The sequence below is a fragment of the Clostridium sp. C8-1-8 genome (genome assembly GCF_009928445.1).
Lineage (GTDB): Bacteria > Bacillota > Clostridia > Clostridiales > Clostridiaceae > Clostridium_AR.
Genome location: NZ_JAABNO010000001.1, coordinates 115,343 through 173,013, shown reverse-complemented (window position 1 = coordinate 173,013; position 57,671 = coordinate 115,343). Strand labels below are relative to the sequence as shown.

48 protein-coding genes and 1 other annotated feature (1 of these 49 cut by a window edge) are annotated in these 57,671 nt (G+C 32.7%); of the genes, 12 read left to right on the top strand and 36 right to left on the bottom strand.

Annotated elements, in window-relative coordinates; translation table 11 throughout:
• Positions 1–279 precede the first annotated feature (279 nt).
• Positions 280–3,804 (top strand): pyruvate:ferredoxin (flavodoxin) oxidoreductase, encoded by a 3,525-nt coding sequence (gene nifJ / locus GXK57_RS00710; RefSeq protein ID WP_160669948.1) that lies wholly within the window; start codon positions 280–282, stop codon positions 3,802–3,804.
• Between the two features lie 131 nt (positions 3,805–3,935).
• On the opposite strand, the gene GXK57_RS00705 is transcribed toward nifJ, so the two are convergent.
• The 6 genes from GXK57_RS00705 to ltaE all read right to left on the bottom strand — a co-directional run bounded on the left by GXK57_RS00705 (position 3,936) and on the right by ltaE (position 12,351).
• Positions 3,936–4,103: a DUF3787 domain-containing protein gene (locus tag GXK57_RS00705; RefSeq protein ID WP_160669945.1), complete on the bottom strand. Its 168-nt coding sequence runs from the start codon at positions 4,101–4,103 to the stop codon at positions 3,936–3,938.
• 471 nt (positions 4,104–4,574) lie between these two features.
• On the bottom strand, positions 4,575–7,340 hold the full coding sequence (locus GXK57_RS00700; RefSeq protein ID WP_160669942.1) for an SH3 domain-containing protein: 2,766 nt from the start codon (positions 7,338–7,340) through the stop codon (positions 4,575–4,577).
• Positions 7,341–7,547: 207 nt separating this feature from the next.
• Entirely contained in the window at positions 7,548–8,564 is a 1,017-nt protein-coding gene (locus GXK57_RS00695; RefSeq protein ID WP_160669939.1) for a dienelactone hydrolase family protein, read from the bottom strand.
• Between the two features lie 347 nt (positions 8,565–8,911).
• Positions 8,912–10,081 (bottom strand): amidase domain-containing protein, encoded by a 1,170-nt coding sequence (locus GXK57_RS00690; protein WP_160669936.1) that lies wholly within the window; start codon positions 10,079–10,081, stop codon positions 8,912–8,914.
• Between the two features lie 34 nt (positions 10,082–10,115).
• A complete protein-coding gene (locus GXK57_RS00685; RefSeq protein ID WP_243156348.1) occupies positions 10,116–10,964 on the bottom strand; it encodes a M15 family metallopeptidase in 849 nt (282 codons plus the stop codon).
• Positions 10,965–11,319: 355 nt separating this feature from the next.
• Positions 11,320–12,351, bottom strand: coding sequence for a low-specificity L-threonine aldolase (gene ltaE / locus GXK57_RS00680; RefSeq protein ID WP_160669930.1), 1,032 nt, complete (start codon positions 12,349–12,351; stop codon positions 11,320–11,322).
• Between the two features lie 428 nt (positions 12,352–12,779).
• Between ltaE and GXK57_RS00675 the strand changes: the two genes are divergently transcribed.
• On the top strand, positions 12,780–13,040 hold the full coding sequence (locus GXK57_RS00675) for a thioredoxin family protein (protein WP_160669927.1): 261 nt from the start codon (positions 12,780–12,782) through the stop codon (positions 13,038–13,040).
• A gap of 176 nt (positions 13,041–13,216) precedes the next feature.
• On the opposite strand, the gene GXK57_RS00670 is transcribed toward GXK57_RS00675, so the two are convergent.
• The 5 genes from GXK57_RS00670 to GXK57_RS00650 all read right to left on the bottom strand — a co-directional run bounded on the left by GXK57_RS00670 (position 13,217) and on the right by GXK57_RS00650 (position 18,521).
• Positions 13,217–14,308, bottom strand: a complete 1,092-nt coding sequence (locus GXK57_RS00670; protein ID WP_160669924.1) for an ABC transporter permease — start codon at positions 14,306–14,308, stop codon at positions 13,217–13,219.
• A gap of 2 nt (positions 14,309–14,310) precedes the next feature.
• Positions 14,311–15,447 carry an ABC transporter permease gene (locus tag GXK57_RS00665; RefSeq protein WP_160669921.1) on the bottom strand — a complete coding sequence of 379 codons (1,137 nt, stop codon included), beginning with the start codon at positions 15,445–15,447 and terminating at the stop codon, positions 14,311–14,313.
• A gap of 1 nt (position 15,448) precedes the next feature.
• Positions 15,449–16,393, bottom strand: coding sequence for an ABC transporter ATP-binding protein (locus GXK57_RS00660; protein ID WP_160669918.1), 945 nt, complete (start codon positions 16,391–16,393; stop codon positions 15,449–15,451).
• 287 nt (positions 16,394–16,680) lie between these two features.
• A complete protein-coding gene (locus tag GXK57_RS00655; RefSeq protein ID WP_160669915.1) occupies positions 16,681–17,337 on the bottom strand; it encodes a response regulator transcription factor in 657 nt (218 codons plus the stop codon).
• A 20-nt stretch (positions 17,338–17,357) separates the two neighbouring features.
• Positions 17,358–18,521, bottom strand: coding sequence for a sensor histidine kinase (locus GXK57_RS00650; protein WP_160669912.1), 1,164 nt, complete (start codon positions 18,519–18,521; stop codon positions 17,358–17,360).
• Between the two features lie 262 nt (positions 18,522–18,783).
• Here GXK57_RS00650 and GXK57_RS00645 point away from each other — a divergent pair, with 262 nt between their 5' ends.
• Positions 18,784–19,206 carry a Fur family transcriptional regulator gene (locus tag GXK57_RS00645; RefSeq protein WP_160670576.1) on the top strand — a complete coding sequence of 141 codons (423 nt, stop codon included), beginning with the start codon at positions 18,784–18,786 and terminating at the stop codon, positions 19,204–19,206.
• A gap of 384 nt (positions 19,207–19,590) precedes the next feature.
• Positions 19,591–20,067, top strand: coding sequence for a Dps family protein (locus GXK57_RS00640; RefSeq protein ID WP_160669909.1), 477 nt, complete (start codon positions 19,591–19,593; stop codon positions 20,065–20,067).
• Between the two features lie 398 nt (positions 20,068–20,465).
• On the opposite strand, the gene GXK57_RS00635 is transcribed toward GXK57_RS00640, so the two are convergent.
• Both GXK57_RS00635 and GXK57_RS00630 read right to left on the bottom strand, forming a co-directional pair.
• On the bottom strand, positions 20,466–20,687 hold the full coding sequence (locus GXK57_RS00635) for a hypothetical protein (RefSeq protein ID WP_160669906.1): 222 nt from the start codon (positions 20,685–20,687) through the stop codon (positions 20,466–20,468).
• 326 nt (positions 20,688–21,013) lie between these two features.
• Positions 21,014–21,571 (bottom strand): rubrerythrin family protein, encoded by a 558-nt coding sequence (locus tag GXK57_RS00630; protein ID WP_128210988.1) that lies wholly within the window; start codon positions 21,569–21,571, stop codon positions 21,014–21,016.
• A 302-nt stretch (positions 21,572–21,873) separates the two neighbouring features.
• Here GXK57_RS00630 and GXK57_RS00625 point away from each other — a divergent pair, with 302 nt between their 5' ends.
• On the top strand, positions 21,874–22,470 hold the full coding sequence (locus GXK57_RS00625) for a superoxide dismutase (RefSeq protein WP_160669903.1): 597 nt from the start codon (positions 21,874–21,876) through the stop codon (positions 22,468–22,470).
• A 280-nt stretch (positions 22,471–22,750) separates the two neighbouring features.
• Here GXK57_RS00625 and GXK57_RS00620 read toward each other — a convergent pair whose 3' ends face one another.
• Complete coding sequence (locus GXK57_RS00620) at positions 22,751–23,641, bottom strand: MBL fold metallo-hydrolase (RefSeq protein ID WP_160669900.1); 891 nt, start codon at positions 23,639–23,641, stop codon at positions 22,751–22,753.
• 229 nt (positions 23,642–23,870) lie between these two features.
• Positions 23,871–24,839, bottom strand: a complete 969-nt coding sequence (locus GXK57_RS00615; protein WP_160669897.1) for a D-glycerate dehydrogenase — start codon at positions 24,837–24,839, stop codon at positions 23,871–23,873.
• 528 nt (positions 24,840–25,367) lie between these two features.
• Here GXK57_RS00615 and GXK57_RS00610 point away from each other — a divergent pair.
• Together GXK57_RS00610 and GXK57_RS00605 are read left to right on the top strand one after the other, a co-directional pair.
• Entirely contained in the window at positions 25,368–26,660 is a 1,293-nt protein-coding gene (locus GXK57_RS00610; RefSeq protein WP_160669894.1) for a helix-turn-helix transcriptional regulator, read from the top strand.
• 83 nt (positions 26,661–26,743) lie between these two features.
• Positions 26,744–26,884, top strand: coding sequence for a hypothetical protein (locus GXK57_RS00605; RefSeq protein WP_160669891.1), 141 nt, complete (start codon positions 26,744–26,746; stop codon positions 26,882–26,884).
• Positions 26,885–27,107: 223 nt separating this feature from the next.
• Here GXK57_RS00605 and GXK57_RS00600 read toward each other — a convergent pair whose 3' ends face one another.
• The 6 genes from GXK57_RS00600 to GXK57_RS00575 form a co-directional block, all read right to left on the bottom strand.
• The gene (locus GXK57_RS00600) at positions 27,108–27,542 is read right to left on the bottom strand and encodes an NUDIX hydrolase (protein WP_160669888.1); all 435 of its coding nucleotides are present in this window, start codon (positions 27,540–27,542) and stop codon (positions 27,108–27,110) included.
• 329 nt (positions 27,543–27,871) lie between these two features.
• The gene (locus tag GXK57_RS00595) at positions 27,872–28,837 is read right to left on the bottom strand and encodes an ABC transporter ATP-binding protein (RefSeq protein WP_160669885.1); all 966 of its coding nucleotides are present in this window, start codon (positions 28,835–28,837) and stop codon (positions 27,872–27,874) included.
• Complete coding sequence (locus tag GXK57_RS00590; protein WP_160669882.1) at positions 28,830–29,813, bottom strand: ABC transporter ATP-binding protein; 984 nt, start codon at positions 29,811–29,813, stop codon at positions 28,830–28,832. The genes GXK57_RS00595 and GXK57_RS00590 overlap by 8 nt, the downstream gene beginning before the upstream one ends.
• A 6-nt stretch (positions 29,814–29,819) precedes the next feature.
• Positions 29,820–30,737, bottom strand: coding sequence for an oligopeptide ABC transporter permease (gene opp4C / locus GXK57_RS00585; protein WP_160669879.1), 918 nt, complete (start codon positions 30,735–30,737; stop codon positions 29,820–29,822).
• Positions 30,738–30,756: 19 nt separating this feature from the next.
• Positions 30,757–31,713, bottom strand: coding sequence for an ABC transporter permease (locus tag GXK57_RS00580; protein ID WP_160669876.1), 957 nt, complete (start codon positions 31,711–31,713; stop codon positions 30,757–30,759).
• Between the two features lie 77 nt (positions 31,714–31,790).
• A complete protein-coding gene (locus GXK57_RS00575) occupies positions 31,791–33,497 on the bottom strand; it encodes an ABC transporter substrate-binding protein (protein WP_160669873.1) in 1,707 nt (568 codons plus the stop codon).
• Positions 33,498–33,558: 61 nt separating this feature from the next.
• Positions 33,559–33,807: a binding site (T-box leader), on the bottom strand.
• 542 nt (positions 33,808–34,349) lie between these two features.
• Here GXK57_RS00575 and GXK57_RS00570 point away from each other — a divergent pair.
• Positions 34,350–34,784 carry an NUDIX domain-containing protein gene (locus GXK57_RS00570; RefSeq protein ID WP_202127649.1) on the top strand — a complete coding sequence of 145 codons (435 nt, stop codon included), beginning with the start codon at positions 34,350–34,352 and terminating at the stop codon, positions 34,782–34,784.
• Positions 34,785–35,060: 276 nt separating this feature from the next.
• Here the strand turns inward: GXK57_RS00570 and GXK57_RS00565 are convergent, their stop codons facing one another.
• The 4 genes from GXK57_RS00565 to GXK57_RS00550 all read right to left on the bottom strand — a co-directional run bounded on the left by GXK57_RS00565 (position 35,061) and on the right by GXK57_RS00550 (position 39,417).
• A complete protein-coding gene (locus tag GXK57_RS00565) occupies positions 35,061–35,240 on the bottom strand; it encodes a hypothetical protein (protein ID WP_160669870.1) in 180 nt (59 codons plus the stop codon).
• 459 nt (positions 35,241–35,699) lie between these two features.
• The gene (locus GXK57_RS00560; RefSeq protein WP_160669867.1) at positions 35,700–37,940 is read right to left on the bottom strand and encodes an FtsX-like permease family protein; all 2,241 of its coding nucleotides are present in this window, start codon (positions 37,938–37,940) and stop codon (positions 35,700–35,702) included.
• Positions 37,940–38,638, bottom strand: a complete 699-nt coding sequence (locus GXK57_RS00555; protein WP_160669864.1) for an ABC transporter ATP-binding protein — start codon at positions 38,636–38,638, stop codon at positions 37,940–37,942. Before GXK57_RS00555 ends, GXK57_RS00560 begins: the two co-directional genes overlap by 1 nt.
• Before the next feature lie 134 nt (positions 38,639–38,772).
• Entirely contained in the window at positions 38,773–39,417 is a 645-nt protein-coding gene (locus GXK57_RS00550; RefSeq protein ID WP_160669861.1) for a TetR/AcrR family transcriptional regulator, read from the bottom strand.
• Positions 39,418–39,863: 446 nt separating this feature from the next.
• Between GXK57_RS00550 and GXK57_RS00545 the strand changes: the two genes are divergently transcribed.
• Entirely contained in the window at positions 39,864–40,745 is an 882-nt protein-coding gene (locus GXK57_RS00545) for a radical SAM protein (RefSeq protein ID WP_160669858.1), read from the top strand.
• A 305-nt stretch (positions 40,746–41,050) separates the two neighbouring features.
• Here GXK57_RS00545 and GXK57_RS00540 read toward each other — a convergent pair whose 3' ends face one another.
• Complete coding sequence (locus GXK57_RS00540) at positions 41,051–41,569, bottom strand: hypothetical protein (RefSeq protein ID WP_160669855.1); 519 nt, start codon at positions 41,567–41,569, stop codon at positions 41,051–41,053.
• A gap of 505 nt (positions 41,570–42,074) precedes the next feature.
• Between GXK57_RS00540 and GXK57_RS00535 the strand changes: the two genes are divergently transcribed.
• Positions 42,075–42,290: a helix-turn-helix transcriptional regulator gene (locus tag GXK57_RS00535; protein ID WP_160669852.1), complete on the top strand. Its 216-nt coding sequence runs from the start codon at positions 42,075–42,077 to the stop codon at positions 42,288–42,290.
• Between the two features lie 4 nt (positions 42,291–42,294).
• Entirely contained in the window at positions 42,295–42,708 is a 414-nt protein-coding gene (locus tag GXK57_RS00530) for a hypothetical protein (RefSeq protein WP_160669850.1), read from the top strand.
• 685 nt (positions 42,709–43,393) lie between these two features.
• Here the strand turns inward: GXK57_RS00530 and GXK57_RS00525 are convergent.
• The 9 genes from GXK57_RS00525 to GXK57_RS00485 form a co-directional block, all read right to left on the bottom strand.
• On the bottom strand, positions 43,394–44,116 hold the full coding sequence (locus GXK57_RS00525) for an ABC transporter ATP-binding protein (RefSeq protein WP_160669848.1): 723 nt from the start codon (positions 44,114–44,116) through the stop codon (positions 43,394–43,396).
• Positions 44,116–45,363, bottom strand: a complete 1,248-nt coding sequence (locus GXK57_RS00520; RefSeq protein ID WP_160669845.1) for an ABC transporter permease — start codon at positions 45,361–45,363, stop codon at positions 44,116–44,118. The genes GXK57_RS00525 and GXK57_RS00520 overlap by 1 nt, the downstream gene beginning before the upstream one ends.
• Complete coding sequence (locus GXK57_RS00515; RefSeq protein ID WP_160669842.1) at positions 45,360–46,445, bottom strand: FtsX-like permease family protein; 1,086 nt, start codon at positions 46,443–46,445, stop codon at positions 45,360–45,362. The genes GXK57_RS00520 and GXK57_RS00515 overlap by 4 nt, the downstream gene beginning before the upstream one ends.
• 62 nt (positions 46,446–46,507) lie before the next feature.
• Positions 46,508–46,849 (bottom strand): hypothetical protein, encoded by a 342-nt coding sequence (locus tag GXK57_RS00510; RefSeq protein WP_160669839.1) that lies wholly within the window; start codon positions 46,847–46,849, stop codon positions 46,508–46,510.
• A 680-nt stretch (positions 46,850–47,529) separates the two neighbouring features.
• On the bottom strand, positions 47,530–49,980 hold the full coding sequence (locus GXK57_RS00505; RefSeq protein ID WP_243156338.1) for a GxGYxYP domain-containing protein: 2,451 nt from the start codon (positions 49,978–49,980) through the stop codon (positions 47,530–47,532).
• Between the two features lie 479 nt (positions 49,981–50,459).
• Entirely contained in the window at positions 50,460–50,753 is a 294-nt protein-coding gene (locus GXK57_RS00500) for a hypothetical protein (RefSeq protein WP_160669836.1), read from the bottom strand.
• A 362-nt stretch (positions 50,754–51,115) separates the two neighbouring features.
• On the bottom strand, positions 51,116–52,486 hold the full coding sequence (locus GXK57_RS00495) for a HAMP domain-containing histidine kinase (RefSeq protein ID WP_202127648.1): 1,371 nt from the start codon (positions 52,484–52,486) through the stop codon (positions 51,116–51,118).
• A 1-nt stretch (position 52,487) separates the two neighbouring features.
• Entirely contained in the window at positions 52,488–53,168 is a 681-nt protein-coding gene (locus tag GXK57_RS00490) for a response regulator transcription factor (RefSeq protein WP_202127647.1), read from the bottom strand.
• A gap of 120 nt (positions 53,169–53,288) precedes the next feature.
• Entirely contained in the window at positions 53,289–53,741 is a 453-nt protein-coding gene (locus GXK57_RS00485) for a hypothetical protein (RefSeq protein WP_128210960.1), read from the bottom strand.
• 613 nt (positions 53,742–54,354) lie between these two features.
• Here GXK57_RS00485 and GXK57_RS00480 point away from each other — a divergent pair.
• The gene (locus tag GXK57_RS00480; RefSeq protein ID WP_160669830.1) at positions 54,355–54,786 is read left to right on the top strand and encodes an EamA family transporter; all 432 of its coding nucleotides are present in this window, start codon (positions 54,355–54,357) and stop codon (positions 54,784–54,786) included.
• A 328-nt stretch (positions 54,787–55,114) separates the two neighbouring features.
• Here the strand turns inward: GXK57_RS00480 and GXK57_RS00475 are convergent, their stop codons facing one another.
• Positions 55,115–57,671: the 3' portion of a glycoside hydrolase family 2 TIM barrel-domain containing protein gene (locus GXK57_RS00475; protein WP_160669827.1), read on the bottom strand. The gene runs 467 nt beyond the window's last position; only the last 2,557 of its 3,024 coding nucleotides appear in the window; its start codon lies off the right edge, out of view; its stop codon occupies positions 55,115–55,117.

Below are 57,671 nucleotides of genomic sequence, written 5' to 3'. Positions count from 1 at the left end.
CTTAATTAATATTAATTTCTTGTGTAAAATCTTTGAAGCATTGAATTGATAATATAAATTAATTTCAACAATATTCTTAAACAAATCAACTTTATAACAGTTAAATGTACTATTCTGGTCTAGAATTAATGTGTAGCTACACTGTAATTTTTAAACCGAAGTAGTACATTTTTCTATATATCCTGTTATTTTTCTTCATTTTCATGAATTTCTCAATAATAATTGCAAATACTATGAAAGTACGCATAATCAGTTAGATTTTAAAAGGAGGTACTTTCTGTGACTAAAGTTATGAAAACAATGGACGGAAATCAGGCTGCTGCTGAAGCTTCTTATGCTTTTACAGAAGTTGCAGCTATATATCCAATAACCCCTTCTACACCTATGGCTGAAGGAGTTGATGAATGGGCTGCACACGGTAAAAAGAACCTATTTGGTCAGCCAGTCAGAGTAGTAGAAATGCAGTCAGAAGCAGGTGCTGCTGGAGCAGTACATGGTTCCTTAGTTGCCGGTGCTCTGACTACCACATATACTGCTTCTCAAGGATTGCTTCTTATGATACCAGTTCTTTATAAGGTAGCAGGTGAGCTTTTACCAGGAGTATTCCATGTAACCGCTAGAGCTATTGCAACACATGCTCTATCAATATTTGGAGATCACCAAGATGTAATGGCTGCTAGACAAACAGGGGTTGCCATGCTTGCATCTTCTAACGTTCAAGAGGTAATGGATTTAACAAATGTAGCTCATTTATCATCAATAAAAAGCAGAATTCCATTCATGCATTTCTTTGATGGTTTTAGAACATCTCATGAATACCAAAAAATTGAGGTTGTAGAATATGAAGATGTAGAAAAGTTATTAGATTACAATGCAATAAAAGAATTTAGAGATAGAGCTCTAAATCCTGAACACCCAACTTTGAGAGGAACTTCTCAAAACCCAGATATATACTTCCAAGAAAGAGAAGCTGCAAACTCATTCTATCAACAAGTTCCTGATATAGTTGAAAACTATATGAGAGAGATAGAAAAGATAACTGGAAGAGTATATCACCCATTTGATTATTATGGCGATCCAGATGCTGAAAGAATAGTAATCGCCATGGGTTCAGTTTGTGATACCATAGAGGAAACCGTTGATTACCTTAGACAAAAAGGTGAAAAAGTAGGAGTAATGAAGGTCCATCTTTATAGACCATTCTGCCCAAACTACTTTATGAACGTTTTACCTAAGAGTGTAAAGAAAATTGCAGTATTAGATAGAACTAAAGAACCTGGCTCTCCAGGAGAACCATTATACCTTGATGTATGCAATATATTCTACGACAGTGATATTAAGCCAATGATAGTTGGTGGAAGATATGGTCTAGCTTCAAAGGATACCAGACCATCACAAATACTGGCTGTATTCAAGAACCTAAATGCTGATAAGCCTAAAAACGGCTTTACTATAGGAATAGTTGATGATGTAACAAATACATCTCTTCCAGAGGAAGAAATAATCGATACTACCCCTGAGGGAACTATCGGCTGTAAGTTCTGGGGCTTAGGCTCTGATGGTACAGTAGGTGCAAACAAAACTGCTGTAAAAATAATCGGTGATAACACTGATATGTATGCTCAAGCTTACTTCTCCTATGATAGTAAAAAGTCTGGTGGAAGTACTATATCACATTTAAGATTTGGAAAAGAGAGAATTAAATCTCCATATCTTATATATAATGCTGACTACATAGCATGTCATAATACTTCTTTTATATATAACTTTGATGTATTAAAGGGATTAAAGAAAAATGGTACTTTCGTCCTTAATTGTCCTTGGACTGGTGATGAACTAGAAAAAAGACTTCCAGCACCACTTAAGAGATATATTGCCGAAAACAATGTAAACTTTTATGTAGTAGATGCTATAGCTATAGCTAGATCAATAGGTCTTGGTGGAAGAATAAACATGATAATGCAATCAGCTTTCTTCAAGCTAGCTAAGGTAATCCCTGTTGAGCAAGCAGTTGAATTGTTAAAGAAGTCTGTTGAGAAGACCTATGGCAAAAAAGGCCAAAAGGTAGTAGAGATGAATAATGCTGCTATTGATAAAGGAATAGATGCTCTAGTAAAAGTTGAGGTTCCTGAAGCTTGGAAGAATGCAACTGATGATCTAGGACCTATAAAAGAAGAACCAGACTTTATTAAGAATATCCAAAGACCTATGGCTAGACACGAAGGTGATGAACTTCCAGTAAGTGCGTTTAAAGGAATGGAAGATGGAACCTTCCCTGTAGGAACAACTGCTTATGAGAAGAGAGGTATTGCTATAACAATTCCTGAATGGCAGATAGATAAGTGTATACAATGTAATCAATGCGCATATGTATGCCCTCATGCTGTAATAAGAGCATGTCTTGTAGATGAAAATGAAAAATCAAGAGCCCTAGATACCTTTGAAACTAAAAAGGCTGTAGGTAAAGGACTAGAGGGATTGGACTTCCGTATTCAAATAAGTCCATTAGATTGTACTGGTTGTGGTAACTGTGCTGACATATGTCCTGCTCCAGGTAAAGCATTGATAATGCAGCCTGCAGATGAACAAATTAAAGCTCAGGCTGAAAACTTTGAGTTTGCAATGACTCTTACAAATAAAGATAATTTAATGGATAGAAAAACCGTTAAGGGTAGCCAATTTGCAAGACCTTTATTAGAATTCCACGGTGCTTGTCCAGGATGCGGAGAAACTCCATACATAAGATTACTCACTCAACTATTCGGTGACAGAATGATGATAGCTAATGCTACAGGATGTTCATCTATTTGGGGAGGAAGTGCTCCATCTATTCCTTACAGCACAAACGCTTTAGGAAAAGGTCCTTCTTGGGGTAACTCATTATTTGAGAACAATGCTGAATATGGATTTGGTATGTATTTAGCTGTAAAACAGATGAGAGAAAGACTAGCTCAACTTATGCATGAATACATACAAAATGGAAGTAGCGACAGCGTTAAGGCTGCATTCAATGATTGGCTATCAGCAATAGATGATGGTGATAAATCAAGAGAAGTTTCTGATAAAGTTATTGCAGCATTAGAAAAGGAAGATTTCAGTAACAATCCTGGATTAAAAGAAATCTTAGATAAAAAGGACTTCTTAGTAAAGAAATCTCATTGGCTCATAGGCGGAGATGGTTGGGCTTATGATATAGGTTACGGTGGATTAGATCAAGTAATTTCTAGTGGTGAAGATGTAAATATCTTTGTAATGGATACAGAAATATACTCAAATACAGGAGGTCAATCCTCAAAGTCCACTCCAAGTGGTGCAGTTGCTAAGTTTGCAGCTGGAGGAAAGAGATCAAAGAAGAAAGATCTTGGCGCTATGGCTATGACATACGGAAATGTATATGTAGCTCAAATAGCAATGGGAGCTAATATGAACCATACTATAAAAGCTATCGCAGAAGCAGAAGCTTATAATGGCCCATCACTTATAATCGCCTATGCTCCTTGTATAAGTCATGGTATTAAGACAGGTATGGGAACTAGTATGGCTCAAGAAAAGAAGGCTGTAGAGTCTGGTTATTGGCATCTTTACAGATACAATCCTCTTGTTAAAGGAGACGGAAAGAATCCATTCACTTTAGATTCAAAAGAGCCAACTAAACCTTATAAGGAATTCTTAAGCAGTGAGGTTCGTTACTCATCATTGATGAATGTATTCCCTGATATAGTAGATACTGCATGGGAAATCGCCGAACAAGATGCTCGTGAAAGATATGAAAGTTACAAGCGCTTAGCTGAACAGACATATTAAAACTATTTTCTTAAACATATCCTTTAAAACTTATTATCTGAAAGGCCCTTTACTGGGTCTTTCAGATTTTTTTAATTTTATATTTTTCTAAATAATAAAAAAGAGAGCAATATGCCCTCTTCCTTTTGCTATTATTTCTGGTTTGTGTCTACCCATTCCTTAGCATTTCTAACATCTAACTCAGCAGGTATTTCAACCTGAGATACTTCCTTTGTGTCTGCTATGTTAGCCCATGCAGCTGTATCGTGTCGCTCTATAGGCTTTGCCATATCGTGCTCTTTGTATCTATTATCAGCCATAATTGTCCTCCCTTTAACTTTATATTTTTATTAAGATGTATGAATCTTTTTGCTACAGATAGACTCATACACTTTAGCTGTTACAGCTATAGAAAGTTTTAAGTTATATATATTAATTTTATATAATATATTGTTGCTAAAATTCTTTTTAGTATTCATTATAGTAAAAACTAATATATATTCCATTACTACAGCTATATTCCAACAATATTTTATTTTATAAGCAGCTACCTTTTATGAAAGTATGTGAATAAATTCTGATAGGTTCTGAGTGGAGACTTTGAAAATATAAAATCATTATGAATTGATACATCGGTGGAATATGACAAAATCATATTAATTCTTTGGCAAGCTCATTTAAGCATCGGATAAATGACAACTTAATTTCAACACAGTACTTTAACAGTGCCAAAATAAAAAAGCTACTGAGGGAACAAAACTCTTCAGTAGCTTTTTATCAACTTGTATTATTTAATTTATTATTCTTCTTATATGACCTATCTTATTCCAAGGTACATCAACTATTCTTACGAAACTCCTTGAGTTTGGAGCCTCTATCCACTTACCGTCACCTATATACATTCCTACATGGCTTACATCTGAATATAGTAGTAAATCTCCCGGTCTCACTTCATCTTTACTAACTTCCCTACCATCATTTACTTGATCATAGGTAGTTCTTCCTATAATTACACCAGCTTGCTTAAAGCTCCACTGCATCAATCCAGAGCAGTCGAAGGCTCTATAGTTTCCATTAAAGAATTGGATAGGTGCCAAATTATACATTCCACTAGTAGCCTCAAATGGAAATAACTTTTTTAATTCATCTATCAGTGATCGCGTTAATATCTGACCTGAACCACCGTAAATGTAAGGAGTTCCAACTTGACTCTTCATAGCCTGAAGTACTTGTTCATAAATCTTGGCATAATTATCACTCGTACTAGTGTTAGTTTCATCTAATATCTTAACGTATGCCTTATTAACATAACCAGTTTTTCCATTGGCATTTATATTGAACCAATCTCCTGAGCTACCTATTATTTTAAAGGTTTGGTTAGGAAGTAGATATGCTACCACGTAGCTGCTAGAATCACTGCTAGCCTTACTTCTCACTCTAAGATTAGTACTAACATTATAAACCATTGCTGTCTGCTCAGATATTATTGGAACCTGCGGTTGCTGAACCGCTGGAGCATTTTGAGTTGGTACATTCTGAGTAGTTGTTCCTTGACTTGTATTGTTATTTTGTGTGGAAGAACCAATCTGAGAATTATTCCCAGCGACACCGGTAGCACTTTCTGTTACCTTTACATACTGTTTACTCACATATCCTGCTTTACTACCATACTGAACATAATACCAATCACCGCTAACATCCTTTATATCAAAGGTTTCTCCGTTAGATAAGTAACCAATTACAGTAGAACTAAGGTTAGCATTCTGTCTTACTCTTAAGCTCGTACTTACATCAATTACTTGCCCCTTTATCGGTTTATCATTAGATGTATTGCTTGAATTATTACTACTATTATAATTTGAACTAACGCTGCTACTATTCTGATTAGAATTAGATGTATTAGTATTAGTGCTACTTGAAGTTTGTGTAGTTTCAGGTGTACCACTTATCTCTTTAACATAATCCTTATGAACATAGCCTTGCTTTCCGCTGTCGCTTATATAATACCAGTCACCATTCTTCTCTTTTATATCAAAGGTTTGTCCATTTCTTAAATATCCTATTACTACTGAACCTATATTAGCCCCTTGTCTCATCCTTAGGCTAGAGCTTACATTAATTACTTGTCCTTTAGCTGATTCGTATTTAGAATTATTGTTTTGAGATTGAATATTAGTACTTGAATTATTGTCAGTAGTTGAACCACTCTTGGTGTTTGAACTTACATTAGTACTACTAGATGTATTAGTACTGCTTTGGTTTTGTGTGACTTCAGGTGTTCCACTTATCTCTTTAACATAATCCTTATGGATATAGCCTAGCTTTCCGTTATCGCTTATATAATACCAGTCACCATTCTTTTCTTTTATGTCAAAAGTTTGTCCACTTATTAAGTATCCTATTACTGCTGAACCTATATTAGCCCCTTGTCTCATCCTTAGGCTAGAGCTTACGTTAATTACTTGTCCTTTTGCCTGCACAGCAGCTGCCGGTAAGCTTTGAACTTGTTCAGTTTTTCCTGCAGTAACTGTAGGAACTATTACAACAGTAGTAGTGCTTGTGATTTCTTTTACATAATCTTTATGAATATAGCCTAACTTCCCATTTAAACTTACTTGATACCAGTCACCTGACTTACCTTTTATGTCAAATGTTTGTCCATTGTTTAAGTAAGCCAAAACAGCAGAATCTGTAGATGGACTTTGTCTCATTCTTAAATTAGTGCTAACATTAACAACTTGTCCCTTTTCAGAAGTAGCTTGACTTACTTGAGAACTGTTAGTTGAACTGGTTGAAGTGTTCGTAGTTGTTGAAGCACTTGTTGCTGGAGTATTAGAAACTGTTGAGGTATTATTTATAACAGTTCCAGTACCCTTCGCTCCCATTGTTTTTTCAATTATATAATAAATTCTTTGCCCATATGTATTTCCTGCAGTTAAGGCTTGTTCAAAAGAGCTAAAGGCTGTAGTATCATATCCTGGGTAAGCCCACTTACCACCTAACTCTTCTAAGGTCTTGGCAGAGCCTCTTGCAACAAGATCAAACCTTGGATCAACCTTAGCATTTACTAGTGGATTAGTAGATGCATAAGCTTTTAGATGTTGAACCTGAGCCCTAAGTCCTTCTCTAACGTCATTAAACTTACAATGGCTTTGCTCCTTGCTTACTGCACCTAAACCTGCAAAGTTATTATCCTCTGCCTGAACAATACCATTTCCATTGCCATATCTGAAATAACCAGTTTCTAAGAAGGATTGTGCTACTACGATGTCGCCTCTTACACCTTCTGTTTGTGCTTCTTCATAGGCAATACTTACAAAATCATCTATGGACACCGGTAACTTATAGCCACTTACATTTAAAGCTTTAAAGTAACTTATCATTTGTGCCTTACTTGCTTCAGAATTGCCCATAATATTATGGAAAACTATATTACTATTCTGAGAGGCTTGAACAGTTGTTTGCTCAGCGGCCTGCACATATTCAGTTGTAAATCCTATTGTAGATGCTATCGCTGAAGTAGCTAACAGCAATTGTAATATCTTTTTTCTATTCAATTGATTATCCCCCCGAATAAGAATTGGTTCCTTTTATATATGTCCCAAAATGCCATCTAGTTGAAATTTTCGGGCATATATAAAGATAACTTGGTAAAAAATGATGAATTTAATTACTTTATAATTAATTATAACGTATAAAAAAATATTTGTGTCCTTTTTATGAAAAAAAATACTAAATTTGCCCAAAAAAATTCATATTTAATTTTAATCTCCATTAAAAAAGAAATCTTTATCGAACTTCAGCTTCTTTTTTACCTGTCTCAAACTAATCTTGTCAGCAATATTTACCTTATATAATATATATTGAGCTAATAGTATCTCAAAGGGTAACCAACTTCCATGGGTCATAGGTAATATATATCTTACAGATCCTTTCATCTCCTTAAAAAGCGACATTCTGCTTCCTATTGGAATCACTGCATCTAAAAGTGCATCTATAAAAGTTACTCTTTCTTTATTAAGACTACCTGCATAGGATAAAGGGTCGATTTTGAAGAGTGGATGTATGTCCTCACTATTAATTATCTGTTGAAGAGACATTTTTCTTACTATAGGTAGTTGCTTTTCATAGGTTTGAAACAATCTTTCCTTATCATATAGGTAGTGTATGTCCTTATAATCTTCTTTAAACATCCTCCTTACAAATCCAGCTGCTGGAGACTGATGTATTATCTTTGGGAAATATCCACCAGTAGTCATAAATATAGTTTGATCTATTCTCTTATCTAGAGATGCTACTATAGAAGATAGCATTCCTCCTAAACAGTAACCCATTATACAATTGTTTTTTGTCCATACTTTTTTTTGTTCAAGATAATCAATGGTACTCATAACATCTACCACCGCATGCTGCCAGAACTTATACATAACTCTTATCTCAGGATATAAAAAACTTCTTCCACTTACTGAATCATTCTCAACTCTCGTGTAATTACCTGGAAGTACAGGTATAGAGCAATAGACACCGGCCGAAGCTAAATGAGCTCCCATCCAAAGTAAAAACTTTATATTACGACTGCCAAGACCATGAAGCAGCAAAGCTGAAGCTTTCACTTCCTTTTTAGGCTCAAAATTATATACCTCAACAGTCTCTGTCCCTGCTGCGGGGAAGTTATACAAGGTTTTAAATCTAGTGTAGTTAGCTCTATAGTTTGCCCCCTTCAATATATAACCTTCCACATACTTTATAGTTTTTTTATTATAATCAAAATCTATCTTCATTATAAGATCAATCCTATTTAATCAATAATCATATAACATTTATATGATACTTCCTTTTAAATTGCTATCATGATTTTTTGCTCATCTGCATTTTCTCAACGTATGCAAAGAAATTCTGGCAGGGGAATTTGTTTTATTTTTTACTGTTTACCCTAAAGATCTACTTTGGAGCCTTGGTATTAATAGGCTTAGCTAAGAAAAAATTTTATACTTTCATATACAGTAAAAAAATCGCTGAAGTGATCTTTCTTCAGCGACTCTTTATTAAATTCACTTATTAAACTAAAGGTATGTTTAAGAACACACTTGAAATTAAACAGTTATTGATGATATGCTACATGATTGGCCTAGTAGTGAACTCTTACTAGCCAATACTTTATTTTCTTATCACTCCAGCCAAGATCCCAAGGAACATTATTTCTGTCACTATTATGGCAGGTTACCAAGGCATATCCCCTTGAGTCAGCTCCAGTTACCACTGATATATGATTTATGTCTCCCTTTTTTTCATAAGCTACAAAGTCTCCTGGTAGCAGCTTATAAGATGCCTTATATACTTTTTCATAGCTTCCATAAGCTATAACTGAAGCTCTTCCACTACCAACCATATAATTTTTAAAACCATCGGCATTAAGCCAAGCTCTTGTAGCTCCGCTGTTATCATATCCCCAAGCAGAATTCTTTTTAAACTTGCCACCCTCATGTAGTATTTGAGATGCAAAATTAGCACAATCTCCACCTTCGGGATTATAATCTCTATACTTTTTATTATATTTAAAACCGTGTACTTCCTCACTAGCAGCTCCGCAATAGGTTAATGCATAATCTATTGCTCCTTTTCTTCTTTCATTAAGAGTAGAAAAGTCTCTGGCCTGCTGAGAAAGTATATGAGTTTTTATTGAATCAACCTTAAGTTTTTCTAAGTCTAAAGAATCTCCAAAAGGATCCTTATACCACTCTTTATTTATAATCCACTTCTCTCCTACCTTTACTACATTCATGATATGGTAAGTACCAATTCTAGAGCTGTTTACTACCTCTGGTTCATTCTCATAGCTGTACTTATATTCAGTAGAACAAATGAAATTTATAGACAGTTTTTTTTCATCCCCTCGTACTCTTTTTACAACTACCTTAGGGACTATTTCTATAAATTTAACCCCTTGCTTCTCCTGCCAGTTATGGAGATATTGATCTTTCTTTTGCTCATACTCATAAGCCCAGGTACCATACTGAGTTTTCATATCATATAACTCTTTGACTAAGTTCATATTACCATCTATTATAGCCTTGTTTCTATTATTAAATATGTCTTGAACTATTGTAGTAGCCTCTTCTTTAGTTATTTTCTTAGCAGGTTCAACAACAGGAGGTTCTACACTTTTAATAGGCTCACTTACAGAGGGCTCGCCTTTTACTACTTTATCATTGAAGGAAAAAATAACACTTATTATTGTAATAAATGCAACAACTGTTTTTATTGCAGATTGTATTTTATGAGTTTCTTTAGTTAGCATCGCAAAACCACCTTTTAAATAAATTTTCAATGATTTATAGCGCTTTTTCGATAATATCTATGTAGTTCTTAATATTCTCATCACTTGAAGGTACTGGACTCCACCACTGTTCTCCTTTTTGTAACTGCTTTCCGAAGTATCTAGCTTTCATTATTATCTCCGGCCTATATTCATAGTGAAGTACATCAAAGTGTCTCCACTTACCTCCCCAGACAAAGTTATTCTCCTCAAATATCTTAGGAATTTCTTTTGTATATCCCTTAATTCTCTTATCTCCTTGCTCCAAAGATGCCCACTGCCAGTAATCTCTAGAATCTCTATTAAGATCTATAGCCAATCCAAAGGCATGAGGACTTAATCTTCCTGTACCAGCTATAATCCTATAATTGTAAGTCCCATTAAAAGGATATATATCCGATGCTGCTTTTCCATTTACCTTGGCCAATTGATTAAGGTTCTTTATAACTATGTTCAGATTGTCTGCGGCATTGTTCTGACAGTTAAATCTCATTCCTCCAGCAACGGACTTTAGATTCTTTTCTATCTGCGCCTGACCATATCCGTAAACCTCATGTAATAATTCGTAAACTCTCATTCTTCCAGGATCAAACTTATCAGCTACCAATCCATCTATAGATTCCAAAGGATAAATCTGTTCCAGCATATCTTGCAAGTCAGGTGAGGCAAGCTTTTGTTCAAAGCTCTTCGGCCTTTTATCATCATAGATTATCTTTTTTCCTGACTTCATTACAATATAGACATTATCATTGCTTCTCTCTACACCAGTTATATAGGTTGGATACGCCATCATTAATATTAATAAATCCTGTTTCATAGTCTTAATATAATTATCTTGCTCCTTAGCTTGCACATTATACGGCATTAATAAGCAAATTATAAGTACTGCCGACAATAGCTTGTTTCTCATAGTCATCATCTTCCTTACTAAGATTTATTTGATGCTTTAAGTATTTTAAAATAGCTTTATTATAAAAAAATCTCCATATAACAAAAAGTCTTAATGTTAGGTTTTCTAACATTAAGACTTTCATTTATATATTTTCCACATACTTAATTCCTATGTGTAGATATATTTACCACAAAATTTTATTTTAGTATAAGGCTATGTTTAATTATATTGTTGATATTAAGTGGTCATGAAGGAGATGCTATATGAGCGAGCTATTAGCTCAATCTCATCTAAGCATCGAATTACTGGTAATTTAATTTCACAGAGCCTATTTTAGAAAGCTCTTCATAGTGGAAACTACATAATCTACATCCTCTTTTGTAACCCAGTAGTGAGTAACAAATCTTAGCTTGCCGCCTTCTTGTCCATTTATTTTTATGTTGTTATCAGCAAAATGCTTAACTACTTCATCTGATAATTTGGTTATGTTATCAAGAGTAAAGAAAACCATATTTATATCTAAGGTTTCTCTATCAACCTTTATTCCTTCTAGTTTTTCCAACTCTTCAGCTAAATATAATGCATTTTCATGATCTTCACTTAATCTTTTAGTCATGTCCTTAAGAGCAATCATACCAGCAGCTGCTAAGAATCCAGCTTGTCTTAGTCCTCCGCCCATAAGCTTTCTCTTTTTTCTTGCTTTATCTATAAATTCTTTGCTACCTGCTAGTATAGAACCTACAGGAGCACAAAGGCCTTTTGATAAGCAGAACATTACAGAATCACAGTATTCAGTTATTTCCTTAGCTTCTACCTTTAAAAATGCCGCCGCATTGAAAAGTCTAGCTCCATCAAGATGAACCTTAAGATTGTTTTCTCTAGCCACTGAGTATATAGCTTTCATATAATCTAAGTCTACTACTGATCCGTTGGAGTAAGCATTTTCCACACAAATTAATGAAGTCTCAGGAAAGTGAATATCCTCGGTTCTTATAGTAGCAGCTATCTTGTCTAGATTCATCTTTCCTTTTTCTGTTGGAAGCGCTCTTAACTGTACTCCAGCAATAACAGCTGCTGCTCCAACCTCATGAGCAACTATATGACAATCTTCTCCTAGTATAACCTCTTCACCTCTTCTGCAATGAGTGAAAAGAGAAAGCTGATTGCCAAAAGTTCCACTTGGAACAAAAAGTGCAGCTTCCTTTCCTACAAGTTCTGCTGCATATGCCTCAAGCTCATTCATTGTAGGATCATCTCCATAAACGTCATCGCCTACCATAGCCTTAAACATTGCCTCTCTCATCGCCTCTGTTGGCTGTGTTACAGTATCACTTCTTAAGTCTATAAATCCTTCTATCATATAATTTATCTCCCAAATTTTTTTTATATTTTTGGTTATACTTATAGATGTACCACTTATTATTAAAACTTACATGTTCAAAACCCTTTAAAAAGGAGAGTTTTGAAACATATTTTAGCTTTAAGTAGTCTATCTTTATTAGTGCAATTAGAGTTTATCGGTATAAAATACCTTTCTCAAATAAAGCTTTCTATATTCCTAAGAATATTTATTTTGCTATGCTTCAATCAAAACTATTAAATATAATATGCTAAGTTTTTAACCTAATATATAAATCACATATTAGATAAAACAGGGTGCTTTTCTAGTGTAAGACCATAAAGTCCTACATATTTAATAATAACATAGTATTGTATTGATAAAAACTCTAACCTAGAGGTATAATATAGAAAAGTTAGTAACTTAATAAAGTAAAGAGGTGATATTATATGAAACCAGTATTATTCTTTATGATGAAATCTTGCCCATACTGCAAACAGGCAATAAACTGGATGAACGAGCTTAAGGAAGAAAATCCAGCATATTCAGATATAGAAATTAAGACTATAGACGAAAACCTAGAGCCAGAAGTGGCTGAGCAATACGACTATTACTACGTACCAACTTACTATATCAACGGTGAAAAGATACATGAAGGCGTTGCTACAAAGGAAAAGATAAAGCAAGTGCTTGATACTGCATTGCTATAATACATAAGAAATCGCTAGTGACAGTTTCACTAGCGATTTCTTATTAATATATATTCCGATGTAATTTTAAAGCTTTCTTTAAAGTAATGTGATCAATAGCCCTTTTTATATTTGATCTGTCACCTTATTCATGACCTTATGCATGTATATATTAACAATAAAATTAGCTACATATTCTAGGCATTTGCTATGCTCTTTGTTTTAAAGGTTCCAGCTGTAAATAACACTAGTGCAAAAAGTACTACTATCAATGCATATTGTGGCTTTTGGTTATTTATAGATTGTATTGCCCAGTATTGAGGGGTAAATTTTGAAAATACAGTTATTGACTTAGGTAATAATTCATAAGGCATGAAACTTCCACCTAAAAAGCATGTAATCGCTGAAATAGCTTGTAAGGTCACATTAATATAGCTTTCATTCTTTACTAATCTGGATACCAGTATTCCTAAGCTTAAGGAAACTAAAGCTAGACATGATAAATTCAATATTGCTACAGGTGCCTTTAGAAGCATACTCGGAGAACTTATCAAAGCACTTAATGTATAAATTACACTATAGGATACTACTGATATTAAAAATAATGAAATTAATATGGCACCTAAAATAACTTTTGGTTTATTTCCTGTAGTAAAACTTCTAGTTATTATATTTTGCTCACCTAGGTGAAACAACTCCATAGATATCCCAATAGAACTATAAAGTACAAAGCTTATGATTAAATTGAGGGTTATTGACTCACCAATACTGAAGTTACTTTTATCTTTGCTAACTACTGAAATCTTAGTATCTTCATAGCTTAAGTCCTTTAAGCTTATTTCTTTATTGTTATTCTTAAATTCACTTCTTAACACCATATGATTTATAACCGTATTTGCATTTAACTGAAAGTTTCCTAAATCCTTGTTACTTTCAAGTTTATAAGCAGCTATCTGAGGTTTTTCCCCTTTAGCAAGCTTTTCTGAAAAGTCCTCAGGTATCTCATAAAAAACACCTATATTCTTTCTCTTTAATCTCTCTTCAGCTTTAGCTTTATCATAAACTTCTATTTTAGTATTAGTTTTTATCTCTTTTATAAATTCACTTCCATTACTTCCTCTATCGCTATTTACTACTATAAAATCATTATCTGTATTACCTATTATCTTATTAAATATAACTCCAAAACCTAAAACTATAAAACATGGAATTACAAAAGTTGCTATAATTGTACTCTTGCTTCTAATCATTCTTTTAAGATTACTCTTAAGCAATATTAAAAATCTCATATCTATTCCTCCCACACTATATTTACTTTAGCAATACTTATAACTAAGAATATAACTGCTACTAAAAGCATTATCATAAGCTGATTTAAGAAACCATTACTTCCTTGTAGTATAGCTAAATTCTTATAGGAATTAAGTATCAAGGAATTAGGTGCGAAATTTGAAATCATCTTTAATGCACTTGATCCTGTCATGTCAATGCTGTAAAATACCCCACCAATCATTAGAGGTAATGCATTAAGCACTCCAATTATTGCATTACTAACCTTCTCACTTTTTACAAAGGCTATTATGAGACCTATTACCGAAGCTTGAAGCAAGCTTTGAAGTATAACTGTAACTAATACCCATGATATAGAAGTGGTAAAAGCTATACCTAAGATTCTATTTACCAAAACATAAGCTAGGTTTATAAAGAATACTATTAGAAAGGATGAGCTTAAATATCCTGCCAAGTAATTAATTTTGCTGTTAGGAGTAGAAAAGCTTCTTTTTAATATGCCAACTCTCTTTTCCTTGTAAAACATCTTTACTAAGGTGAGCATTATTATTATTGATGAAAAACTAAACATTGATATAGTAAAATACTCTCTTGCTCCTAATGACTTGTAGCCTTCTATTATCTTCTCTTTTATTGAAGGTACGGCTTGTATCTCTTGAAGCTTTACTACTAACTTTTCTTTTAACTGTTTGTTTTCTTCTGCATTTAGACTTACTTTATCAATGTCTTTGTATAATACCTTGTATTGATTTATGCTATCACTGAAGGTTTTCATAAAACCTTGCACCATATCTGTAACACTATCAGAACCAGATAACTTCTCTATTTCTATATTATTAAAAGAATTATCAATCACTACACTGCATTTGAAATCATCCTTTGCATCACTATTTATAAAGCTCTTAACCTCTTTAGAGCTTAACATTGACTCTAGCGTCTTCCCTTCAAAAGAAGTTTTATCATATTTAAATTCAACTTTTATAGGATCAAATTTGCTCTTCCCCTCAAAGGAATCCTGCTGCATAACTCCATATATATAGGCAGCTACCATTGGACAAATTATAAATAAAATAAATACTAGCTTACTTTTCCTAATAAAAGAAATTAAGTTTTTTCTTATCTCTGTAAAAATATTCATTTTACTTCTCCTCATCCCTAAGATTTTTACCTGTAAGTGTCAAGAACACTTCTTCTAAGGTAGGTTCTTCTATACCAATATTCTTTACTGCCACTTTATACTTAGATATTACATCCAGTATTGAATTTATAGTAATACCTTCATTGCAGATTACCTTTATCTCATCGTTTATAACTTCTGTTCCTCTTATATTGGAAAGCTTCTTTATTTCATAAGCAAGTTCTTCTAGCTTTCCTTGAGCCTTTATCTTAATCACCTTATCACTGGTTACCATTCTCTTAAGCTCTTCTTTATTACCATAAGCCACTTCTTTTCCTAAATCTAGTATGAGTATATTGTCACATAAGAGCTCAACCTCTTCCATATAGTGAGATGTATATATTATGGAAGTAGCGTATTCCTTATTCATCTTCTTTACAACTTCAAATATATGATTTCTTGACTGTGGATCTACCCCTACAGTAGGTTCATCCATTATCAACACTTCTGGATGGTGCATCATAGCAGCAGCTATATTAAGTCTTCTCTTCATTCCACCGGAGTACTTCTTTACAGGATTTTTCAAGTGATCCTTAAGAGCTGATATCTCTATTGCTTCATCGATTCTTTCTTTAAGAAGCTTTCCTCTTAGACCATATAAACCTCCCCAGTACTCTAAGTTTTCCTTTGCATTTAGGCTTTCAAACAATGCTATCTCCTGTGGTACTAAACCTATTCTTTCCTTTGTCTTAATAGGCTCTTTAGTAATATCATTGCTACCTATTAAAACTTGCCCTTTATCAAGCTTCAAAAGCCCAACCATTAAATTTATCAAAGTAGATTTTCCTGCTCCGTTTGGTCCAAGTAATCCAAAAACTTCACCTTTCTTGATGTTAAAGGAAACATTATCTAAAACTAACTTATCATTAAATCTCTTTGTAATATTATTTACCTCTACTATATTCATTCTAAAATCCTCCTATATTAAACCGCTAAGTTTTATTTTATAAACTTGCTTTGTTGATTTCTTATCTATGAGTTAATTATACAAGGATATCTATTTATTACCTATTAGCCTAGGTCATCATCTTAAATGACTTAAGTCATTTATAATAATGCTAAACATATATACTGACTTCAAATTAATAAAAGAAAACAAAAAAGATCAGCATTTCCTGATCTTTTAACATATAAGCCTAACTAATTTATTTGTAACCCTTCAATTATCTATTGTTATTGACTACTTTAGTCTATCTACTTAACTAGATTATTCTTAAATGCAAATATGGCAATCTGCGTTCTATCTCTCAATGCTAACTTTGATAATATTGTAGTTATATTATTCTTTATAGTTCCTTCAGTAAGAAACATTTTTTCTCCTATTTCTTTATTAGTCAAACCGTCGGCTATCTCCTGAATTATAATAATTTCTCGTTCAGTAAGGCCTGTTTCCTGTTGCAGCTTTTCCTTTGCTATAGCCTCGCCACCACTACTTTCCTTAACTACAAGCTTAGGTATTATATCTGGATGAACAACTATGTTACCACCAAAAGCTGCTTTAATCCCTCCATAAATCAGATCATAAGAGCTATCCTTTAGCAAATATCCAGAAGCGCCATTCTTAAGAGCGTCCTCTATATATTCACTATCCTTGAAGGTAGTCAATATCAAAACCTTAATATCGCTATTATGTTCCTTTATAAGCTTAGTACCTAGAACCCCATCACAGTTCTCCATTCTTATATCCATAAGAACTACATCAACCTTATTTTCCTTGCAAAACTCATAAGCTTTCTGTCCATCTTCACAAAGTGCCAATACTTCAATATCTTCATAGGTTGAAAGTATTATTTTAAGACCTTCTCTTATGAGCTTTTCGTCATCTACAATAATTATCTTTATCTTATCCACCCTAATACCTCCAGAAAAATCTATACTTCATCTAAACTCAATTTACCTTTATCCATAGTCACTGCAACCTCAAAGCCTTTACCTTCCTCTGTAAAGAATTCCAGGTTTCCTCCCCAGACAGAAATTCTTTCTTTTATGCTAGAAAGCCCTACTCCTGGTACTACACTGCCACAGCCTTTTCCATTGTCCTTCAAATGAAGCCTAAGATGATTATCTAAAAAGTTCAAGAATATCCTCACCTCAGTAGCCTTACCATGTCTAACTGAGTTAGATAAAAACTCTTGTACTATTCTATATATAACCATGGTTTGATCTGAATTCAATCTCCAAACCTTATCCGAAACTCTAAATTGAACTTTTACATCAGTAAGCTTTTCAAAGTTCTTGATCATTTCTGAGATGGCTATTACACCTTCATATTCCTCTAACTCTCTAGGCTTCATAGCCCTTACCGCTGCTCTTACCCTCTCCATACTCTCCTTAGAAAATTCCCCTAAGTTTTTAGCCATGAGAGCTGCGCTGTTTCCATCCTTCTCTGCTACTTTTTCTATAGCTCCTAACTGAATTATTATTGTAGAAAGAGCATGGCCTACATTGTCATGGATCTCCCTTGATACTCTGCTTCTTTCTCTTAAAAGAGTTATTTCCTCTACTGTATTTGCATAAGATTCTAGCTCCTTATTTGCTTTTTTAAGTTCTTCATCCTTCTCTCTTAATTGATCATATAGATCCTGTGCTTCTATTTTTCTAAACTGTTCAATTTTTACCTTGTCTAGTATTATAAGCAATGGTACTGCAACCACAATCCAGCCCATGAATCTATTTAAATCCACGCTATACATTAAAGCAGCAATTATAGCCCCATAACACATCCAAAAAATCTTAGGGAAGTTATATATTATATCAAGCAGGGTTAATACAAAGATAAACTCACCAAAGAACCCTGCTAGACTATACAGATTGTAGGCTAATATAGTCTCTAAAATTAGAGATGGAAGCATAATAAACCATTTCCTAGGCAATATAAAGTATCGAAGCTGATTGTTTGCTATAAATAGAAGAAACAATACTATATAAAAAGAATTTATCTTATCTCCACTGTATGAAAAAGCTATCATAAACACAAATATATATATGTATCTTAAAAATATTATAGAGCTTTCTTGCTCAAATCTAGTAACCATAGTACCTCCAATAAAGTTTAGTATTAAGCAAGGTTAAGAATACCCTGTTGAAATTATGCGATAACTCATCACCTATCTCTGAAACTTAATATATTTAAAGTAATAGTCTATATTTTCAAAAAAATGTATTACCTTTATATAATATAACTTAAAACGTATATTAACCAGCAGATTCCATTAACATTTTCAAAAATTTTTGCTATTATTAAATTAAGTATAAATTTGTATTAATTACACATTAATATAGGAGGTGATTAATTTGATGAAAATAATTAATATCGAAGCTTATTTGAGAGAACATGGCATAAGTCCTTCCTATCAAAGAAAAAGAATTTTTGAATATTTAAATGAAAGACAAAACCATCCAAATGTGAACCAGATATATGAAGAGTTAGTAAAGGACATACCAACTCTTTCTAAGACTACTGTTTATAACACTTTAAATATGTTTGTTGAAAAGAAAATTGTTGAGGCTATAACTATAGAAGGAACAGAAATAAGATACGACTTATTCAATCCTGCCTCCCATGGGCATTTCAAGTGTGAGAGCTGCGGAACTGTTTATGATGTGGATATAGCTATTGAACCTTCTCATATTAAAAATTTAGATGGGTTTATAATTAAAGAGCAATCACTTCATTTTAAAGGAATATGTAGAAATTGTTTATCTAAACAAGCTGATTAAAGACTAGATCGATGCGATCTGGTCTTATTTTTTTATAGACTCTGAGTATGCTTTTTTTACCAGGCCTTATTAAGTTAACCTATTGAATTTAAGCCTTCAATCATCCAATGCTTAAGTTTAATGTCCCTACTCTGGATTAATTATGAAAAGTGACCATCTAACGCCCTAAGGTTACCTCTTTATATCAACAAATAAATTACAATTGATAATTTTTATCATTTAGCATTGACAAGCAATCAGATAAGAGTTATTATAATATTGTACTAATTACAAATTAGTAATTAAAACAAAATTATCTTAATAGGTACAAATATTATAAATATCAAATGGTTATACTTATTATGATTTCATATTAATTAATAAATTAGCTAAGGAGGATTTTTTATGAGTAAAAATTATATTGGTTTAGAAAAAGAAGGTTTAGAAGGTGTTGTTAGAGAGTTAAATAAGTATCTTGGAAACTTAAATATAATCTATACTAAACTACACAACCTTCATTGGAATATAAAAGGTGCAGCTTTCTTTGAACTTCACACTAAGTTTGAAGAGTACTATGACACTGTAAACACAGATTTAGATGCTGTAGCAGAAAGAATATTAACTTTAGGTTATACTCCTGCTGCTTCATTGAAAGAATACTTGAGTTTATCTACCATTGCTGAAAGAGAAAGCAAGGATGCTACCCCTGAAGAGTCTGTAGAAGTTATAAGAAAAGACTTTTCATATTTATTAGAATCATCAAGGAATATACTAAAGCTTGCTGAAGCTGCTAATGATCAAGGTACTGTTGATCTTATGGCTGGTTTTATATCTAAGTATGAGAAGGACTTGTGGATGCTAAATGCTTTTACTACAAAGTAATGAAGAGATGCTACTTCAATTCAAAAGCTATTTTTAAAGCTCCTCCGGTTTCTGAGAGGAAAGTTTAAAAATATAAACCTTAATATGAAGTGGTATATCTATAGCTCACCTTTACTTGATCCCCCCTCCACATCTATTACTGAGTTTATTACAATTGAATTTGTATCAAAAAAGCACTATCAGCTTGATAGTGCTTTTTATGCAAAAACTTCATTAAGTAATTAGCTTTTCCTTTTTGATATCTTACAGTTCCAAGATATACAGGATATTTGCTTTATTTCATTAATTTTCTATCAATAGTACCTTGTAGTTTTTCTATAATGTATATATGACCAAGTACAATTCTTGCTACAACAGTACTATCCTCTACTTGATCCTTCGTAACAAAAGTCATCTCACTACTTTTCTTTTAATTTTTGTCTTGAGTAAAGGTAGATATTAAATAGAGTGCCTCCAATAATGAGGACCCCAGATATAATGTAAAATATATCATCTTTCTTTTTCCATGCAACTATAGAAAATATAGCCGCAAATATTATTACAATAATTGAAATGAAATTAATTATATTAATAAGCTTGTCATTTAAACTTACTTTGTTATTAGAACCTTTATTACTCATACCATCATCCTTTCACCAATACTAACAAAGTTAAAATCGAATATTATAAATAATTTACTTTATCTTACATTATGGTTATAGACAAAACAAGCTTTAATATATTTACTTGATAAATTTTGGCTCAATAAAAGCACTATCAGCTATTTGATAGTGCTTTTTATGCAGAAACTCCATTAAGTAATTATCTTCTTCAGTTGGAGTAATGCACTTACAAGATTATAACTAAAATTTTTAGTTTGTAGATATTATACATTAAGACTAAAATTTATAGTTTGGAGATATTTGAATTTATAAACGTAGAATATTACTAAGTTTACAAACCCTTGTTATTCAAATGCTTTAAATAATTCTCTGCTTACTCCACAAACTGGGCACTTTTCAACATTATCTCCGATCTCTGTGTATCCACATACTGGGCAAACGTACATAGTTGCTATTTCTAAATCCTTACCTTGCTTTGCAGTATCTTGAGCAAATTGGAAGATCTTCGCATGAACCTTTTCAGCCTCTAAAGCATAATGGAAGGATCTTTGAGCGTCTTTTTCTTCTTGATATCTTGCAGTTTCGAGATAAACAGGATACATTTGTTTTATTTCATGTAACTCTCCATCAATAGCACCTTGTAGGTTCTCTATAATGTTTGTGTGACCAAATACAGCCCCTGCTACAACAGTGCTATCCCCTACTTGGTCCTTCATAACATTGAAGTGGTTTGTTGCATGAACTCTTTCAGCATAAGCTACAGCTCTAAATAACTTTCCTATATTAGGATACCCATCTTTCTCTGCTGAGTCTCCCCATACAAGATATCTCATATGAGCCATACTTTCTCCACCATAAGCTGAACGTAAAAAATCTGCAGTCATTGCATTATTTACTGACAATACACACACATCCTCTCAAAATATAATTACATAGGTATAGTTATCTAACTTCAATTATTAATTTATGCATGCATGATGATTCTCAGAACCCAGGATCATCCTATCCCCGGAACCGAGATTTATCGAACATACATAAATTAAGTTTTTGTCAAGTATAACCATATATATTATTAGCTTCAATTTGAAATATATACCTAAATTCTTCTAATACAATTTATAATATCCAAATCTATAATTGTGCTTATAACATTCTAAATAGTGGGTAATATATAAAGGATAAAAATTTATTAAGAGGTGATATTATGCCATATACTTTACCTGATTTACCTTATGCTTATGATGCACTTGAACCACACTACGATCAAGAGACCGTAAGAATACATCATGATATGCATCATAAAGCTTATGTAGATGGACTAAACAATGCAGAAGCAAAACTAGCTGAAGCTAGGGAAAAAGGAGACTTCGGTCTTATAAAACATTGGGAGAGAGAGTATGCCTTCCACGGGGCAGGCCATATACTTCACACAATGTTCTGGCAAAACATGAGTCCAAATGGAGGCGGAGAACCAACTGGAAGTTTAGCAGATCAAATAAACAAAGACTTTGGAAGCTACGATGCCTTTAAGAAACAATTTAGTGCAGCTGCTGTAGCAGTAGAAGGTTCAGGCTGGACTGTACTATGCTGGAATAAGCTATTTAACAAGTTAGTTGTTCTTCAAGTAGAAAAACATCAAAACCTAACTCAATGGGAAGTGTGTCCACTTCTTATAGTAGACGTATGGGAACATGCTTACTACTTAAAATATCAAAACAAGAGAGCTGGCTTCGTTGAGGCATGGTGGAACATAGTAAACTGGGAAGATGTAAACAACAGATTCCAAGCAGCAATGAAATAAAGTTGAAAATATATTTAATATTTATGCATTATATTAAAATTAAGTGATTAGTAGTTGAATTAAATACATAAAAATCAAAGAGACTCCAGTTTGCCTATGCTGAGAGAGTCTCTTTGTTAATTTATTGCCATTTTCAACAGAAACCAATTTACAATAAAAAAGTTTGTACTGATCTTAACGGTAAAAAAATCACCAAGATTACCTCCTAGTGATTTCTATTATTCTTAAGTTATTTAATTTCAACTATTCCAACATAGTACTTTAACAGGTTGAAAACTCATTAACTGCTATAGTAATAAAGCCTTCCATTTTCCACAGAATGATTAAGCTTCCCCTTATTATATAAATAGGCTAAAAATGCAGACATAGAGGAATAGTTTATGTGGTATTGATTAAAATCTATATCTAAATCATTTAGTATGGTTATATTCTCCATAAGCTCTTCCTTAGTTAAAGGTTTCTCTAAAAGCTCTATTATCTGCTCGCAATAATTATTAATATTATCTATATTTTTATCAACTAATGCTTCTAAGTCTTCCTTTAATACTATATCTTCTGCATGGCTTATTACAAAATAATCTGCATCAATATTCATTATCTTCTCTAAGGAATCCAAAGTACTTCCTACGTCAAAGAGATATGGAAAAGAATATTTGTTTAGTATTGACTCACTATATATTGCATCTCCTAAAAAGCAAACTCTATCAGAGGTTAATAGTGCTATTCCTTGAGGAGAGTGTCCTTTTAATTCTATAACTTCAAACTTATCGTCATTTATCTTTGTATTTCCTTCTGCTAAAGTGTAGTCCACTATAAGATCCTTACAGTCAGAAGCAAGGTTCTTAGGAGTAGTTGAGGTGTATAACATGTTAGGTCTTAATTCCATATTCTCCATATAGAGCTTCTCTTTTTCTGAAGCGTACACTATACAGCCAGTATAATTATTCTTAAAATAAGTGTTGCCCCCGCAGTGGTCAGTGTGGCTGTGAGTATTAACTATATATTTTACATGAAGATTGTTCTCTTTAAGAACCTCTTCTATCTTTCTAGCAGCAGAATTATTTATTCCAGTATCTACAAGAAGACAATTCTTATTCTTGTAACTATAAACTCCTATATTAGTTGGAGCCTTTATATAGTAGGTATTTCCATTAATTTTTGTTAGCTCCATGCTATCATCAGTCCCTTCCTTGGTTATACATTTTATATATGCGGCACTTATCTCTAAAACGCAGCATAGGTTTGATAATACTTGCAGCCTCAAAAGCTTAAAGCAATGCAGTTCTTCAAGCTAATTGAAGCCTTTTCAAATTGTTTAATTGTTAAATTGTTATATTTAAGATTCTTATATTGTTATATTTATATAAATATATAGGAAACATGAGGCTTCTAGCTTATTCCTACTTTAATTCTGGTACGGTATTAGGTGCCTTTTCTCCATTAAGTGCTTTCACAAGATTTTCTGCAGCAAGCTTAGCCATAGCAAATCTTGTGTCATCATTTGCAGACCCTATATGAGGTAAGGTAACTACATTGTCCATCTTAAGCAGTGGATTATCAGCTTGCACTGGCTCAACGTCGAATACATCAAGTCCTGCTGCTTTTATCTTATTGCTTTGCAGTGCCTCAATCAGTGCTTTTTCATTTACGGTTTTTCCTCTAGAAGCATTTATAAATATGGCGTTAGGCTTCATTATATTAAACTCAGCTTCATCTATAAGATGATAGGTTTCTTCAGTTAAAGGAGTCATAATAACTATAAAGTCTGAAGCCTTTAACACTTCTTCCATGCTACAATACTGTGCCCCTAGTTTTTTCTCCACCTCAGGCTTTCTGCTTCTATTATAATAAAGCACCTTCATATCAAAGCCTAAACTAGCTCTTTTAGCCACAGCCTCTCCTATTCTACCCATGCCTATTATGCCTAGGGTGCTATGATGTACATTAGCTCCATAAAGGTCTAAGTCATCATCCTTCTTCCATCTTCCTGACTTAACATATCTGTCAAGCTCCGTTATCCTTCTAGCACAAGCTAACATAAGCCCAAATATAAGATCAGCAACCGTATCATCCAGAGAACCTGCCACATTGGTACCTATTACATTTCTTTTTTTCATTTCATCTAGGTTGAAGTTATTATAACCTACCGACATGTTGCTTACAACTTTAAGGTTTGGTACCTTTTCTAAAAGCTCCTCATCAATTCTAGTTCCAGAGGTTAGAAGTCCATCTTTATCTTTTAACTTTTCAATTAACTGGTCCCTTGTTATAGCCTCATCTTCACACTTTTCATAATCACAATATTGTGCTATATAATCCTCTACTTCCTGAGGAATAAACTTCGCTATATAAACTTTTGGTTTACTCATAAAATTACCTCCAAATATATATAAATAAATATTTAAATTCTACCTTTTCCGAAGGCGCTATTAAAACTCTATAAAATAACAAAACTTGTCTTTTACTCCTCTAATTAATTATTCTTACAGATTATTATACTCTTATAAAAAGTTAATTAACAATAAAAGTACTGTTAGGTCATTGCACTTTTTATTTTATTAATATCTGTATATTGTAGTTTTAATTCCTTAATGAACTTTAGCTCTTGGATATTAGAAAGATAATTTGATCTTTAAATATGTACTAGGAAAAATACTATAGAAGTTACCATCTCATACTAGAGTCATCATTAATAAGTTGTTAATAAGTAATTTTTTGTAAAATACCTCCCTCGAATTTAGCAGTTTCATTGTTAAAAAAATATTTTTCATTAAAAAAATTAACATATTAACATTTTTTTCATTTTCTTGAGCAATTTATGTAATAATAATATATAATTTCTAATATATGTATCAACGTATTTTGGTTATGAGTTAATGTAAAAAGGGGGGAGCGCTTTGGAATTTTTAAATCCAAACGAAAAAATTAAACTAATGAGGAAAAAGTTTCGAGTAAATCAAGCTGAACTTGAAAATACAAACATGACTAGAGCCTTCATTAGTATGATGGAAAGTGGAAAAAGGAATGTAAGCAAAGCAAGTTCTAAGCTTTTAGCTGAAAGATTCAATGAAATAGCTAAGAGAATAAGTGTTAATTTAAACTTAGATGAAGAATATTTTTCTAGAACTCCAAAGGAGGACGCTAGATATTACTGCGAAAATGAATTAAAAGATGAAACACAACTTACTCATAAAAAGTTGGACGAACTTATCGAAATAGAAAAGAAATTTGAACTAATAGACTTGTTAGCACATTGCTATAAGATTTCTGGAAAAATGTATAACGATGAAAAAGATTATAGTAATGCTTTTGTATCGTTAAGCAATGCTCTAGGATTTTACAAAGAACTAAAGGATGAAAAAAATCAAGTATTTATTTACTTAGAGCTGGGTTTCTGTAAATATATGCAAAACAACTATGAGGATTCAAGTATTTATTATGAAAATGGTAGTACTTATGCCTTAAATTTTGGAGATTATGTGCGCTATGCGAAAGGAATTAGATCTGTAGCCTTATGTTATTCCCGTATGGAGAAGTATTATGAAAGCCTATCACTAATAGATAATAAAATATTAAACAATACCATGATTACTGATGATTACGTATTGGTAGAGGCAAAGTTGGATAAGGCTCTTATTCTCTCTGTTACTGGAAAAGATGATGAATCTGCAAAGCAGTACTTTGAATTAATTCAATTAGTAAAAGAGAAAAATAGTGATAATTACAATGTTCTTCTTTCAATATTATATAATAATATAGGCGAATATTATTATAAAATTAAAGATTACAACAAAAGCTTACAATACCTAAGTCAATCTCAGAGTTTAAAACTCAAATATAATAAACCAAATCTTTCAACAACACTCACTCTAAAAGCAAAAGTATTGTATGCACAAGGATTGCTTGAGGAAAGCTTGATGTTATTTGATTTAGCTACAGAAATGGCAGAACAGTATAATAGATTTGATTTGTTATTAGATGCTTATAAAGATTTAGCAAAAGTTCTATCAGAAAGCAAATTATTTGACAAATTAAAGCAAAGCATGGAGAGATTAATGGAAACCTTAGAAAGAAACGACTTAAAAGAAGGAAAACGCTTTGCGTTATACAAACTTGCAGAAGTAGCAAATAAACAAGGTGATCAAAAGAAGTGCGATGAATATCTTAAAGAACTTGAAGCCTTTATATAAAAATTCATTCATTACAATTATAGTGCATTTTTGATATAATTGTAATATAATAGTAACATAAATGGTTGGGAGGGGTATTTCTTATGAGAAAAAAATTATCGTCACTATTACTTAGTGTATTAGTTTTAGGTATTCTAGCTGTTCCATTGAACAACCTTACATTATCTAATGGACACAACACAATTACTCTAATGGGACAATGGGTAGATCCAACTAGAGGCTAACATAATAAAAAAAATAAGTAGGTGTATTCTTTCACCTACTTATTCTTATAATATCATATGGTCACAGATAACAGTTTTTATCTTTTTAGCTTTATAAAAAATTCATATCTTTTTAATCACTACATTAGTTTCAATTATTATTTAAGTTAGTAGCCTTATAGCTGCTATTGTAGTTATTCAATTCATCTATACTAATACTTTTAATTGAGAGTACTAAGCAATACTATATTCTATAAAACACTTCCCTTAAAAAGTCCTTTGTTTCATCAAGGGATATAATGCTCATTAAGTGTTCTTTAGAAAAAAACTTAACCTCATCAATTTCCTCATCCTGAGGCTTTAATTCTTCTCTATTTCCATAATACTCAACATAAAACATAGTAGTTTCTTGCTTTTCATATTTATATGCTTTAGGAAATAAGAAGCAAATATTTCTATCAAATCTATCAATTATTCTATAATTAGCAGATCCAGTCTCTTCTTTTAGCTCTCGCATAACTGCTACTTCTAAGTTTTTATCCGACTCTTCAACTCCACCCTTTGGAAAATCCCAATATCCGTTAATAAACTCGCTACTATCAGAATTCCTAACTTTATGAATTAGTAAATATTCATTATCTTGAACTACAACTGCACCAATTGCTTTTCTTATTTTCATAATGGTTAATCTCCATATAAATTAAATGCTAAGATTTTTAATATAGGTATCCAACTTAAACTATTAATTTATACATTCCTAATGCTTGCCAGAAACCAGGATTATGGAACATGTATAAATTAAGTTTTCATAAAGGATACCTATATAACATATTTTTATCATATCATCTATCATTGTAAAGTGTCTTTATAAAATCCAAAAGAGCCGTTTTTTTCATTATATTAGTATCTACAGATGTACCACTTCATAATAAAATCTATATTTTCGAATTCTCCTATTAAAAATCATAAGAGTTTTGAAATTAGATTTTTGATTTAGGTGCCACATCTTTAAACCAAATGGCACGCCACCTCATGGCCTTCAGAAACTTTCTTAAACTCAGGAACTTCCTTACTACACTTTTCCATAGCATAAGGACATCTTGTATGAAACCTGCAGCCTGAAGGAGGATTGGCTGGGCTTGGTATGTCACCCTTTAGTATGATTCTCTTTCTTTTAAGAGTTGGGTCCGGTATTGGCACTGCTGATAATAAAGCCTTGGTGTATGGGTGTAATGGATTGTTAAATAGCTCGTCTCTATCCGCCAGCTCTACTATATTTCCTAGATACATGATGGCTATTCTACTGCAAAGATGCTCTACCACACTTAAATCATGGGATATAAATAAGTAAGAAAGACCTCTCTTCTCCTTTAAATCACTGAAAAGATTTATTATCTGTGCTTGTATGGATACATCTAAGGCAGACACTGGCTCATCTGCTACTATAAAGTCTGGTTGTAAAGCCATGGCTCTAGCTATAACTATACGCTGACGCTGCCCTCCAGAAAACTCATGAGGAAACCTATCTATATGATATGGAGCAAGACCGCATAAAACCAATACTTCTTCCACCTTTTCTCGAACATTTTCCTCGGTTGCTAAGCCATGTTGAAGTAAGGGTTCTCCTATGGCATCTCCGATTCTCATCCTTGGGTCCAGTGAGCTATAAGGATCTTGGAATATATACTGCATCTTTGGACGGAGCTTTTGTAGTTCCTTCTTTGAGAGCTTGTGTATATCTAAACCATCAAAAAGCACCTTACCATCAGTCTTATCATTCATCCTTAATATGGTCTTACCAATAGTGGTTTTTCCGCTTCCAGACTCACCTACCAGGCCAAAGGCTTCTCCTTTTCCTATGGTAAAGCTCACATCATCTACTGCTCTTACATTTTCCTTTGCTTTGCCAAAAAGACCTTTAGAGATAGGAAAGTATTTTTTTAAGTTTTTTACTTCTAATAAAGGCTTACTCATTTTTATCTCCCTCCTCATAAAGCCAGCAGGCAGTTTTATGCTTATTATCATCTAACTTAAGCTCTGGTGCTTTGTTTTTGCATATTTCCATGCAGTGTTCACATCTATCACTAAAATAGCAAGACTCTTTAAGCTCTAAAAGATTTGGTACCTGTCCCTGTATAGAATAAAGCCTAGGCTTTCTTTGTCCTATTATTGGTTTTGACTTAAGAAGCCCTTTGGTGTATGGATGCTTAGGGTTCTTAAATAATTCTAATACTGGAGCTTCTTCTATAACCTTCCCTGCGTACATTACAACTACATGATCTGCCATCTCTGCTACTACTCCTAGATCATGAGTTATAAAAAGTATAGAGGTATTAAACTCATCTCTTATACTACGCAATATATCTAAAACCTGAGCTTGGATAGTAACGTCAAGAGCAGTGGTAGGTTCATCCGCAATTAGAAGCTTAGGCTCACAGCTTAGGGCTATGGCAATCATGATACGCTGTAGCATGCCTCCACTTAATTCATGAGGATAAGAATTAAATATCTCTTCAGCTCTTGGTATACCAACCTTAGTTATAAGCTCTATGGCCTTTTTATGAGCTTCTTCTTTGTTTAATAATAAATGTACCATAATTGGTTCAAGCATTTGCTGACCTATTGTAAATACGGGATTAAGAGAAGTCATTGGCTCTTGAAAAATCATAGCAATATCATTTCCTCTGATATCTCTCATATCATATTTATTTAAAGAAAGCAGGTCTTTTCCATTAAAAATTATTTGTCCATCTTCAATCTTTCCTTGATCACTTATAAGCCTCATTATAGATAAGGAGGTTACACTCTTACCACAGCCTGACTCACCAACTACGCAAACCACTTCCCCTTCATTTATAGAAAAGCTAACGTCATCAACAGCTTTAACTACATCATTATCTACATGAAAGTAGGTTTTTAAGTTTTTTACTTCTAATAGTGTTTTTTTCATCGTATATTACCTACCTTTCATCTTAGGATCAAGAGCATCTCTTAAACCCTCACCTAATAAGTTTATGGATATAACCGTAAGAAAAATTGCTGTTCCTGGAGGTACCCAAAGCCAAGGTCTCTTTTGGAAGTCTATCAAGTTATTTGCCGCGTCTATCATATTTCCCCAAGAAGCCGCTGGTGGGACTACTCCTAGGCCTAAAAAGCTTAATACAGATTCACTTAATATGGCTCCAGCTACATTTAAAGTAGCTACTACCAGTAATATTGGAATTGTATTTGGAATTAAATGATTAAAAATCTTTCTTCTATCGCTAAGTCCTAGCACTTCAGTAGCCTGCATAAAGGGCTGCTCTTTAAGGGACAGTATTTGCCCTCTTATAAGTCTGGCAAGTCCTGGCCAACCTACTAAACTAAGCATTATCATAACAATATATATACGGTACTCTCCTGGAACCTTCCACTCAGATAGCAATGCCCCTATTATCATAAGCAGTGGCAAACCAGGTATGGACATCAATATATCTGCAATTCTCATTATTAGATTATCTACAATACCTCCATAAAAGCCTGAAATGGCTCCAAGTATAGCTCCAAATATCACTGATACCAGCATGGAGGCAATTCCTATGGTTAAAGAAATCCTGCCTGCTTGCATAAGTCTCGTAAGAATATCCCTTCCTAGCTTATCAGTACCTAGCCAGTGCCTTGCACTAGGAGCTTTGCTTATGCTTGAGGCATTAACGGTTCCTGAAACGTATGGAGAAAATAATGGTCCTATAAAGCTAAATAAAAGCATCAATATGAGAAATATAAGTGCTATCATCGCTAATTTATTTTTTCTTAGTCTCTTAAAGGCTTGTTTCCATAAGGATTCCGACTTTCTTACAGCCTTGCTTTTATTAACAACCTTTGAATTTATCATACCTTCACCTCTTCTCTTTCTATTTAAGTCTTATTCTAGGATCTGCAGCAGCATATAATATATCTGCTAAGAAGTTACCTAGTATAGTTAAGAAGGATAAAAACATGGTAAAAGCCATAAGCACTGGGTAGTCTCTATAGCTTAAAGCTTCAAGCTGCACTCTTCCAACTCCTGGCCAGTTAAAGATCTGCTCTGTTATTATGGCACCGGAGAATAAACCTGGTAGCTCAAAGCCCAGCAAAGTTATTGCAGGAAGAATGGCATTTTTCAAGGCATGCTTAAAGATAACAGTCTTTTCTTTTAAGCCCTTTGCCCTTGCTGTACGTATAAAATCTAGTCTTATAACATCCAACATACCAGTTCTAAAATATCTTGTAAGTGACCCAATACTAAGGAAAGTAAGTATGGCAACCGGAAGTATCATATGTCTCAATACATCAAACACATAGGTGAAGCCGGTGTAGCTGCTTCCCGTATCGATCATGCCCCCTACCGGCAGTAGCTTCAGGTCTATTGCAAAGAACTTAATCATGAGAAGCCCTATGAAGAAGGATGGAAAGGACATGGATGCAAATACTGCTAAAGTAACTATTCCATCAAAAATTGAGTACTGCTTCAGCGCAGAAAAAACTCCTATTATAAGTGCTATACTCCAAGATAGTATCAGGGTAAATACTGCTACTATAAAAGAATTCCATATATATTTATTTAAAAGTGAGGTTACCGATTCTTGATATTTTAAAGAAAAACCAAGGTTGCCAGTTAGAGCATCCTTCACCCAATTTACATAACGTACTGGTATAGGTTTGTCTAATCCGTATAAGGCTTTTAGCTCGTGAGCTCTTTGTGGTGTAAGCTGAAGATTAGAATCTATATAATCTCCTGGCAACAAGGCAAAGAGAAAGAAAACTATCATTGATACTCCAATCAAGGTTGGAATCATCTGAACAAATCTTTTAAAAATATATTTTTTCATATACTGCCTCCTCTCATATATCTCCAAAAAGGTCTAGCTTCGGCTAGACCTTTTTACTTTATCTGAAATATATATTTTTATTGCTTTATTTTAACCTTAGCCAAGGTAGCTCCGATTCCATTGAAGTTATCAATATCAAGCCCCTCTATTCTTCCATTGTAAGCTGCCACTGACTTTCTATAGTTTAGAAGTATTATAGGTGGATCATTGCTGAACTCCTTATAAAGCTCCTTGTATATTTCTTTTCTCTTTGCAACATCAGTTGTAGCTATTCCATCAAGTATTAGCTTATCAACCTTAGGATTTGAGTAACCTGAGTAGTTTCCTTGAGAAGTTGATAAAAACTCACCTACAGCGTCATTAGGATCCCCAAGCATTGAAGTGGAAACTGCTGCAAAGTCATAATCACCTTTTTTAAGCTTTGCAACTAAGGCATTAAAGTCCATTATCTCGGCATTAAAGTCTACTCCTAAAGCTTTATAATTTTCCTTTGCTATTGGAATAAGCTCATCATCCTTACTTCTTGCTAGATAGTTAATCTTAAGCTTTTGTCCGTCTTTCTCACGTACTCCATCTGATCCAACCTTCCAGCCAGCCTTATCTAGAAGTTCCTTTGCTTTATCTGTATTGAATTCATATTTATTTACTCCATCATCTGAATAAGACCATAAAACTGGTGATGCTGGAACATTTGCTACTTGGCCGTAACCCTTATAAGCTACATCCACATATTTCTTACGATCTAGACCATATATAAGTGCCTGTCTCACTAAAGTATCCTTAAGATATGGCTTTTTATTGTTTATATATAAGAAGCTGTAAGTGTTTGCTGTAGCAATTCTGATATTTGCAAAGCCTAAGCTCTTTAACTGATCCACCGTATCCTCATCAGCTGTAAATCCATCATAGTCGGTTTCTCCAGTTTGAAATAATTGAAGCTTTGTATCCTTTGAAGTAACCTTATATATTAAATGCTCTACAGAAGGCTTTCCTCCGTAGTAATATTCGTTAGCAGTATAACGTATCTCTTGACCTGGAACATATTTATCAAGCTTATATGGACCTGCTCCTAAAGGTGCTGGGTATAGACTCTTTAAATAATCAAGTTGCCCCTTTTTATAATCTTTTCCATAGTATGCCTTTGACAATACCTGAACTCCTAGAGTAGTTAAGCTCTGAGCATTTACCTTTTCAGTGGTTACTTCTACGGTCTGTGGATCTATTACCTTGATGCCTGAAATAGAAGCTGCTGAGCCCTTTTTGTAGTCATCTCCACCTTTTATAGAAGCAAGAGAGATATCCATATCACCAGAGTAAGCTGGATCATCTAGTAATGTAAGCGTAAATGCTACATCGTCTGCTGTTAATGGTGAACCATCACTAAACTTTAGATTCTTTCTTAAATGGAAGGTGTAAGTTAACTGATCCTTTGATATATCCCAGCTTTCAGCTAAGTCTGGTATTACCTTACCGTTTCTATCTAGTCCTACCAAAGCGCTAAACATAGGTGAGGTTGCATTACCATCCCATCCATTATCATAGAAGTATGGTAAGAATACTCCTCCTGGAGCTGAAATAGCTGCTACAAAGGTATCTTTTCTATCCTTGGCCTTTTGTACATTTTTACTTAAATCTGTTGCCTTTATTATCTGTTCACTGCTGTCCTCAACCTTCTGCTGTACTACAGCATCATCCTTTGAGTCATCCTTACCACCGGAACATCCCGTCAAGATGAACACTGCACTAAGACTTAAAATCATAGCCCTTAATAATTTTTTCTTCATTTCTTCTCCCCCAATAAAATTAATATTATGAAAAACTGCGCAAAAAAATCGCCCCTAAATATACAGAGGCGAAGATTATTCTCCGCGGTTCCACTCTGCTTATCATTACTTCTTTCTAGAAGATGATATCTCATGTGCTTAAGTATCAAAAATACCAACGCTTTAACGGGCGTACCCGCTGAAGTCTACTATGACTTCGATTCAGAGCTCAAAGATGCATTTCAATTAAGTTCCATTAAGACTTCTTACAGCCTGGAAAGTCTCTCTCTGCAAATATTCCTTAACCTACTCTTCTTATCATCGCTTTATTTTTCTTAGTATTCCTATAAGGTTACTAATACCAATTATAGGTAATCAGATCTTTTTTGTCAACATTAAATTTCATTTTTTTGTATTAATATTCTTTTCTTACTTATTAACCCATACAATCCTTAGTCAACTTTATTAATTATATTTACCTTAAAGTATTAATATTCATCATATAGATATTTTTATTATGTAAACCTTTTAGGTTAATAAATTGATATTGCTTTCTTTGATTGCTAGGCTATTGTTAAGTTGCATACTATATTAAATATTTCTTATATATCTATTTGATTAATTAAAGCAAAAAAGTCACTAAAGTGAGCCTTTTGATCATCTGACTTCTTTCAAACTAAAAATAACGAACTTTATGGTTCAATGCAATGTAGCTCATGCCTATACAAAAATAGTATGCTTTAAGGAAATAGAGCCAGCGCTTGTATAATTATATACATTATATTGAATTAAATGCTATAATTGTCATGTAAATTAACTATAATTTATTACACAGTTGTAATATGTGACGTACTATAGAAGGGAGTTTTTTATTTGAATAAGAAAAGATTTCAAATGCCTGTTGCCGTACATCTTTTTCTAATTAGAGAAGGTAAAATATTATTATTAAGAAGATTTAATACAGGATATGAGGATGGGAATTATAGCATAGTGGCAGGACATTCAGACGGAAACGAAGATGTAAAATCAGCAATGATAAGAGAAGCAAGAGAAGAAGCAGGAATAGAAATCAAACCAAAGAATATTCAATTTGCAGGTGTCATGCACAGAAAATCAAATGATGAAAGAATTGATTTCTTTTTTTCAGCAGATTCATGGGATGGCGAAATAATAAATATGGAACCACATAAATGTGATGATTTATCATGGTTTGAAATTGATAATCTTCCGCCTAACGTTATCCCATATATAAAAAAAGCAATAACAAATTATATATCTGGTGTGCAATTTGATACATATGGATGGTAAAATTCATTGAATATTTAATTGAATTTTATGTGTTTTTATCAGAATATTTTATTACACCATATTCTTAAAAGCCCAATTAAGGAAGCCAAAATAGCTTCCCTTAATTATTTATATATTTTCAACACTATATTAAAACATAGCCTTAATTTAAAGTTTATTTTTCTTAGAAATATGATATAATTGATATAAGGAAACCGCTTTTGTGGTTTTATAAGTTTAAAAAATTATCTTGAGTTATTTAGTAAAAAACGTGTTCTAGCGAGGAAGCACGTTTTTTTACTTTTCAGAGTTATTTTCTGAATCAACTACAATCTCACCTTTCATTAAATCACTAACATTTGCTGATCCTTTTATGGATAGCTTGTCTTTATTTAAAGAAGTAAATAGAAACATAGCCACAATACTTATAGAGCTTATAGATACTATAGCTACAATAATTACAGAATCACTAATCAACTTCCGTCACCCCCTCTGCTGCTTCCACAAAAGCGGTTACCCTTGGTTAAAAGATAATTTACTGGGGAAGTGACGGTTCAGATAATAATTATCTTTCTATCTACATTATATCATATAGGCCAATCAATAGTATTGAGTTTAATATGAAATGTAAGACTTTTAAACTCTAATACAGTATTTATAGAAGAGCAGATTAAGTTGAAATCCATTTTCACTCAGTTAATGTGCCAAAGGAATTAGAAACGTTAAAGTCTTTAGTCTTTAAAATATAGTCATAATTCTTATAAACTCTTAAAAAATAAAGGGGCTGAGCATCAACGGTTTTTAACCGCTAACGCAACAGCCCCTTCATTTTTTGATATATCCAATAATATTAATTCTTTGCGTAAGCTCATCTAAGCATCGGATGACTGACCACTTAATTTCAAAACGTTTTTAGTAGAACCTAATTTAAAGATGCTATTCTACTCTAGACTTCAAGGCTTCTGTCATGGATATTCTGTTTACCTTTCTTCTGCTTACGGCCTTTGACACCTCATAAGTAAGGTATATCACAACAAATCCAACAAAAGCATAGATATAGTTAACCCTTATAGGAATTGCCAAGTTCATGCTTTTAGTAGCAGAATTAATCATTTGATTTATTGAAGCAAGTAGTAGCGGTATTCCAATGATATAGCCTATTACCACTATGAAGGAAGAGCTATTTAGTATCAGCGAGTATACTTCCTTCTTCTTATAACCAAGAACCTTCATAAGAGAAATATTCTCCTTGTTCTCTTCTATTATTAAAGAAGTAACCACATAGATAACTATAAGACCTATGATAAAGGCCATGAAGGCTATAGCTCCAACGTAAGCTTGCATTGGTTTAGTTAAGGCATCAAAGGCATTCTTGAAATCATCAAGAGTGGCAGTGCTTAAAAGTTTGCTTTCAGGTATGTTTAAATTATCCTTACTCCAAACTCCCATATAGCTTCCCTTTGGATAACTTAAAAGTGAATTAAAACTATTGATTGGCATATAAATATATTCACCAACATAGGTATCTGCAATACCAGCTACAGCTATATCATATTCCTTTGAGTCAAGCTTATTTATAAGTTTTAAAGTATCTCCAGTTTTAAGCTTCAACTTATCTGCTAGAGGTTTGGTTACTATAGTTTTACTAGTATCAAGCTTTTCTCCCTTTTCATTCTTAAGAGATATATACTGAGTATTTTCAGCTATTCCGTATACACTAAGATTTTGTTTTTCATCGGACTTTAATGTAAAAGGAGATATAGAAAAGCCTTCTCCGCCTGAGATGTCCTTTGTCTGTAAAGAATTGAACAAATACTGATATTGATATTTATAGGTATTTTCATAGGTATCCTTAACAAGGTAATCCATAGAACTCTTCATCACAAAGCCCATAAGCAGAAGCATTGTAGCAAAGGCTATACCTAGCAATAAGAAGATACTTCTAGGTATACTTCTAAGCTGCTCTCTTATCTTAAACTTAGTGGAAAACTTAAGCTTATCTAACTTTAATCTCTTTTCAATAAACCCTACTTTATTCTTTTCTGCTCCGCCTCTAATCAAATCTAAAGGAGAATATTTTAGAGCCCTATTTACTACAAAGTACCCACATACCCCTAAAAATACTATTGGTAGTATGATACTTATAAGCACGTATTTTAAATCAAAATGTATATTTCCCATTGGCATATTGAAATAGCTAAGCATAACCTTAAGCATAGGCTTAACTGTAGCTGCTCCTAGAATAGTTCCTATAACTCCACCAACAACTGCTATGGATAAAGGAAAGGTTATATAATGTCTCATTATTTCTTTTTTCCTATACCCAAAGGAATATAGAGTTCCTATGGATGCAAACTCTTTCTTAAGCATTCTCCATATAACTATTCCTGTAAGTATGCAGGTTAAAAGAAGGATGAATATTGGCATTGAAGAACTCATCTGCTCTATTCCCTGAACCTTAGCAGTTTCATAGGTTACTCTTGGATTGTCAGTTATATTACTCCACTTAAGCACTATTATATTTTGCTCTTTTAAATAAGTCTTAAAGCTTGCTATATTAGCTTCAACATTTTCTCTATCATTAAATCTTATTGCGTAGGAAATATTTCCCCCAGAAAGCTTATTCAAGTCTTCTTTGCTTACAGAAGCTATACCAAAACTCTTTGGATCATTTAGTATGTCGCTTTCCTGTTTTATTACATAGATATAATTGGGCAATGACATAAAGCCTGACACCTTAAAACTCTTAGTAGCTATGGTTATATTGTCTCCAACCTTTATGGAATTAGCTTTAGCATAAGCAGGATCAATTATTATATCTTCTCCAGTTAGAGCATTTCCTTCAATTATGGCAGGCAGATTTACCTTTTTATTTTCACTAAATAATCTAAGAGTCTTTCCTTCTGAAAGTTTATAGTCTAAGTTTTTTTGCTGCTCTATACGCATATTGAACTTTGTTTCCAAATCAGCTATATTAGTAAGCTGCTTATCAGCTATGAAGCTGGCATCTTCTTGATAGTAATTATTTTCAAAAGACGAGGATATATTTTTCATGCTGGTAGTAAGCTGATTGAACATGGTATAAAGCATACAGCTTATGATAATTAAAAATAATGATCCAATGTATTGAGATTTATTTTCTAGCATGGTTCTTTTTATCTTTTTATTTATAACCATTACCACTCAATCCTTTCTGCTGGCAAGATCACTTCATTTTCAAACTGCTCTACTATTTCTCCACTTCTAACTTTAAAAACCTTGTTTGCCATATCACTTATAGCACCATTGTGAGTAATCATCAGTATTGTAGTTCCGAACTCCTTATTTACCTTTTGCAAAAGCTTAAGTATTTCCCTTGAAGTTATGAAATCTAAGGCACCAGTAGGCTCATCACATAAAAGCAGCTTTGGATTCTTCACTACCGCTCTAGCTATGGCAACTCTTTGCTGCTCTCCACCACTTAATTCCTTTGGAAATCTATATTTCTTTTCTAACATTCCAACAGCCTTAAGCACTTCATCTGTGTTTAAAGGTTTATCGCTTATATTAGATACCACCTCTATATTTTCCCCTACAGTAAGGTTAGGAATAAGGTTGTAAAACTGAAATATAAAGCCTATCTTATCTCTTCTATAATCTGTAAGCTTATCGTCCTTAAGGTTTGTAATATCTTCACTGTCCACTAAGACTTTACCAGCATCACTGCGATCTATTCCACCTATTATATTTAACAATGTGGATTTTCCTGAACCAGAAGGTCCAAGGATAACCCCTATTTCTCCCTTATTTAAAGTCATGCTTACACCCTTAAGCACTTCAGTTACCACTTCACCTGTCTCGTAGCTCTTTTTTAAGTTTGTAATCTCTATAAACATGATTTCCTCATGCCTCCCTATATGATAAGATTGTTAACCTCACTAAGCCTATATATTAAAATACAGGTTTTTCTCAAGTAACTCTTATAATGAATAATATTGCTGTATTTAAGCTGTTATAGATGAGATAACTTTTATTTAGTTCCTACTCCGCTTTTTAAAAGTTCAATCATACTCTTAAGGTCTTTCGCTATCACGTCAAAGCTTTCGTCCATAATATCTTCTCCAGCCTCTCTCGCCCTATTCATCATGTGCTCCTTCATCTTCACAGAAACCCCAGTCATAAACAACGCTATAATCTCATCATCTATATCCGTTCTTATATAACCATTCTTCTTCCCAGATCTTATTATCTTAAGCATATATTCATCAGAAATCTTCATCATGTAACTCATTGACTCATTGGTTAAGTGACTGTACTTACCTAAGAATACATCTTGAATAAAGATCATTAACTCTCTTTCATCATTAAGCTGTCCCCATAACTCTTTTGAGCTTTCATATAAGTAATCAAATATATTTATGTTTTCATCAGCATTTGTAATATAACTGCCGTACTTTTTCATAACAAGCTGAGCAGACCACTGCACTGAAAACATGAACAGCTCCTTCTTATTTTCAAAGTACTGATACATACTTCCCTTGGCAACTGAAGCACTCTTTGCAATGTTTCCTATGTTGGCCTTTTCAAAGCCATTGTTGGAAAACTCACTTATAGCAGCTCTCATCACCTTCTCTTGTTTCTCTTCATTAAGATTAAAAAAAGTTTCCTTTGGCATATTTCCTCACCTGTATTTACGTAAATATTTATGACTTTTCAGTCATGTGACTCCTTAGTCATAGTATATGACTAGGAAGTCATGTTGTCAATATGGATTTGCATGGAGTTTGAAACTATGTATTCATAACAAAAAAGAACTTACTTTCTCGTAAGTCCTATATGCCAAATAAATATATTATTATTCCTTAATACTGGATTATAAAACTTCATTTACTTCTGAAATAGCTCTTGGTAACTACCGCGAGCAAGACTTTTCCATCTTATTCTTGTGCAATATGCTTATATAATTATGGTATAATCCTAAACAACAATTCTATTCTTCATCCCCTTGCAAGTTTTTATTATTCTATTATGACATACAGCTGTCTTATTAATTAAGGTATACTAGAATAGATTATAGAACTTATAATCTATTCTAGTATATTTATTTTAGGAGGTCTTGCAATGCCTAAAGAAATAGAAGCAAAAACTTTACTTTCTGCCAGTAAGAACCCTAGTAGCTGGTTTGGAGTTAATTATACTTTTAATACTTATAGAGGTTGTGAACATCACTGCATATATTGCGATTCAAGAAGCATGTGTTATAGAATAGATAACTTTGATGAGCTTATAGTAAAGAGAAATTCCGTAGAAATACTTAGAAAAGAGCTTAAGAATAAAAGAAAGAAGGGCTGCTTAGGTACTGGTGCTATGAGTGATCCTTATACTAAGTCAGAAAAAGATTATATGATCACCCGTGGTTGCTTAGAGGCAATTGCCGAATACAACTATCCGGTGCATATAACTACAAAAAGCAATTTAATTCTAAGAGATATAGATTTGCTTGAAGAAATAAATAAAATCTATGCTTCTGTGGCTATAACCATTACAACTACTGATGATAATCTAGCTAAAATAATAGAGCCTGGTGCACCCTCTTCCTCTGAAAGACTTAAGGCACTTGGAGTGCTTTCTGAGTTAGGAATATGCACAAGTATAACCATGATGCCTATTTTGCCTTTTATAGAAGATACTGAAGAAAATATTTTAGATATAGTAAACAAAGCAAGTTATTATGGAGTTAAGCATATAGTCCCTTGGCTTGGCATGTCCTTACGTGATAGACAAAGGGATTACTACTATAAAAGATTAGATAAGAGCTTTCCAGGACTTCGTATAAAATATGAGAAGAGTTTTGGAGATAGATATAGCTGCTCTGTGAGAAATGCTAAAAAGCTATACTACAGCTTATCAGAAGCTTGCAGTAAGTATGGAATATCCTTAAAGATGCCCTCTTATCATCAGAAGGTTTCTGCAGTTCAGCTCAGTTTATTAAAGGATATATAATATATGTATAATTAAAAGCGTTTAGCCAGTTAAAATGAACCATCTGTAAAAGACATTTTAAATTGCTAAACGCTTTTCTAAAGAACTGATATTACTAGGTTGTTCTAGCAAAGACTTTCTTATTTTCTTATTGGGTAAAGAGTTTTCTTATCCACCGAGTGCTTTATTAGTAGCAATGTTTTCTCAGAATACAAGAAAAAATAGCTTGTATTTTTAATGCTTAATTATGACTCAAATTAATTTTAATTAAATATTAATACCATACTTAAATTATAATACCATCTAAGTATTACAAAACCCAAAGCTCACGAATTACTCTCAGTCAGCATATTTAAAGCCTTCTCCATAGCCTTATTCTCCTCTTTATCTAGAAAATAATACTTTACAGGATCTATCTTGCAATCCTCTATTATAATATTCAGTGCCCCTTCAAGCTTCTCTAGCTTAAGTTGAGTTCTATCTATAGCCTCAGCCATCTGCTGCTCAGATCCATTGCTATCCTTTAATCTATTTAGCTCTTGATACTCTCTTGTCAAACCTACAAGGAAATCAGGTACTGACTTCTTTGGTAAGTCTAGCTTTCCAGCCTCATTGAACTTCCAGTAATCCCTTTGCAGACTCTTAGTATCCTTGTTAGCTAAATCTTTCTCAGCATCCTTAACTGTAGAATATAAATCAAGTATATTAGTCTGAATCTTTTCTCCTCGTTCATTTATCATAGCTCTGTTGTTATTTGTTAAAGTAATCATATTAATCAATAAATCCACAGCAGCTATAATCAATGATACTGAGAAGGCTACCGCTGCCCACTTCTTTTTATCCATAATTATTTCTCCATTCAGGTATTATTTGTATTTATAAAGCTTGTGCATCTGAAAAATTACCTAAGTAACATTTTCAGATATTCATTTAAAGCTGCCAATATGTGTTCAGATAGGAGCTTTTCTTAATTAAATGTTTATTAATGATGTACTATCATGCTTCTCTATCCATGGCAAATTATTGCTTTCATATAAATAATATAACATTGCTGCTTACTAGTCATCAAAATTTTGAACTAGTTTTATGAATAATACTTATTTCATAGAAGCTACCATAGATATTAGAGCCTTCTTCCACTTTTTACACTTAGCTGCCATTAAATACTTTAAAGATCTTAGAACCCAAGTTAATTTATTGTTTAAGCTCTATTAAAGTACCTGTTGAATTAATCATAGCATTGTTTAAAATATAAATTCAAAAAATAATGTAAAGATATCTTTACACATCCAATTATTTGCAATACAATTAGTGTAAAGATATCTTTACACTACTAGGAGATGATTTTATTTGAAAGTAATAAATCACATTAGAGAAATAAGAGAAGAAAGAGGAATAACTCAGATAAAGATGGCTGAAGATCTCAGGATTACGAGGCAGACCATAAATGCCATAGAAAAAAACAAATACAATCCTAGCTTAGAGCTAGCCTTGAAGCTTATTGAATATTTTGATGTACCTATAGAGCAGTTATTTTATTTAGAAAAGAATAGTAAGGAGGATTAGTTGTATGAAAACAAAAAAACTTAGTTTATTTGCAAATTTGTATCTAGCTGTAATCTTTATAGTAGGAGCATTAGTAGTTTCTTATGTATTAAGCATAAGATCCAATATGAATTTTAACACCTTAGCCATGGCTTCTGTAGGCGGTAGTCTCATAGGATTACTTGTACCTAATATAATCTCCTTAATATCCAAAAAGAACGCTACCAATATTCCACCTATCGATGAACGAAATGTAGCTATTTTAAAGAGATACTTTCTGATTGTTTTATATATTGTCTTAATAGGAAGCGGACTTGGATTATTTATCTTATATGCTTTAGGGGTGAAAACTGTTGAGGTTGGTGCTTTGATAGTATGCTTAGGAGCAGTATATTTAGTCATAGTTATTGGAGCCTTTATAGTAAAGCGCTTTTGCTAAAGTTTCAATTTATAATAGTATTTAAGTATTCTTATTATCTAAACAATTCCTTTACCTTAGTTGTAGATGTATAACTTCGTAATAAAACTTATATTCTCAAATTCTCCCTTCAGAAACTAAAGGATTTTTGAAAATTGATTTTGGGTGAAGTTTTATATATTTAATACAGTTCTTAAGATGATTAAATAAACATAAAACTTAAGTGATTCCACTAAATAACTCACTAATTTAAAGTTTATTTTCCTTGAGAATATGCCATAGTTAATATAAGGAAACAACTTTTGTGGTTTTATAAGTTAAATTATCTTAAGTTGTTAGTAAAAACGTGCTGTGGTCGAAGATAGCACGCTTTTTACTTTTTAGAGTTATTTTCTGAATAATAAATAAAAGGCTACTGGTAAGCATCCAGTAACCTTTTATTGGTTATATAAACTTAAAACGCTAGGCTTCTTTAGTCAAGTTACAACTTGTTATATATAAACGTAACTTAATTACATATTATATCACACTACCATTAAAATTCCAATGTATTTTGGAGTAGAGTTTTTATACCTAACACTAAACAATGTATTATTTCTTAATGACCGCCTTAAAGTAGCTTTCCTATTACTTCTAAGATTTAAAACAACTTCTAATTTTTTCTTATAAGAACTTTAGATTGCTAAAAGTTAGATTCTTATAAGTACTATACAGATTCACTTTTACACTTGCCATCTTTATCTTCAAGTAAGTTTACATCTGATGTAATTTCTCCATCTTCTATGGTTATAATCCTATTACAGCAATTAGCAATCTCCTTATCATGAGTTACCATTATTACTGTTGTTCCTTCCTTATTTAGCTGCTTTAAAACCTCTATTATTTCCATACCAGTTTGCTTGTCTAGCGCTCCTGTAGGCTCATCAGCTAGTATGATTTCGGGATCATTAACTATAGCTCTTGCAATGGCAACTCTCTGACATTGTCCACCAGATAACTTGGAAGGTGTTGAGTTCATTTTATCCTTTATTCCCAGCTTACTCAAAATCTCTTCTATCTTCTTTTTATAAAGCTTTTTTGATGCTTTTCCATATTCTAAAGGTATAACTACATTGTTGTACACTGTAAAGTCCTCAATAAGCCCAAAATACTGAAGCACGAACCCAAAAACTGAGTTTCTCAAATAAGCTAGTTTATTCTCATTATGCTGACTTATATCTGTACCATTTAATAAATAGCTTCCCTCAGTATGCTTGTCTACACATCCAATTATATTTAGTAAGGTTGACTTCCCCGAACCTGATTTTCCTACTATAGCAACCATCTCACCTTTATTTATCTCTAAATTTATATTCTTTAAAGCATGAACTGAAGCTTCTTTCTTTGAGCCATATATCTTACTAACATTTTTTAGTTCAATCATCATCATTACTCATCACCTCTAATCATGTTATTTAGTCTTAGCTTCCTTATTTGAAGAATAGGCACTATTGAAATAATTAAACTTAGTAAAATGGCAAAGATGATGAGAAGACCTATACTACCATTTATATAATTATAGTTTAGACTATTATAGAAAATCCTTTTTATTATGATTATTGTAAGTACTATAGAAATAGCTGTTATGAATAAAATTTCATATAAAATTCGCTTATAGATATCAGACTTCTTACAGCCTAAAAGTATATGAATACCAAACTCTCTATAGTTTTTTAATATATTACTATATAAAGCTACAGTTAAGCTTACTATGGAAAACACAGTGATTATTAAAGCTATTACTTGAGCTTCTGACACAGTGCTTTTCATATAATTAATATCTTTCTCAGCCTCCTTGTCAGGATCTAAAACAGCAACTCTGTATCCAAGCTTTTTAGCAGACTCCTTAACCTTAGTCTTAAAACCTTCTAAGTCACTTTTCACTAGTACCTGACTACCCAAGTATTTATTTATATATATATCACTATTAGGCGCACTCTTATCTTCAACATCTATCCTTGGATAAATTATAGCATCGTCTAAACTTACTCCTACACCATTATAACTAACAACATATGTAGCTCCCTTATCCATTATGCCAGTTACTAATAGTTTACTAAAGGCTCTTGTTCTTGGATTAATGTATTCAATCGTATCTCCAAGCTTAAATGAATCTAAGTAATCACTCCCTAGAACTACTGGTGTTATCTCTATATTTTTATTATTATATTTCAAAACTTGATCCCAACTACCCTGCTTTAGAGGAAAGTTCATTAGCTTTATAAGGGTATTATTAACTTGAACAGACTTTAATACCGCTATTCTTTCACTATTATAGTAAGGTGCATTCTCTTGTCCTTTTATAATGAACTTTTTAAGCTTATCTGAATACTTAGCAGCGGTTGATTCTTGCTTAAAATCTATATATTCAACATTTTGCATAGCTTCCATCGTTGCAGCAAGCTCTTTAGCTTGACTCATTGTAATATTATTACTAGGAAATGTTACTTTATTCAATTCATATATGTTTTTACCATGATATAGACTTATTATATTGCTTATCCTATCATAAGAATATCTGTACCCTAAATATAAACTAAATACTAAAGTTAAGCAGAAGGTTATCTGAAACACAGACATTATAAAAAATGTTTTCTTTCTTGATAAGGAATATAAGAAATACTTTAAGTTTGTCATACTCTACTCCTCCTCATCATATCATTACATTCCAATTTTAATATATCTAAAAGAAGGAATATAATCGTTATACTACCTATAATTAATGAGCTTAGAATTAGAACAACTATATTTATAAGTGATACACTTCCATCTACTTGTAATAAACTTGTGCTTGTTTTTAAAGTATTAATTATCCAATGGGTAAATACAGCCAACATTGATGCAAAAATCGCTTGTCCTATATAAGAAAGCATTAGATTTATTATAATCCGCTTATTTGTGCCTCCACAAAGTTTTCTTACTGCAATTTCTTTTCGTCTTTTACCAAACCAGAAGAAAGAAGTATTTACAAGTGTAATTATTAATGTGATTAATACTACGGCTGTGTTAATTAGATTAGACTTTTTATCTCTCATGCCATTTATCACAAGAGACTTAGTATTTAATGCTTTTACATCTCTTTCATCAATCTTTACATTGAGACCACTCTCTAGCTTTGATATAAAATCTCTTTTCCCATATATATTATCAAAAACCCACCCTATATCATTTGAATGCTCTAAGCCTTTCATGTAGTAATTAACATTTATATAAAACCTATTGTTGTCAGGTACATCCTTATTATCATCTCCACATATACCTATAACCTTATATTGCTTTTTTTCATAAACAAAAATTCTGCTTCCATCCTTTTCAATAGTATTTTTTAAAAGATTCTTCCCTATTACAGCAAAGCCTTCCGCCTTGCTAAAGTCGTCACTATTTAAAAATCGCCCTTTCAAGATGCTAGGGCTTTCTGAAAGCTTACTATTAAAATACAGAGCGACTCCCTCATAAGGCTTATCTTCATCATCATAAAAATCTACTAAGTTTTTTTCTATCACTGTTCCTTTTTCACTCATAGTACTTATTAAATCCTCATAATTAATCTTATCAACCATTGCTACTGAAACAGCATTATCGGTAACATACCAATTAAGCGCCTTACTTTGCTTTATTACATCAGCAATCTTACCTACTGTAAGAGAAATACATAGTGCTATGACAAAATAGATTATCATTACAATAAGTGATATATTCTTACTTTTAATATAATTCATACTATCATCCTTTAAAATAAGGAGAAATCCTACCAAGTAGATTTCTCCCCCAATATTCTTTATTAAAATTGGTAATTAGACACTAAATACTCTCCGTCATAGCCTCTATGCTCGCCTTTTAATCTTGCGATATCACGATTATATACATCATCTGTAACAGCTGATGTCCATCCACTAGCATACCTATAATCTATTTGTTTATTAGATGAATTATATGCAGTTAACCATGCTTCAGCTTTATCATAATAGGTGTAAGTATATGCGCTTCCACCATGACTAACATTCCCATAGTAGTCATATCCACTGGAAACACTAATACCATTACTTCTAATAGAATTTGCGAAAGCTGTAGTTCCTATTAGACCAACACAAATAAGTGTTAAAGCAATTATTTTTTTCTTCATTATTAAAACCCTCCAAGCTTTTTTTTATTGGAAATCACTAGAATAACATCACCTGACAGTGCAACCGTTTTCTCAAAGGTGCAATAAATAAGGAAATTATATGTCAAACTAATTTCCGAAACTCATTAATATTATTATTGTTATACTTATTGATTCAAGTCTTATGTTTAGCGCCAAACATTTTAATTCTTGTTTCAGTCAAATTATACCACCACTCTTTTTACAGTACAAGCCTTAAATTGTAAAAATATAATAAAATTCCATATAATTACTTTGAGCTATGTATATAGATATACTCAACACAATGTTACAAATAACAAAATAATTAAAGTTAGTCTAGTTTTCTCTAAGAGCATAATTACATTAACTAAATAGCTACTGTATAGAATCCTAGCATATCCATCAGAGAACAATAGACCATGGTCATCTTCCACTACTTGTAAACCGACAGTTGAATTAGGAACTTTATAAAGAAACTTAATTCACAATTGCTCAAATATAGAATCTTTGGATTATTTTTATGCATGCATAAATTAATAGCCGAGTTCGGACCTCTATAAAATATACAACCTAAATCCCAAGGCTGTTTTCAAAGCTCCTATCACTGATAATAGGAGCCTTGAAACTCCAATTCTTATTATAAACAGCTCACTCTATTACGCTACAACTTGTAAATAACATTATCTTTTTACATTTCTATCAATAGTCTCCATAAAAACCTTTGGACTAACTACTCTTACCTTTGGATTCTTATTTAACATATCCATAGCAGATTTCACATTATCCATAGTCTTGCTCCAGGCATGAACATATACAAAGGTGTAGGCTTTAGGGTCCTTCACATTGGTTTCACCATTTTCAACTCTATCATTAATATTTTTAACTAACTGGCTTTCATCTTCTAAGCCACTCCAAAGCAAATCTCTGCAAGATACTATTGGTTTATTTTTAGACCATATTATCTCTCCGTGATAGTTATCATGCCTATGATAATCTAAATAAAATATACCTTTCATATGAGGCTTATCGGTAAACTTGTTCCAAAGCCTCTTGTCATGAAAACTACCATCATCTATAACCGCCATATATTTCTCATCAGTGTCTTTCATATAATCATCTAATTGCTGTAAATATAATTTTAAGCTGCTTTTTTCAAACTTACTTGGGTACATATAACCATTACCTGAAGGAGGAACTATAAAATAATCCTCAAAAGGTTTATTAGAAACACTGTCATAATATTTTTTAAAAACTGTAGGTGCTAAGTAATACATCGATGGGCTTATGCCCCATCCCATATGGAACTTTCCTCTATTTGTAGATCCAAACCACTTTTGAGAGTTATAATTGGAGCCAAGATTCCACTGTTGGTTATCTCCATCAGACATGATAAAGGTAACATAATGGACATTGTCTTCTTTTGGTATTTCTTTATCTTCAGCTTTCTGCATTAAGGGTTTAGAGTCGAAGGAACTTAGAACTGTTAGATTATAAGACCAATCTGCTGCCACAACACTTACTCCATTTTTAGAAGCTGTGCTTACATTAACAAATTCATCTGGACCCCAACCTAGGCATACTGAATTTTTATCCATTGATGAAAATATTTTTTCTCTAAGCTTTGTAGTATTAGGATCATTTTCATAGAATACTAGCGCCTTTGACATTAAGGCATAATCTCTTAGAGCTGAAGCTTTGCTAGGCTGAAGCTGTATGACTAAACTATGGTTTAAGCCTTTATTCCACAAGTTTTCATAGGCCCAAGCCTCATTTGTATTCCTGCAATCACCCTTAAGCTTTGTTATACCGTGAAGCTTTACCTTATATTCAATACTTTTATCCACAGCAATAGAGTTTTTTAATCCACATAAAGAACAGGCATTGTTTATAGATGGGTTGTCACCTCCGCTATAAAGTACATAACCTTCTACATAATCCTTAAACATATGTACTAGCTCCCAAGGATCATAAACATTTTTAAAGTTTACTCCATAACTGGATTTGAGATCATTTAACCATAACCTATAATCTGGCTGACTAGAACTTAATATATAAATCTGATATGCAGATTGACTATTAACTAGCCCTTGGAGTGTAGATAGCATGGTTTTTTCAGCTTCTGATAACCGATCTTGGGATATAACATAAAGTTGTTTTGGTTTTAAGGTGTTTTTTACATAATTAGAAAAAGGACTATTACTAGTAGTAATAGTCTTAATCCATTCACTCCATTTAACATTAAAGTTATCTTTATTTTCATTACAGTATTTATAAAAGTTTTGTAAAAAAGCTGTTCTCTCTTTATTATAGAAAAGTCTTATTTGATTTTCATCAAAGCCTGCTAGGGTTAATTGCCTCTTTACTATATTATCAAAAGAAACCTGTTTTGAGTTCTTCATCATATCATACATTATCATGAAGGTGGAGGTTCTTCCTATTCCCTCCTTGCAGTGGAAGTGAAGCCAAGTATTATTAGGCTGATCCTTAACTACTTGGATAAAGTAATCCACCATATCGTTTGTAGGTATCTTACCATCAGTAACAGTGATTCTAATGTAATTTAAGTTTTTGTCTTTTGTTAGCTGCTCTTCATCCTGAACCTTAGTTGGCGTTACTGGCATATTAGGATGATTAAAAAAAGTAATGGGAACATTGAGCTTAATACTCTGCAGCTTACTCTTTTCATTTGCCAATACTTGCTCCCTTGTCATACCAATATTAGCATCATTCTTTAAGTTCTTCCAACTCACTGGGATGTCATTTATAAAGCCATGAGATTCCTGTCTTAAATCAATTACTGTAGTAGGAAGCTTAGTATTTATACCACTTATGACAAGTGGAAGATTAAAGCCTGAAAACTGCTGACTTCCAGATATATTTAGCTTATCTAAGCCTTTCACATCTATGGTCTTATCTTTTTGCAGCACGGTCAAATCAGTAGTTTTTCTAAAGTTTCTAGGCATATCCTTATAGTTTAAGGTATCTATCACAAGATTTACTGTGTTTGGGTCTGGTGTAGCTGGCTCTTTAGGAGCATCATACAGTCTCTCTTGTAGAGCACAGGAAGCTAATAAGTTTAATAAAAATATCATTACCAAGGAAAAGCCGTATACTCTAAACCTTTTTTTCAAATTCATCACCTCAGCTTGATTAATTAAGAAGTCATCAAATCACAATAGTTTTGATGATAGCTCTCTTTTCATAATGTTCACTGAGAAAGAAAATTATATGTTATGTAAATCATACCTTATACACCAACTTACACCTATAAGTAAGATCCCTTTCATTATGCTTTCTGAAAGTTGGCTTTCATGGATGACTATTAGACAGTAAAATAGAGTCCAACATTTTGATATTGAACTCTACGGCTATGTATGTATCAGCATACACATAAATATTTGTCTTAAACTACAATGAAGATATAGTACCAATACATCAACTCTTCTATAGTCTTTCTACTTGGTTTTTTGCATTTACATTTAGCATAAAGCTTTTTTAATATCTCGTACATAGATCTAAAGCTAATACTTTCATTGTCTTAACTAAAATCTTGTAGTTAGGAGTAAATAGATTAATGGAATTTTATAAGTATGAAATTGTATATAGTTACCTAATTGTAAATTAAGTAATAAAAGACAAGGAATACGGCTAATGCAATCAAGATATATAATCCAAGCTTTCGCTTTGATCGTTTATAACTTTCAAGTGCAGAAAGATCGAGATAAAACTTAGAGTTATTACATTTGATAAAGATGTTATTCTTGACCATTCTATTGAAAACATTACTTTCTCTCATGCCTAATTCATCAAGGGTAACCGAATGCTCGCGATCTAGTGCCCCTGATTCTTGAAATTTATTAATATATCTATTTTGTATGTGCTTCACAGCAGCAGCGCCACTCATAGTTCAACAACCTCCTTATTAAGCCTTTAAATTTGAAAATATGTCTTTTCTTAAGTCATATAAGTGAGTTAAATAGCTCATTAATTAAGCGCCGATATATATATATAATTATTCGATTAAACTTACATAAGAACAACCTTTTGGAGCTAACTAGAATACTATGTTTCTAGTTATATTTTAATAGATATTCATTATTCTCAACCAAAAAATTACATGTAGATTTAGTATTGCTCTTAATTTATATAATAAACACACACATAATTTATAGCATCATTATAACTTTAATGTAATATAATTACAATTAGATGTATCAGACTTTATATATATTAGACTTGAAAAAAATAAAACTTATAAAAGAAAAGTTATAAATCCAACCTTACTATTACGGTTGTACCTCTTCCTTCTTCACTAAGTATTTCAAGCTTTGCATTATGCACTTCTGCTATCCATCTTGCTATGGAAAGCCCTAATCCACTTCCACCCTTTTCCTTTGATCTAGATTTATCTACAGTGTAAAATCTATCAAAGATATTATTAATGTCCTCTTCTGGTATTCCTATGCCTGTGTCCATAACACTTATCTGCAGCTGGCCATTTTCTACAACAGAATCTACTGATATAAGTCCACCTTGAGGTGTGAATTTTATGCTATTCTCAATAAATATTCTTAACATTTGTTTCAGTAGCTTATAATCTGCATATACTTCCGTTACTGTATTCTCTCTATTTTTTATTAGATGGGCGTCGTCAATTAACCTAGTATCCTGCACAACCTCTTCTATCAATTCATTAATCTTAAAGTACTGTTTTTCTACTATTTGAGTGTAACTGTCACCTTTAGCAAGGAACAACAGCTTCTCTATAAGATTTGCCATGTTTGAAGCCTCAAGCTTTATGCCATAGATAGATTTTTCTAAGGCTTCCTTATCATCTTTCCCCCACCTATCAAGAAGATTGGCATAGCCTTGGATTATAGCAATAGGTGTTCTTAGCTCGTGAGAAGCATCAGACACAAACTGCACTTGGCTATCAAAAGCTTTCTGCAACCTATCTATCATGTTATTAAAGGTATTGCCAAGCCTTCTCAACTCATCATCTGGTCCTTCTACTTCTATTCTTTCCTTCAAGTTGTTAATGCTTATGTTTTCAGCAGTATTAGTCAGTTTATCTATAGGAATCAGCATCTTTTTGCTTATTATATAACCAAAAGCTAGTGAAGCTAATATACCTAGGAAATCAGTAATTGCCATAAATATAAATAATATTTTCATAAAGCTGTATTCATTTTCTAGATCTTTTACTACCTGTATATAAAGTACACCATAGGCACTTTTAACTTTTGTATTTAAGTATATTAAATGTTTCTCATTTTTCTCTAGTCGCCTTGTTTTACCATCCATGCTCTTTGATTTTATATTAAAGTTAACTCTTCTAGATTGATTTATGATAGCTCCATCCTTGTCTGATATCTTGATATAAATGTTTTCCTTTGATGGTATATCTAAAAAGAATTCTTTGCTATACAAGTCAGGTTGCTCTTGCTGTTCATTAATCTTATTCTTTATTATGATAGTAAGTTCTTGAACTTGCTTATTTGCCTGTTTATATAGAAAGTACTTAGTTCCATATAAAGTTACTGAACTAAGTACTAATAATATAAGAGAAAACATAAAAGCATAAATAATGGTAAGCTTTAAGGATATCTTTGCACTTCTAAGAAATTTTAAGTTCATATTAATCACCTTTAATCACATAGCCTACGCCTCTTATAGTCGTTATAAGCTTATGTTCAAAACCTTCATCGATCTTGCTTCTCAAATATCTTATGAATACATCTACTACATTGGTGTCGCCAACATAATCATATCCCCATATACTGCCTATCAACTTTTCTCTGGTCAAAACTATATTTTTGTTTAAAATCAGCATTTCTAACAGCTCATACTCTTTTTTTGTAAGTTCGATTTCTTGACCACTTCTCCATACTTGATGAGCTTTTCTATCCATAACAACATCTTCTATCATAAGCTTATCACTTTTATTTATTATAGTATTTCCTCTAGTATGAGCTCTAATCCTTGCCAAAAGCTCTTCTATAACAAAAGGCTTAGTAAGATAATCATTTGCCCCTACATCTAGCCCCAAAACCTTGTCCGAAACTTCTCCCTTTGCCGTAAGCATTATTATTGGAACCTCTGAAAACTGTCTGGTTCTTCTACATACCTCAATGCCATTGATGCCTGGAATCATGATATCTAACAATATTAAATCATAGCTATTCTTTTCTATCTTACTTAAGCCTTCTCTTCCATCATAGGCTGTATCAACTTTATAGCCTTCATGTGTAAGCTCCATCTCAATGAACATAGACATTTGTTTTTCATCTTCTACTAAAAGTATCTTTAAATCCTTCAACGTACCATCTCCGTTATACATCTAAAATTCTTTACTTAACCGCATAAAGCACTGCTATATTAATTTCTTAATGTCAAAAGCATGCTTATAAACATGGCAAGTTTTCAATATATAACAATTTTACTCCTGATTGCTATTATTGTCCTCATTTTTATTATCCTCATTTTTGCTCTGTTTATTTTTATTGTTTTTTCTAACTTTGTTTGTATTATTCTTTTTAGTCTGTTTTTTAATGTTACCTTTAGAGTTCAATATAACTCCATACTCTGAGTCCATCTTTACGTCTCTCAACACATTATTAGGAGTTTTAATCTTAAAGTCATAATCAAAACTGTCCTTTTTAAAGTTTAGCTCCCTATTAACGCCTACAACTTCACCCTTAACCTTGGTTAAAGCTATCTTTTCTAATTGATCTTGGCTATACTTTATATTTGCTTTTGCTCTAAAATATATTATTGAAAATACCGTTACCGTTATAACAAAAATCACCGCCACAACTATAGCTGCAATTCGTGCTGTCTTCTTATTGTTTTTTGTTAGCTTTTCTCTTAGTTTTGATATAAATTCCTTCATAATTTTATACCTCCTATTATAATTTGATATTGTCCAAATTAAGCAGGCTAATAAAATCCGGCCGTAGCCTGATTATCCTTAAGATAACCTTTTTAACCTAAGAACAATATCTTTAATCACTTTTACTCTATAAAACTAATACTAGTTTTCTTACATTAGAAAACACTAAAATTTTTATTAAAATTTCATTAAAATTCTAAGCTCTAGAATAATAAGAGTTATAATTAAGTAGGTATTATAAGAATGTTACTCTAATAATTACTATATTTATATATTTATAAATTCATATAAATATATAGTTTTTATGCTGGTTTCAGCCCATTTTAAATAGTAATTTTAGAACATGTATAAAAATATTATTGAAATTAAATGGTTATGAAGGAGATGCTATATGAGCGAGCTACTAGAATTAAATGATTTTTTCAGATGGAATGGCGTTAGGAAACTGTATTGTTCGAACGTAGTGAGTTTACAGTTTTAGCCATGGAATATGAAGAAATCATATTAATTCTTTGCGCAAGCTCGTTTAAGCATCGGATGACTAACCATTTAATTTCAATGCACTACTTTATCGATGAATAAATTTTTATAATTATATAAGGGGATGGATTTAATGAATGCTCTTTGGTTTGTTTTTGCCATGTTATCTGCTGTATTTGCTGCACTTGTAGCTATCTTTGGCAAGATAGGTCTAAAATCTGTAGATGCAAATACTGCTACTGCTATAAGATCAGTTATAATGGCTGCTTTTCTTTTTCTAGTTGTGGTGTTTCAAGGGAAGCTTAGCAAGATTCCAGAAATAATTTCTGATAAAAAGACTTTTTCCTTTATTGTCTTTAGCGGCTTAGCTGGTGCTCTATCTTGGCTATTTTATTTTCTAGCTTTAAAGTATGGAAAGGTGTCTCAGGTAGCACCTATAGATAAGTTCAGCGTAGTTCTTGCAACCATACTGGCAGTTATGTTCTTAGGAGAAAAGATAAGCAAGATGAATGGCTTTGGAGTGGCACTTATAGCTGTTGGTGCTATAATAGTTGCTTTAAGTTAAGGATTTGTCAGTTTTAACAGTAGTGTTAGTACTTCATTTATAGATATCTATTTGTGATTTACTTATGTACTTGTATTTTATTCCTAAGCAATATGCTGCTAATTGTTTATATTGAACATATTCTTAAGGGAACAAAAAGTTTTATATTGATTTATACAGCAAAAAGGAAGTGGTGAATCAAAAGACTCATCACTTCCCTTTTTTTTCTATGCAAAATTCACTTTAACTACTCATTTATATTGTGTTCAACAATACAGCCTAAACTAATAGCACATCCTGTATATGGTATATAAACGGTTGTTGGATTAAAATGCTTATTAATGCTATCTTACTTTACTGCTTTTATAATAAATTCAAAATTCATATCCTTTGAAGAATCAATTAAATATTCCTCATGAACTGGTGCTCCCCAGCTATCATCTCCACCTACACCCATTTGCTTTCCGGCTATGGTTACAACGGTGTAGTTAGTTCTTGGAAGCTCATGATAATGAAGCGCATTCTGAAGCTCGAAGGCTGTATAAGGAGACACTCCAAGCTCAAAGCTTTCTCCTTCCGCTAAAAACTCAATGCCAAAGCCATTCTTATCTTTAAGCTTAACCCATCTTACCCCAGTATGGTTACCACTTTCCTGCGGCACTAGGTATCTTGAAACATTGTCTGAAACAAGCTTATCAAATATGCCTAGTTTAGCTCCTTTTACCCTATCAATGTAATTTTCTTCAGGTCCCATACCATAGAAGGTGAAGCTGTCATAGTCAGAAGAAAGCTTGAATGCTAAACCGAAGATAGGCATTTCTGGAAACCCCTCTACACCTTTATAATTACAGCTAACTTTAATTTGGCCATCCTCATAGGTGGTATAGGCTACCTTAACCTCTGTTGGCACTGATAGAGGAAGACTGTAGGTGTATTCAACCTTAACACTATATTCCTCTTCAAAGACCTCAACCTTTATGCACCTTTGGAATAAGCTTGCTTGAAGCCACTGACCGCATCTAAAGCCTTGCCTATTTCCATTGTCATTATCAGTAGTAGCTCTCCAATATATAGGCATTGGAGTTCTGGTTATCATTTCTTTCCCATTATACCTTAATGATACAATGCCACCTTCCTGCTTTGAGAATAATACGCTAAAGTCTCTATTCTTAACACCTATGTTTACATCTCCATGTATGACCTTGATCTTATTAAGCTCCTTTAAGCCTTTTTCTTTCTTAACAGGATATATATATTGATCAAAAGCTACTTCATGACCTTTTTCTGCCCAAGGTTTTGATTCTTTAAGCTTTAAAGCTACATTTATAAAGTATTCTCCAGCCTGTTCTAGCTTAGGAAGGTCAAAGGTAAAGTAAGCCTCTTCACCAGCCTTAACCATAACCTCTAGCTTATTGTTATACTTCTCTACTCCATTAAGATATAAGCTGTATTCTAGAAAATAGTCTGAGGTATCTATGAATAGATTTTCATTCTTTAGCTTAACTCCCTTTGCATCTGCATATAGCTTTATGTTTTGGTAAAGCTTCTTAACTTCCTGTACCTTTGGGGATATAGTTCTATCTGCATATATTATTCCATCACCACAGAAGTTATAGTCTGTAGCTCTGTCATCAAAATCTCCTCCATAAGCTAAGAACTCCTCACCAAATTTATTTTTACTTACTACCGCTTGATCTATATAGTCCCAAATGAAGCCACCTTGATAAAGCTTATACTTATCTTCAAGCTCTACATATTTGTGCATTGCTCCACAGGAATTGCCCATGGCGTGCATATATTCACAGCTTATATACGGCTTCTGTGGATTGTCCTTTAAATAAGCTTCTATCTCATGTACCTTTGCATACATTCTGCTTTCCATATCGCTTGTAGCATTGAACCTTCTGTCATGGAAGATACCTTCATAGTGTACTAGCCTAGAAGCATCTCTTTCTCTAAAATACTGCGACATCTTATAGATATTTTCTCCCCCATAAGATTCATTTCCACAGGACCATATTAGTATTGAAGGGTGATTCTTATCTCTTTCTACCATAGATTTTGCTCTATCAAGTACTATATCCAACCATTCTGGCTTACTATCAGGGATAACCCAATCCGGTATTACCTGTCCCATCTTCATCCAAGAACCATGAGTCTCAAGATTAGTTTCATCAATAAGGTAAATCCCATACTGATCACAAAGCTCATACCAATAGCTTTGATTTGGATAATGAGAAGTTCTAACTGCATTTATGTTACTTTGCTTTAAGAACTTTATATCCCAAAGCATATCTTCTTTGGTTATGGCTCTTCCTCTTCTGCAGTTAAATTCATGACGATTTATCCCTTTAAAGATTATTCGCTTGCCATTCAAATGCATTACCTTGTCTATCATCTCAAAGCTTCTGAAACCAACTCTCTGCGGTACTATCTCTATAGTCTTATCATCTTCATCCTTTAAGCTTACATAAAGAGTATAAAGATATGGATCTTCTGCACTCCAAAGCTTTACGTCAGTTACATCCATGGATATTTGCATATTGGGCTCTAACTTAATATTAGTACGATTAGCTACAGTAACTCCACTTTTATCCTTAAGCTCCAAGTCAGCAATACCTGCAATATGTCCACTAAGCTTTAGTTCTGCTTTCAAAACAGCATTTTTATAGGCTTTATCAAGATTAGTATTTACAAATATGTCTTGTACATGAGTTTTAGGTACTGTATATAAGTATACTTCTCTAAATATACCTGAAAATCTCCAAAAATCCTGATCTTCTAACCAGCTTCCAGTGGATCTCTTATAAACCTCTACAGAGAGCTTGTTTTCACCATTCTTTATATAAGGAGTAAGGTCAAACTCTGCTGGAGTAAAGCTATCTTCGCTATAGCCAATAAATTCT

What these genes read in the sequence shown, in the direction of transcription:
- GXK57_RS00705 (WP_160669945.1), bottom strand. Translation starts at nt 4,103, where the DNA reads ATGGCTGATAATAGATACAAAGAGCACGATATGGCAAAGCCTATAGAG.
- GXK57_RS00695 (WP_160669939.1), bottom strand. Translation starts at nt 8,564, where the DNA reads ATGAAGATAGATTTTGATTATAATAAAAAAACTATAAAGTATGTGGAA.
- GXK57_RS00690 (WP_160669936.1), bottom strand. Translation starts at nt 10,081, where the DNA reads ATGCTAACTAAAGAAACTCATAAAATACAATCTGCAATAAAAACAGTT.
- GXK57_RS00685 (WP_243156348.1), bottom strand. Translation starts at nt 10,964, where the DNA reads ATGCCGTATAATGTGCAAGCTAAGGAGCAAGATAATTATATTAAGACT.
- ltaE (WP_160669930.1), bottom strand. Translation starts at nt 12,351, where the DNA reads ATGATAGAAGGATTTATAGACTTAAGAAGTGATACTGTAACACAGCCA.
- GXK57_RS00675 (WP_160669927.1), top strand. Translation starts at nt 12,780, where the DNA reads ATGAAACCAGTATTATTCTTTATGATGAAATCTTGCCCATACTGCAAA.
- GXK57_RS00670 (WP_160669924.1), bottom strand. Translation starts at nt 14,308, where the DNA reads ATGAGATTTTTAATATTGCTTAAGAGTAATCTTAAAAGAATGATTAGA.
- GXK57_RS00665 (WP_160669921.1), bottom strand. Translation starts at nt 15,447, where the DNA reads ATGAATATTTTTACAGAGATAAGAAAAAACTTAATTTCTTTTATTAGG.
- GXK57_RS00660 (WP_160669918.1), bottom strand. Translation starts at nt 16,393, where the DNA reads ATGAATATAGTAGAGGTAAATAATATTACAAAGAGATTTAATGATAAG.
- GXK57_RS00650 (WP_160669912.1), bottom strand. Translation starts at nt 18,521, where the DNA reads ATGGTTACTAGATTTGAGCAAGAAAGCTCTATAATATTTTTAAGATAC.
- GXK57_RS00645 (WP_160670576.1), top strand. Translation starts at nt 18,784, where the DNA reads ATGAAAATAATTAATATCGAAGCTTATTTGAGAGAACATGGCATAAGT.
- GXK57_RS00640 (WP_160669909.1), top strand. Translation starts at nt 19,591, where the DNA reads ATGAGTAAAAATTATATTGGTTTAGAAAAAGAAGGTTTAGAAGGTGTT.
- GXK57_RS00635 (WP_160669906.1), bottom strand. Translation starts at nt 20,687, where the DNA reads ATGAGTAATAAAGGTTCTAATAACAAAGTAAGTTTAAATGACAAGCTT.
- GXK57_RS00625 (WP_160669903.1), top strand. Translation starts at nt 21,874, where the DNA reads ATGCCATATACTTTACCTGATTTACCTTATGCTTATGATGCACTTGAA.
- GXK57_RS00620 (WP_160669900.1), bottom strand. Translation starts at nt 23,641, where the DNA reads ATGGAGCTAACAAAAATTAATGGAAATACCTACTATATAAAGGCTCCA.
- GXK57_RS00615 (WP_160669897.1), bottom strand. Translation starts at nt 24,839, where the DNA reads ATGAGTAAACCAAAAGTTTATATAGCGAAGTTTATTCCTCAGGAAGTA.
- GXK57_RS00605 (WP_160669891.1), top strand. Translation starts at nt 26,744, where the DNA reads ATGAGAAAAAAATTATCGTCACTATTACTTAGTGTATTAGTTTTAGGT.
- GXK57_RS00600 (WP_160669888.1), bottom strand. Translation starts at nt 27,542, where the DNA reads ATGAAAATAAGAAAAGCAATTGGTGCAGTTGTAGTTCAAGATAATGAA.
- GXK57_RS00595 (WP_160669885.1), bottom strand. Translation starts at nt 28,837, where the DNA reads ATGAGTAAGCCTTTATTAGAAGTAAAAAACTTAAAAAAATACTTTCCT.
- GXK57_RS00590 (WP_160669882.1), bottom strand. Translation starts at nt 29,813, where the DNA reads ATGAAAAAAACACTATTAGAAGTAAAAAACTTAAAAACCTACTTTCAT.
- opp4C (WP_160669879.1), bottom strand. Translation starts at nt 30,737, where the DNA reads ATGATAAATTCAAAGGTTGTTAATAAAAGCAAGGCTGTAAGAAAGTCG.
- GXK57_RS00580 (WP_160669876.1), bottom strand. Translation starts at nt 31,713, where the DNA reads ATGAAAAAATATATTTTTAAAAGATTTGTTCAGATGATTCCAACCTTG.
- GXK57_RS00575 (WP_160669873.1), bottom strand. Translation starts at nt 33,497, where the DNA reads ATGAAGAAAAAATTATTAAGGGCTATGATTTTAAGTCTTAGTGCAGTG.
- GXK57_RS00560 (WP_160669867.1), bottom strand. Translation starts at nt 37,940, where the DNA reads ATGGTTATAAATAAAAAGATAAAAAGAACCATGCTAGAAAATAAATCT.
- GXK57_RS00555 (WP_160669864.1), bottom strand. Translation starts at nt 38,638, where the DNA reads ATGTTTATAGAGATTACAAACTTAAAAAAGAGCTACGAGACAGGTGAA.
- GXK57_RS00550 (WP_160669861.1), bottom strand. Translation starts at nt 39,417, where the DNA reads ATGCCAAAGGAAACTTTTTTTAATCTTAATGAAGAGAAACAAGAGAAG.
- GXK57_RS00545 (WP_160669858.1), top strand. Translation starts at nt 39,864, where the DNA reads ATGCCTAAAGAAATAGAAGCAAAAACTTTACTTTCTGCCAGTAAGAAC.
- GXK57_RS00540 (WP_160669855.1), bottom strand. Translation starts at nt 41,569, where the DNA reads ATGGATAAAAAGAAGTGGGCAGCGGTAGCCTTCTCAGTATCATTGATT.
- GXK57_RS00530 (WP_160669850.1), top strand. Translation starts at nt 42,295, where the DNA reads ATGAAAACAAAAAAACTTAGTTTATTTGCAAATTTGTATCTAGCTGTA.
- GXK57_RS00525 (WP_160669848.1), bottom strand. Translation starts at nt 44,116, where the DNA reads ATGATGATGATTGAACTAAAAAATGTTAGTAAGATATATGGCTCAAAG.
- GXK57_RS00520 (WP_160669845.1), bottom strand. Translation starts at nt 45,363, where the DNA reads ATGACAAACTTAAAGTATTTCTTATATTCCTTATCAAGAAAGAAAACA.
- GXK57_RS00515 (WP_160669842.1), bottom strand. Translation starts at nt 46,445, where the DNA reads ATGAATTATATTAAAAGTAAGAATATATCACTTATTGTAATGATAATC.
- GXK57_RS00510 (WP_160669839.1), bottom strand. Translation starts at nt 46,849, where the DNA reads ATGAAGAAAAAAATAATTGCTTTAACACTTATTTGTGTTGGTCTAATA.
- GXK57_RS00500 (WP_160669836.1), bottom strand. Translation starts at nt 50,753, where the DNA reads ATGAGTGGCGCTGCTGCTGTGAAGCACATACAAAATAGATATATTAAT.
- GXK57_RS00495 (WP_202127648.1), bottom strand. Translation starts at nt 52,486, where the DNA reads ATGAACTTAAAATTTCTTAGAAGTGCAAAGATATCCTTAAAGCTTACC.
- GXK57_RS00485 (WP_128210960.1), bottom strand. Translation starts at nt 53,741, where the DNA reads ATGAAGGAATTTATATCAAAACTAAGAGAAAAGCTAACAAAAAACAAT.
- GXK57_RS00480 (WP_160669830.1), top strand. Translation starts at nt 54,355, where the DNA reads ATGAATGCTCTTTGGTTTGTTTTTGCCATGTTATCTGCTGTATTTGCT.